At 61.8% G+C, this 56,445-nt stretch carries 54 protein-coding genes and 1 pseudogene (1 of these 55 only partly in view); 22 read left to right on the top strand and 33 right to left on the bottom strand.

Translation table 11 applies throughout. The features are described from left to right. The 7 genes from J0M27_RS09230 to J0M27_RS09200 form a co-directional block, all read right to left on the bottom strand. Positions 1-55, bottom strand: partial view of a glycosyltransferase gene (locus J0M27_RS09230; RefSeq protein WP_294990304.1) — the start only. Its footprint begins 1,082 nt before the window's first position; 55 of the gene's 1,137 nt are visible here — the first part of the coding sequence; the start codon lies at positions 53-55; its stop codon lies beyond the left edge, outside the window. Positions 56-175: 120 nt separating this feature from the next. Then, complete coding sequence (locus J0M27_RS09225; protein WP_294990301.1) at positions 176-2,047, bottom strand: hypothetical protein; 1,872 nt, start codon at positions 2,045-2,047, stop codon at positions 176-178. A 286-nt stretch (positions 2,048-2,333) separates the two neighbouring features. Continuing rightward, complete coding sequence (locus tag J0M27_RS09220; protein ID WP_294990298.1) at positions 2,334-2,681, bottom strand: hypothetical protein; 348 nt, start codon at positions 2,679-2,681, stop codon at positions 2,334-2,336. A gap of 8 nt (positions 2,682-2,689) precedes the next feature. Continuing rightward, positions 2,690-3,790: a glycosyltransferase gene (locus tag J0M27_RS09215; RefSeq protein WP_294990295.1), complete on the bottom strand. Its 1,101-nt coding sequence runs from the start codon at positions 3,788-3,790 to the stop codon at positions 2,690-2,692. A gap of 21 nt (positions 3,791-3,811) precedes the next feature. After that, a complete protein-coding gene (locus tag J0M27_RS09210) occupies positions 3,812-4,789 on the bottom strand; it encodes a GDP-L-fucose synthase (RefSeq protein ID WP_294990292.1) in 978 nt (325 codons plus the stop codon). Between the two features lie 7 nt (positions 4,790-4,796). Further along, positions 4,797-5,879, bottom strand: a complete 1,083-nt coding sequence (gmd, locus tag J0M27_RS09205; RefSeq protein ID WP_294990289.1) for a GDP-mannose 4,6-dehydratase — start codon at positions 5,877-5,879, stop codon at positions 4,797-4,799. A 33-nt stretch (positions 5,880-5,912) separates the two neighbouring features. Further along, positions 5,913-6,944: a GDP-mannose 4,6-dehydratase gene (locus J0M27_RS09200; RefSeq protein ID WP_294990287.1), complete on the bottom strand. Its 1,032-nt coding sequence runs from the start codon at positions 6,942-6,944 to the stop codon at positions 5,913-5,915. Positions 6,945-7,175: 231 nt separating this feature from the next. Here J0M27_RS09200 and J0M27_RS09195 point away from each other — a divergent pair, with 231 nt between their 5' ends. Continuing rightward, positions 7,176-7,841, top strand: coding sequence for a hypothetical protein (locus J0M27_RS09195; protein ID WP_294990285.1), 666 nt, complete (start codon positions 7,176-7,178; stop codon positions 7,839-7,841). Between the two features lie 47 nt (positions 7,842-7,888). Then, on the top strand, positions 7,889-8,731 hold the full coding sequence (locus J0M27_RS09190) for a class I SAM-dependent methyltransferase (RefSeq protein WP_294990282.1): 843 nt from the start codon (positions 7,889-7,891) through the stop codon (positions 8,729-8,731). A gap of 98 nt (positions 8,732-8,829) precedes the next feature. Here the strand turns inward: J0M27_RS09190 and J0M27_RS09185 are convergent, their stop codons facing one another. Both J0M27_RS09185 and J0M27_RS09180 read right to left on the bottom strand, forming a co-directional pair. Then, the gene (locus J0M27_RS09185) at positions 8,830-9,399 is read right to left on the bottom strand and encodes an IS630 family transposase (RefSeq protein ID WP_294990279.1); all 570 of its coding nucleotides are present in this window, start codon (positions 9,397-9,399) and stop codon (positions 8,830-8,832) included. Continuing rightward, positions 9,315-9,827, bottom strand: coding sequence for a winged helix-turn-helix domain-containing protein (locus tag J0M27_RS09180; RefSeq protein ID WP_294990276.1), 513 nt, complete (start codon positions 9,825-9,827; stop codon positions 9,315-9,317). The genes J0M27_RS09185 and J0M27_RS09180 overlap by 85 nt, the downstream gene beginning before the upstream one ends. A gap of 424 nt (positions 9,828-10,251) precedes the next feature. On the opposite strand from J0M27_RS09180, the gene J0M27_RS09175 reads away from it, so the two are divergent. Beyond that, complete coding sequence (locus tag J0M27_RS09175) at positions 10,252-10,611, top strand: FkbM family methyltransferase (RefSeq protein ID WP_294990273.1); 360 nt, start codon at positions 10,252-10,254, stop codon at positions 10,609-10,611. 60 nt (positions 10,612-10,671) lie between these two features. Here the strand turns inward: J0M27_RS09175 and J0M27_RS09170 are convergent, their stop codons facing one another. The 7 genes from J0M27_RS09170 to J0M27_RS09140 form a co-directional block, all read right to left on the bottom strand. After that, entirely contained in the window at positions 10,672-11,352 is a 681-nt protein-coding gene (locus tag J0M27_RS09170; protein ID WP_294990270.1) for a hypothetical protein, read from the bottom strand. A gap of 42 nt (positions 11,353-11,394) precedes the next feature. Next, positions 11,395-14,400 carry a hypothetical protein gene (locus J0M27_RS09165; protein ID WP_294990268.1) on the bottom strand — a complete coding sequence of 1,002 codons (3,006 nt, stop codon included), beginning with the start codon at positions 14,398-14,400 and terminating at the stop codon, positions 11,395-11,397. Continuing rightward, positions 14,397-16,610 (bottom strand): FkbM family methyltransferase, encoded by a 2,214-nt coding sequence (locus J0M27_RS09160; protein ID WP_294990265.1) that lies wholly within the window; start codon positions 16,608-16,610, stop codon positions 14,397-14,399. The genes J0M27_RS09165 and J0M27_RS09160 overlap by 4 nt, the downstream gene beginning before the upstream one ends. Positions 16,611-16,683: 73 nt before the next feature. Beyond that, the gene (locus J0M27_RS09155; protein ID WP_294990262.1) at positions 16,684-17,400 is read right to left on the bottom strand and encodes a sulfotransferase domain-containing protein; all 717 of its coding nucleotides are present in this window, start codon (positions 17,398-17,400) and stop codon (positions 16,684-16,686) included. Next, entirely contained in the window at positions 17,397-18,815 is a 1,419-nt protein-coding gene (locus J0M27_RS09150) for an ABC transporter ATP-binding protein (RefSeq protein WP_294990259.1), read from the bottom strand. The genes J0M27_RS09155 and J0M27_RS09150 overlap by 4 nt, the downstream gene beginning before the upstream one ends. After that, positions 18,805-19,635 carry an ABC transporter permease gene (locus J0M27_RS09145; protein ID WP_294990256.1) on the bottom strand — a complete coding sequence of 277 codons (831 nt, stop codon included), beginning with the start codon at positions 19,633-19,635 and terminating at the stop codon, positions 18,805-18,807. The genes J0M27_RS09150 and J0M27_RS09145 overlap by 11 nt, the downstream gene beginning before the upstream one ends. 255 nt (positions 19,636-19,890) lie before the next feature. Beyond that, positions 19,891-20,859, bottom strand: coding sequence for a glycosyltransferase (locus J0M27_RS09140; RefSeq protein WP_294990253.1), 969 nt, complete (start codon positions 20,857-20,859; stop codon positions 19,891-19,893). Positions 20,860-21,152: 293 nt separating this feature from the next. On the opposite strand from J0M27_RS09140, the gene J0M27_RS09135 reads away from it, so the two are divergent. The 5 genes from J0M27_RS09135 to J0M27_RS09115 all read left to right on the top strand — a co-directional run bounded on the left by J0M27_RS09135 (position 21,153) and on the right by J0M27_RS09115 (position 26,048). Next, a complete protein-coding gene (locus J0M27_RS09135) occupies positions 21,153-21,374 on the top strand; it encodes a PP0621 family protein (protein ID WP_294990250.1) in 222 nt (73 codons plus the stop codon). Beyond that, complete coding sequence (locus J0M27_RS09130) at positions 21,371-22,957, top strand: ATP-binding protein (RefSeq protein WP_294990247.1); 1,587 nt, start codon at positions 21,371-21,373, stop codon at positions 22,955-22,957. Before J0M27_RS09135 ends, J0M27_RS09130 begins: the two co-directional genes overlap by 4 nt. Further along, entirely contained in the window at positions 22,948-24,318 is a 1,371-nt protein-coding gene (locus J0M27_RS09125) for a sigma-54 dependent transcriptional regulator (protein WP_294990244.1), read from the top strand. The genes J0M27_RS09130 and J0M27_RS09125 overlap by 10 nt, the downstream gene beginning before the upstream one ends. Next, complete coding sequence (gene ampD, locus J0M27_RS09120; protein WP_294990241.1) at positions 24,308-24,859, top strand: 1,6-anhydro-N-acetylmuramyl-L-alanine amidase AmpD; 552 nt, start codon at positions 24,308-24,310, stop codon at positions 24,857-24,859. The genes J0M27_RS09125 and ampD overlap by 11 nt, the downstream gene beginning before the upstream one ends. A gap of 595 nt (positions 24,860-25,454) precedes the next feature. Beyond that, positions 25,455-26,048: a histone H1-like DNA-binding protein gene (locus J0M27_RS09115; RefSeq protein ID WP_294990239.1), complete on the top strand. Its 594-nt coding sequence runs from the start codon at positions 25,455-25,457 to the stop codon at positions 26,046-26,048. Positions 26,049-26,274: 226 nt separating this feature from the next. On the opposite strand, the gene J0M27_RS09110 is transcribed toward J0M27_RS09115, so the two are convergent. Together J0M27_RS09110 and J0M27_RS09105 are read right to left on the bottom strand one after the other, a co-directional pair. Beyond that, positions 26,275-27,438 carry a pyridoxal phosphate-dependent aminotransferase gene (locus J0M27_RS09110; protein ID WP_294990236.1) on the bottom strand — a complete coding sequence of 388 codons (1,164 nt, stop codon included), beginning with the start codon at positions 27,436-27,438 and terminating at the stop codon, positions 26,275-26,277. A gap of 76 nt (positions 27,439-27,514) precedes the next feature. After that, positions 27,515-29,347, bottom strand: coding sequence for a phosphoenolpyruvate carboxykinase (GTP) (locus J0M27_RS09105; RefSeq protein ID WP_294990233.1), 1,833 nt, complete (start codon positions 29,345-29,347; stop codon positions 27,515-27,517). Positions 29,348-29,680: 333 nt separating this feature from the next. On the opposite strand from J0M27_RS09105, the gene J0M27_RS09100 reads away from it, so the two are divergent. From J0M27_RS09100 to J0M27_RS09070, 7 genes are all read left to right on the top strand, one after another. Next, positions 29,681-31,957: an NADP-dependent malic enzyme gene (locus tag J0M27_RS09100; protein ID WP_294990230.1), complete on the top strand. Its 2,277-nt coding sequence runs from the start codon at positions 29,681-29,683 to the stop codon at positions 31,955-31,957. A gap of 57 nt (positions 31,958-32,014) precedes the next feature. Then, complete coding sequence (locus tag J0M27_RS09095; protein ID WP_294990227.1) at positions 32,015-33,151, top strand: patatin-like phospholipase family protein; 1,137 nt, start codon at positions 32,015-32,017, stop codon at positions 33,149-33,151. Positions 33,152-33,269: 118 nt separating this feature from the next. Continuing rightward, positions 33,270-34,226 (top strand): D-alanyl-D-alanine endopeptidase, encoded by a 957-nt coding sequence (gene pbpG, locus J0M27_RS09090; protein WP_294990224.1) that lies wholly within the window; start codon positions 33,270-33,272, stop codon positions 34,224-34,226. A gap of 235 nt (positions 34,227-34,461) precedes the next feature. Further along, complete coding sequence (gene hemC / locus J0M27_RS09085; protein WP_294990221.1) at positions 34,462-35,412, top strand: hydroxymethylbilane synthase; 951 nt, start codon at positions 34,462-34,464, stop codon at positions 35,410-35,412. A 222-nt stretch (positions 35,413-35,634) separates the two neighbouring features. Continuing rightward, positions 35,635-36,429, top strand: coding sequence for a uroporphyrinogen-III synthase (locus J0M27_RS09080; RefSeq protein ID WP_294990218.1), 795 nt, complete (start codon positions 35,635-35,637; stop codon positions 36,427-36,429). Between the two features lie 10 nt (positions 36,430-36,439). Continuing rightward, entirely contained in the window at positions 36,440-37,501 is a 1,062-nt protein-coding gene (locus J0M27_RS09075; RefSeq protein WP_294990215.1) for a uroporphyrinogen-III C-methyltransferase, read from the top strand. 7 nt (positions 37,502-37,508) lie between these two features. After that, positions 37,509-38,681 carry a heme biosynthesis HemY N-terminal domain-containing protein gene (locus J0M27_RS09070; protein ID WP_294990212.1) on the top strand — a complete coding sequence of 391 codons (1,173 nt, stop codon included), beginning with the start codon at positions 37,509-37,511 and terminating at the stop codon, positions 38,679-38,681. Positions 38,682-38,732: 51 nt separating this feature from the next. Here J0M27_RS09070 and J0M27_RS09065 read toward each other — a convergent pair whose 3' ends face one another. Further along, positions 38,733-39,200, bottom strand: a complete 468-nt coding sequence (locus J0M27_RS09065; protein WP_294990209.1) for a nuclear transport factor 2 family protein — start codon at positions 39,198-39,200, stop codon at positions 38,733-38,735. A gap of 96 nt (positions 39,201-39,296) precedes the next feature. Between J0M27_RS09065 and J0M27_RS09060 the strand changes: the two genes are divergently transcribed. Continuing rightward, positions 39,297-39,866 carry a TetR/AcrR family transcriptional regulator gene (locus J0M27_RS09060; RefSeq protein ID WP_294990206.1) on the top strand — a complete coding sequence of 190 codons (570 nt, stop codon included), beginning with the start codon at positions 39,297-39,299 and terminating at the stop codon, positions 39,864-39,866. Positions 39,867-39,876: 10 nt separating this feature from the next. On the opposite strand, the gene hemF is transcribed toward J0M27_RS09060, so the two are convergent. The 6 genes from hemF to J0M27_RS09030 all read right to left on the bottom strand — a co-directional run bounded on the left by hemF (position 39,877) and on the right by J0M27_RS09030 (position 45,727). Further along, positions 39,877-40,797: an oxygen-dependent coproporphyrinogen oxidase gene (gene hemF, locus J0M27_RS09055; protein ID WP_294990203.1), complete on the bottom strand. Its 921-nt coding sequence runs from the start codon at positions 40,795-40,797 to the stop codon at positions 39,877-39,879. Then, a complete protein-coding gene (purE, locus tag J0M27_RS09050; RefSeq protein ID WP_294990200.1) occupies positions 40,797-41,306 on the bottom strand; it encodes a 5-(carboxyamino)imidazole ribonucleotide mutase in 510 nt (169 codons plus the stop codon). Before purE ends, hemF begins: the two co-directional genes overlap by 1 nt. Further along, a complete protein-coding gene (folD, locus tag J0M27_RS09045) occupies positions 41,303-42,166 on the bottom strand; it encodes a bifunctional methylenetetrahydrofolate dehydrogenase/methenyltetrahydrofolate cyclohydrolase FolD (protein ID WP_294990198.1) in 864 nt (287 codons plus the stop codon). The genes purE and folD overlap by 4 nt, the downstream gene beginning before the upstream one ends. 188 nt (positions 42,167-42,354) lie before the next feature. Beyond that, positions 42,355-42,942: a PEP-CTERM sorting domain-containing protein gene (locus tag J0M27_RS09040; protein WP_294990195.1), complete on the bottom strand. Its 588-nt coding sequence runs from the start codon at positions 42,940-42,942 to the stop codon at positions 42,355-42,357. A 287-nt stretch (positions 42,943-43,229) separates the two neighbouring features. Next, positions 43,230-43,850: an indolepyruvate oxidoreductase subunit beta gene (locus tag J0M27_RS09035; protein WP_294990193.1), complete on the bottom strand. Its 621-nt coding sequence runs from the start codon at positions 43,848-43,850 to the stop codon at positions 43,230-43,232. Next, positions 43,847-45,727: a thiamine pyrophosphate-dependent enzyme gene (locus tag J0M27_RS09030; protein ID WP_294990191.1), complete on the bottom strand. Its 1,881-nt coding sequence runs from the start codon at positions 45,725-45,727 to the stop codon at positions 43,847-43,849. Before J0M27_RS09030 ends, J0M27_RS09035 begins: the two co-directional genes overlap by 4 nt. 279 nt (positions 45,728-46,006) lie before the next feature. Here J0M27_RS09030 and J0M27_RS09025 point away from each other — a divergent pair, with 279 nt between their 5' ends. Beyond that, positions 46,007-46,336, top strand: a complete 330-nt coding sequence (locus J0M27_RS09025) for a TusE/DsrC/DsvC family sulfur relay protein (RefSeq protein ID WP_294990188.1) — start codon at positions 46,007-46,009, stop codon at positions 46,334-46,336. Positions 46,337-46,565: 229 nt separating this feature from the next. On the opposite strand, the gene J0M27_RS09020 is transcribed toward J0M27_RS09025, so the two are convergent. Both J0M27_RS09020 and J0M27_RS09015 read right to left on the bottom strand, forming a co-directional pair. Then, complete coding sequence (locus tag J0M27_RS09020; RefSeq protein ID WP_294990185.1) at positions 46,566-46,802, bottom strand: hypothetical protein; 237 nt, start codon at positions 46,800-46,802, stop codon at positions 46,566-46,568. A 98-nt stretch (positions 46,803-46,900) separates the two neighbouring features. Continuing rightward, complete coding sequence (locus tag J0M27_RS09015; RefSeq protein WP_294990182.1) at positions 46,901-47,662, bottom strand: protein-L-isoaspartate(D-aspartate) O-methyltransferase; 762 nt, start codon at positions 47,660-47,662, stop codon at positions 46,901-46,903. An 11-nt stretch (positions 47,663-47,673) separates the two neighbouring features. Between J0M27_RS09015 and J0M27_RS09010 the strand changes: the two genes are divergently transcribed. After that, positions 47,674-48,678 (top strand): RNA methyltransferase, encoded by a 1,005-nt coding sequence (locus tag J0M27_RS09010; protein WP_294990179.1) that lies wholly within the window; start codon positions 47,674-47,676, stop codon positions 48,676-48,678. Positions 48,679-48,696: 18 nt separating this feature from the next. On the opposite strand, the gene J0M27_RS09005 is transcribed toward J0M27_RS09010, so the two are convergent. Next, complete coding sequence (locus J0M27_RS09005; protein ID WP_294990176.1) at positions 48,697-49,386, bottom strand: PEP-CTERM sorting domain-containing protein; 690 nt, start codon at positions 49,384-49,386, stop codon at positions 48,697-48,699. A 266-nt stretch (positions 49,387-49,652) separates the two neighbouring features. Between J0M27_RS09005 and kefF the strand changes: the two genes are divergently transcribed. Together kefF and kefC are read left to right on the top strand one after the other, a co-directional pair. Further along, a complete protein-coding gene (gene kefF, locus J0M27_RS09000; protein ID WP_294990173.1) occupies positions 49,653-50,207 on the top strand; it encodes a glutathione-regulated potassium-efflux system oxidoreductase KefF in 555 nt (184 codons plus the stop codon). Next, positions 50,204-51,991 carry a glutathione-regulated potassium-efflux system protein KefC gene (gene kefC / locus J0M27_RS08995; protein ID WP_294990170.1) on the top strand — a complete coding sequence of 596 codons (1,788 nt, stop codon included), beginning with the start codon at positions 50,204-50,206 and terminating at the stop codon, positions 51,989-51,991. Before kefF ends, kefC begins: the two co-directional genes overlap by 4 nt. Before the next feature lie 139 nt (positions 51,992-52,130). Here the strand turns inward: kefC and J0M27_RS08990 are convergent, their stop codons facing one another. Together J0M27_RS08990 and J0M27_RS08985 are read right to left on the bottom strand one after the other, a co-directional pair. After that, positions 52,131-52,361 carry a hypothetical protein gene (locus tag J0M27_RS08990; protein WP_294990167.1) on the bottom strand — a complete coding sequence of 77 codons (231 nt, stop codon included), beginning with the start codon at positions 52,359-52,361 and terminating at the stop codon, positions 52,131-52,133. Positions 52,362-52,419: 58 nt separating this feature from the next. After that, positions 52,420-52,782, bottom strand: coding sequence for a DUF2784 domain-containing protein (locus J0M27_RS08985; protein WP_294990164.1), 363 nt, complete (start codon positions 52,780-52,782; stop codon positions 52,420-52,422). A 184-nt stretch (positions 52,783-52,966) separates the two neighbouring features. Here J0M27_RS08985 and J0M27_RS08980 point away from each other — a divergent pair, with 184 nt between their 5' ends. Beyond that, complete coding sequence (locus J0M27_RS08980) at positions 52,967-53,221, top strand: hypothetical protein (protein ID WP_294990162.1); 255 nt, start codon at positions 52,967-52,969, stop codon at positions 53,219-53,221. A 208-nt stretch (positions 53,222-53,429) separates the two neighbouring features. Here J0M27_RS08980 and J0M27_RS08975 read toward each other — a convergent pair whose 3' ends face one another. Further along, on the bottom strand, positions 53,430-53,981 hold the full coding sequence (locus tag J0M27_RS08975) for an FxDxF family PEP-CTERM protein (protein ID WP_294990159.1): 552 nt from the start codon (positions 53,979-53,981) through the stop codon (positions 53,430-53,432). 293 nt (positions 53,982-54,274) lie between these two features. Between J0M27_RS08975 and J0M27_RS08970 the strand changes: the two genes are divergently transcribed. After that, positions 54,275-55,558 carry a serine/threonine-protein kinase gene (locus J0M27_RS08970; RefSeq protein ID WP_294990157.1) on the top strand — a complete coding sequence of 428 codons (1,284 nt, stop codon included), beginning with the start codon at positions 54,275-54,277 and terminating at the stop codon, positions 55,556-55,558. A 19-nt stretch (positions 55,559-55,577) separates the two neighbouring features. On the opposite strand, the gene J0M27_RS08965 is transcribed toward J0M27_RS08970, so the two are convergent. Beyond that, entirely contained in the window at positions 55,578-55,916 is a 339-nt protein-coding gene (locus J0M27_RS08965) for a hypothetical protein (RefSeq protein WP_294990155.1), read from the bottom strand. Beyond that, positions 55,873-56,445: pseudogene (locus tag J0M27_RS08960) on the bottom strand (hypothetical protein); the annotation flags it as partial. The gene J0M27_RS08965 and the pseudogene J0M27_RS08960, both read right to left, overlap by 44 nt.

Genomic DNA, 56,445 nt, shown 5'->3' with positions numbered 1-56,445 from the left:
TGACGAAGAGCGTCACGACCAGGGCCGCCGCAAGTGCCGCAAGAATGAATGCCATTTACCGCCCGGCGCCGTGGCGCCAACCCGTCAGGAGAGAGGGCGCGATCATAATTCACCCATCATCGTTTATCAAACGGATCGTCGTGAGCCGGGAATGGCTTGCCGCCGTCGGTAGTCGCTACAACTTCAGGCGTCGCCCGTTGCCGCACAGCACGTTGCGACCTTTCGAGTTCATCACGACGGTGACCTCGTATTCGCCGGGAGGCAGGCTTTCGGCGGAAACCACCGCGCGGTATCCGGCCTTGACGAAGGCGGGGATGCCGAAATGTCGCGCCACGTCGGGGCGTTCCTGCACTGACGTGGCCGCGTGGTAGCGACGGCCGTTGGCGCCTTCCAGTCGAACGTAGGTGGCCTCCGCCAGGACCCTTTCCTCGTCGTCGACCGCCCAGCCGTCGATCCGCAGCGACTTGCGATCCTTGACCGTCAGCACGGCGTTCTCCCACAACTGGCCATCGAGCGTATCCATGTAGCATCCGGTGCCGAAACCGAAGGCCTGCTTTTCCATGCCGTCGGGCATCGTCGTGGCCAATTTGACTGCAACCGGCTTGGACGCCTCTGTTGGAAGAGCGGCCACCGGGGCGGTAAGCGCGGGCGGGGTCGCGGCGGGTGGCTGAGCCACCTTTGCCAAGCCTGTTGGCGCAAGAGTCGGTGGCGGCGCAACGGCGGGAATCTTCCGCGAAGGCGGTTCGACAGGCTCGCCGCGAACTGGGGTGCCGGAACGATCTGCAGGCGGTGGAGTTGGAGTCGGCGCAGGGACGATTGCCGGCAGTGCGGGCTTGGTCGAGGGTGCCTTGGCGGGTTCCGTTTTGGGGGCGGGCGGCGGTGAGGCGGGGGCGGCGGCAATCGCCATTGCCAAAGGCTGGGGCGGTACCGGCGACGTTGCTGCCGGCGCTACCGGAGTTGGCGGCAAAGGCACTTTCGCCACGGCGGGCGCGGGAGTCGGCGCTGGCGCAACGGCGGGGGTCGCCGCCGGGAGCGTGACGGCCACCCGCGGCGGCGCATCGGCCGTGGGCGGCTTTGCCGGACCGGAGGAAACCGGTGGCGGAGGCGCCACCGAAGGGGTCGTTGCCGGCAATGCAGGCAAGACGGTGCCTGCCCTCGGTGTCACGGCTATCGGCGACGGTGGTGGGGAGGTGGCGACGGTCGGCACTTGGGGTTTTGGCCGCTCCGGTGTGGCGGATGTCGCCGCAGTCGGGACCGGTGGGGGCACAGCTGGTTGGGGTGCCGCCACCACGACGGGAAGCGCAGGAGTCGGCGCTGGCGCCACGGCAGGGGCGACACTTGCAACGGCGCTTGCCGCCTTGAGATTCACCGCATCCACGCCGGTCGATGCCGGCGAAATCTCCATGGCCGCATGGGCCCGCTTCGATTCGGGATCGAGAACGCGGGTCTTGAAAATGGTCGTGTGCTGGTCGGCACCGCGCACCGGAATCGGTTTCGGCGGGCCTTTGGGTACGCCATCGACGAACTCCATTCGGGCCAGGCTGGTCCACGAGCTGACGCCGTCGTCGAAGCGATCCAGCGTCTCGCGAGTCCATTGGCCCAGCCTGACGCCGTTGTTGGCCCTGCCCGAGTAGTAATGGGTAAAGTGCTTGCTGCGCCCGCCTTCGATGAACACCCCCTCCTGCCGCAATACGCCGGTTCCGGAAATCAGGCCGTCGGTGCACTTGCCATCCCAGGTGACCGACCCGCCTACGGCGATCTCCTGCATCCTCTGGACTGCCGATTCCGTGGCCAGGATTCTGCATCCCCCGGATTCGACGAAGACGTACAAGGCACCCTTGTCCGGCGCTGCCGATGCGGCCTTGGCCGCCTTGCCCCTTTTCGCTTTCGCCTTGGCTTTCGCGTCTGTCTTCTTCGCGGGCGCGGCCTTGCAACGGCCGGCGCTGTCGGCGCGCTTGCTGCCCTTGCAGGTCGCGGCGTCCGCCGCCGGAGGAATGGCAATCAATCCGGCGGCCAGCGCCACCAGGGCAAACAGCATTCTGCTCAAGGTCGCGTTTCTCCTGTTCCCAATCGGCGAGTTGTCGACGTCGGCAAGTTTATCGAGGCTAGGGCGCGGCAAATCCATGGATAAAGGGGAGAACTGCTGGCCATGGGGGCGGCAAAGCATCGAGTGCGCGACGCACGCCGTGTTGCCAGCGCCGACATTCATGCGATCGGGCGGATCGTGGGCAGTACCCCTCCGTCGATATCGGAGCGGGATGCTTCGAGTGTCCGGGTTCCCCTCCTTTCCGCAGGATTCGTTGCAGTTGCCTGCTTACTCCGCGGCCTCTTTCTCAGCTTGTGCCCGGACGCATGCGTTGCTGGCTGCCGCAAGCGCCCGAAAACACGCCGCCATAGCTCGCCACCATCTTCTCGAAGCCATTCAGCGCTGCGAACTCCGACTCCGACCGGGCGGCCATCTTGCCGCCGTGGTTACGGCCATGCAGGAGTGGCTTGCGTCGCTGGGCCTGGGCGATGTGATGCTGGGCAACACGACGCCCACATAGATTGGTCTGGGCCTCCTCGCTGAAGCGGCGATCCGAATCGGCGTGATCTCCCGCTCCCTTGATGGGAGAAGCCTCAAGCTTGCGCACGAACAAGTCGGCGAATGAAGAAGTCGGCGCTGGCGGGACGGCGATCAACCCCTCGCCTAAAAGAACTCCACCCCATACAGCGCCCACGACTTCCGGGCGGCACAGGACAATTTCAAACTCAGCAAGGGTGTCGAAAGACTGAACGCCGGTATGTCGTAGCAGAAGCCCGTACCGGACTTGCATGAAAGTCTCGTGCCGTTCAAATGGACATCGGGCTCGACATCCAGGTCGCTTCGTACCCATAGCCCGACAGGAGGCGAAGGTTTATACCAAGGCAGCAAAACGTCAGCTTCACCAGCCACTTCATTCCCGTGCCGGGAAAGACCGTAGGCATTTTTATCGCCACCCGGGCCGGGCCCCTTGAATCGCTTTTTTTGCCGGCTATAAAACTCCATCATCCGCAGCAGAACACGCTCGATTCCGGTGACGTCCAGGGTTTTCAGGTCCTGGTAGTAAAACCCCGACAATGATCTGAGGGCCGCTATCGGGGAGGAATTTCGCGCGACATGCCGGCCGATTTCCTTGAATCGTGCCCATGACCTGCTGGCCGTTTTCGTACCCCGATACATTCTCACCACGGACAATGGCTTATCAAGGTAATGAAACTTCGCGCCGGCACGATAAAGCCGCGTCCACAAGTCCCAATCCATGATGTAGTGCAAATCCGGATTCAAGCGCCCGATCCTCGCCAGCGCCGTGCGCCGCACGAAACACGATGGCTGGCAGATGAAATCTTCCCTTTCTATCGATGACGTGCCAAATTGGCCAATCGGAAAATAGCCGATGAATTGGTCGCTATCGTCCACAAACACTGCGTCGCCATAGACCACGTCCACCTCCGGATGGCGGATGAAAACCTCCTCGACCGAGTCAAGAGCGTTCGGAAAGTAATAGTCGTCGGCGCAAAGCCAGGCAACGATGTCGCCGTCCGTGTGGTCCCATCCCTCCTGGATTGCCGCCGTCTGGCCGGAATCGGGGCCATGCCGCCGATAGCTCAGCAAATCGGCGTAGTGCTCCAATACCTTCTGCACGCTCTCGTCGGGCGTTGCATCCATCACGGCAACCCGAATATCGGCACGCTGAGCCCGAATGCTCTCCAACGCGAAGGGCAGAAAATTGGCGTGATGAAAAACGGGAACCGCAAGGCTGAAGATCACGGGATCAACGCGCAGCAGAAGTCAGTGGTTATCAACAAAATCCCGATAAGCCATCGCTAGCCCTTCCCGTAACCCCGTCTTCGCTTTCCATCCAAGTGACTGCAGCCGTGACACATCCATCAGCTTGCGGGGGGTGCCATCGGGTTTGGTAGTATCGAATTTAATGCTGCCTTGGTAACCGACGATATCTTTCACCGTTCCCGCCAACTCTCTGATGGTCAGGTCCTCGCCCACCCCAATATTGACTACCGGTGGCATGAAGATTCCCGTCCTGGCTTCGTCGCTGCCCAGCAAGGTATTAAAGATTTCATCCGGCAGGTTCATGAGATGGATGCAGGCGTCGGCCATATCTTCGTTGTACATGAACTCGCGTCGCGGGGTTCCCGTGCCCCATACAACAACGGCGGGCGCCTTGGCCAATTTGGCTTCGTGAAACTTGCGGATCATCGCCGGTATGACGTGGGAGTCCATCAGGCTGTAGTTATCGCCAGGGCCATAGAGGTTGGTGGGCATGGCAGCCAGGAACCTGGTGCCGAATTGCCGGTTGTAGCTCCAGCACATTTCAATGCCTGCGATCTTCGCCAGCGCGTAGGCCCGGTTGGTAGGTTCCAGCGGGCCGGTGAGTAGGGACTCTTCCTTGAGCGGTTGTGGCGCAAGCTTGGGGTAGATGCAGCTGGAACCAAGGAATATCAGGCGCGCGACCCGGTTCTCATAGGCGGCGTTGATGATGTTGGTCTGGATGGCAAGATTCGAAAGGATGAACTCAGCCGGGTAGGCATTGTTGGCATATATTCCGCCGACCCTTGCCGCCGCTAAAAAAACGTAGTCGGGCTTTTCCCGGGCAAAAAGGTCCTCGGTGGCTTCCTTGTTAGTGAGGTCGAGCTCGGCATGGCTGCGGGTCAAGATATTGTCATAGCCACGCGCGCGAAGATTACGCACCAAAGCGGAACCAACCAGGCCACGGTGGCCCGCGATGTAGATCTTGGCGTCTTGATCCATCACGGCCTTACTCGTGGTAATCAAAGGCTGCGTAGCCATGCTTCTTGACCAGCTCGTCGCGCTCGGCGCTCTTCAGGTCTTCCCGAACCATCTCGGCGACCAGTTCGGCGAAACTTGTCTGCGGCGTCCAGCCCAGCTTTTCCTTCGCTTTTGTCGGGTCGCCCAGCAGGGTTTCGACTTCGGTCGGGCGGAAGTAGCGGGGATCGACCTTGACGATAATCTTGCCATTGTGGTCGGTACCGGTTTCGTCAACACCCTGCCCTTGCCAGGTAATCCGAATGCCGAGTTCCGCGGCGGCAGCATTGACGAAGTCTCGCACACTGTATTGCACGCCGGTAGCGATGACGAAGTCTTCTGGCTTTTCCTGCTGCAACATCAGCCACTGCATCTCCACGTAATCCCTGGCATGCCCCCAGTCGCGCAATGAATCCATGTTGCCGAGGAAAAGGCAATCTTGCAGCCCGAGCTTGATGCGCGCCAGGGCACGGGTGATCTTGCGCGTGACGAAGGTCTCACCGCGCACGGGGGATTCGTGGTTGAACAGGATGCCGTTGCAGGCGTAGATGCCATAGGCCTCACGATAATTTACCGTGATCCAGTAGGCATAGAGTTTGGCTACCGCGTAGGGGCTGCGCGGGTAGAACGGCGTGGTCTCCTTCTGCGGGGTTTCCTGCACCAGACCGTAGAGTTCGCTGGTGGACGCTTGGTAGAACCGGGCCTTTTTCTCGAGGCCGAGGATGCGGATCGCTTCGAGGATGCGCAAAGCGCCGAGAGCATCCGAGTTCGCCGTGTATTCCGGCTCCTCGAAGCTGACCGCGACGTGCGACTGGGCGGCAAGGTTGTAGATTTCGTCGGGCTGCACTTGCTGAATGATGCGAACCAGGCTCGACGAATCAGTCATGTCGCCGTAATGAAGGATGAAGTTGCGCTGGGAGACATGCGGATCCTGGTACAGGTGATCGATGCGATCCGTGTTGAACAATGACGCACGCCTCTTGATGCCGTGAACGATGTAGTCCTTCTTGAGCAGAAACTCGGCCAGGTAAGCACCATCCTGACCTGTGACGCCTGTTATCAAAGCTGTTTTCATTGCCCATCCATTCTGAGAGATAAATTTTTGATCTTAATTGCCGCCAGCATTAGCAGTGATCACGGCACTCAAGTGCTCCAGTTGCGCCCTGACCATGTTACCGATCATCTCGTCAAAGCTGACCGTTGGTTCCCAACCCAGTTGCAGGCGGGCCTTTGAAGGATCCGCCAAGGATTGGCCCGTTTCCAGGGGACGCACGAGCGCAGGGTCGCTCACCACGAAATCCCGCCAGTCTTTACCAACGGCACCGTAAGCGGTTTCGCACAACTGCTTCAGTGTATGCAGTTTGCCGGTGCCGATCACATAATCATCCGGGCACTCCTGTTGCAGGATCAACCACATCGCCCGCACAAAATCGCCGGCGTAGCCCCAATCCCGGGCGATCTCGAGGTTGCCAAGCGCCAATTTGCCATGCTGCACTATCGGCCTGCCCAGTTCATTGAGTGCGGGCGAATCCCCAATGCCCAATGCCGCGCAAGCAGCACCGTAAGCGACTTTCTGAGTCAAAAAGTGCAAAGGCCTTCTCGCGCTCTCATGATTGAACAAAACCCCGTTGGCAATGTACAAACCATAGCCTTCGCGGTAAATCCTTGCCATTTGATGCGCATAGACTTTGGTTGCCGCATAAGGGTTTACCGGATTGAACGGTGTTTGTTCATTCTGCGGTGATATCTCTGCCCGGCCGAACATTTCGGACGACGAGGCGTGATACACCCGGCAGGCCGGGCATTGATGGCGCACCGCCTCGAATAGCCGCTGCGCCCCCAGACCGTTAACCAGCAAGGTCTCCGGGGCTCGCGCCCAGGATTCTCCCGGGCGAGCTTGGGAGGCCAGGTTATAGATCTCGGCAGGCTGGGCATCCTGAATCGCTGACGCAATATCCACGCCCTCGGACATATCGCCGAGCAGCACCTCGATCCGCCCCTCCAGATGGCTTGCACTGTTTGGCCGATACCAGCTTTCACGCCGCGCAAAGCCGAAGACCCTGTAGCCCCTATCAAGCAAAAACTCGGCAAGCAAGGAACCATCCTGTCCACTGATGCCAGTAATAAGTGCTGTCCTCACGCCGTTCGTCGCCTTTGAGATTTAAAACATGGAAAGCGAATTCCATCGGGGCCAGCAGGCTTACCCATGAACCAAAGGGCAAGACTGCGATCCTATCGTGCGAATTACCATGCAAAGATCGCTTGATCTCCCGGAGGCTTTATATAAGAGATTAAGGGCATAATTCAATTTGACTGGAAATGCTTTGGATCTTCATGGTGAAAGTCATCAAGAATTCGTGCGGAAGTTCAAATGCCTCTCAAAACCAATTCGGCTAAGTACAACGATCTTCTGCCAGTAGTTTCTCTTCATGTTCCTAAATCTGCTGGCAGCAGTTTCCACAACGCCCTTTTTAGTGCTACGCAATATGGATATAAAGTCATCAGCTACTATCCTGATGTCGGGTATAGCTTACCGAGCGACTGGAACAGTCCGAGAACAATAATTCACGGGCATTTTATTCGACGTTTGGGGCAAGGCGTTGAGAAGATTTGTCCCGATGTCAATCAGTTCATTGCGGTTGTGAGAGATCCATTCGACATTTGCGTATCTGCCTATTACTACGGATTGTCCATGGGTTTTGAGTGGGCTAAGACACTGGATATCGACGGGTTTTTGCATTGGTGGCTTGAACAAGATGAAGGGCCACTACTTGGCTCGCTTCCCCCAATCGAGGAGTCAGAGCGAATAGACGAATACACTCGCAAATTTTTGCACATTGGGCTAGCTTCCAATCTGAGTGAATTCGTCAAGGAAATTGAGCCAACGTTTGGAGTTAGGTTTGGAGAGTTGCCATTTTTAAACTCGAGTTTGTCTGCGAAAAGTTGCCCAGATCTGCGGAGAGATTTTCGAAGGAAGCATTGGCGAGATTACGAACTCTACGATTTCGTTCGAACCGACGGCAACACGATTCGATGATTGCGACAATATTGTCGATTTGGAACAAAACCTTTGGGAGCAGGACAATGTCACTCGTTCAATCGTCATCGTTAAGCAAGGATGAGATTCAGTCTCTCATCCGTACCGTTTCTTGGTATCACTCCGTGGAGCTACTTCCTGGGATCGTTGCCCCGGGCTCATTGCCTCGCGGCGGCCGATACGATATCGAAAGCTCGCTGCGATTTGTTCAGGAGAACTCGGGCGGGCTGGCTGGCAAGCGCATTCTTGAAATTGGCACCTGGGATGGGCCAATGGCTTACAAGTTGAAGAGCCTCGGTTGCGATGTCGTTGCGACAGATATTCAAGATCCAACTCATACTGGATTTGAGATCACTGGGAAGATCACCGGGCTTAATGTCCCGTATGTCAGGTGCAGCGTGTACGAATTGCCGAAGCATTTTGAACAAGAGTTTGATGTCGTGTTGTTTCTCGGCGTTTTCTATCACCTGAAGTATCCGATCTTGGCGTTTGAACGCATTGCACAAGTGCTCAAACCGGGGGGGCGTGTGTTGGTCATGGGATCGGGTGTCAGTCATCGCTTCGAGACTCTCGAGGGCAAAGAAATATCAGCAATAGAGTGCGAAGAATTCCGACGCACCTCGGATCGTATGGATGCCGCTGGTGTTCCCTTGTGCCTCGCTTACCCAGGCACCTTCGTAAAGGGAGACAACTGGTTCATGCCCAACCGAACAGCGTTAAAAGGGTGGATGACTGCGGCAGGATTCAAGGTTGGACATGTTTATGGAAATGCAAGTGATTACGGCACGTTAGCTCTGAGCGGATGGGCCGAGCGCATACTCAGTGAGCCTGTTAGAGAGCATGGGCTTATGGGGGCGCCTGGTGGTTACACATCAGATTTGGCGATTTGAATCAGGCAGTTCAGCCTTGAACGAGGATTGTGGTATGCAAAGGCGCCCTACCATGAATAGCTCGCTACTTCTATTGAGACTCGTATAAGTAGAGGACATCAGAACGCAAGCTCTGCTTGTTGCCAGAACGCGGTAATCAGCGTTGGTCTGCGCTGCATGGATTTGAGCCGATTACGGGCGAACTGACCGACTTCGCCGATGGTGTCGAGGCACAGATTGGCAATCTCATGCTTCTTGAGATAGGCCCAGATCGCTTCAACCGGATTGAGTTCGGGGGCGTAGGCTGGCAGGCGCGCCACCGCAATATGTCCGTTCAGTTCTTCCAGCCAGGCGCTGACCTTGCGGCTGCGATGAATCGCTGCGCCATCCCAGATGATCAGCAGCGGCTTTTTGATCTGACGCTTAAGCGCACCGAGAAATTCGATGATCTGTTCGGAGCGGATCGCGCCGGGAAAGAATCGAAAGTAGAACTGCGAGAAGGACAGCCCGGCAATGGCCGAAAGTTGCTTCCAGGTGAAACTGTGCTGAAGAACTGGCGTCTGTCCGCGCAGGCTCCAGGTGCGGGCGACGCTGGGCCGTTCGCTCAATCCGGATTCGTCGATGAAGACGATGGTGCGGTCTTCTCGCTGGGCTTTTTTTTGAGCGCAGGCCAACCGTGCCGCTTCCACCGAACAATCTCCGGCTCGTTGCGCTGGATGGCGCGCTTCTCGGGCTTCTGGCAAGAGAAACCCAGTCGGCGCAGTAGGTGCCACAAATGGCCGGTGCTGTATTCCACGCCAAACTGCCGGGTGATGACTTTGCCGATCCGTGGCAGCGTCCATAGCTCGGTCGGATACCCGGCTGCCAATGCGCCCGCCATGAGTACCTTCCCCAGTTCTCGCTCCTGCCCCGCGTCGAGTTGGCGTGGCCGGCCCAAATCGCCTCGCTTGAGCGATTCCTTGCCGCCCTCGGCCAGTCGCTGTTCCCACGTCGCTACCGTTTGTCGCGCAACACCCAGTTCCCGGGCGACCTCCGACTTCGACATGCCGCGCGCCAAGAGCTTTGCCCCCTTGAGCCGACGTTTCTCCAACGCCTTGAAATCCCGCTTGTGCTTCATCGTCGCACCTCGAAACGAACACAAGCAGATTAACGTTTCTATCCATCATGGCGTTGACAGTTATTTATACGGTTCTCAATAATTGAAGGCAGCGGCATCCAGATCAATACCATTTTGGATGTCGGTGTGCATTATGGCGGCACTGATCCACTAATCGACGTTTTCCCAAACAAGCCACACGTATTGTTCGAGCCCGTGGATATTTACTTCAATAGCATTCGGCACAAATATTCCGAGATTGATCATCAGATCGTTCAGGCCGCTCTCTCGGATGAAGATGGCGAAGCATATTTAACCAATATTTCACTAAATGAAACAGGTGAAATAACGCACTCATTTGTCGAGTTAGAAAAAGCGACCAAACAGACTCAACCAAAACTCGTTAGTTGCTCCTCAATACGGCGAGCCAAACTTAGATACATTGATGACACAGATTCACACCCGTCCGCCGTATATTTTAAAGATTGACGTTGACGGTCATGAGTTGCCGATCATCAGAGGCGCGGAGCAAACATTAAGACTTACCTCAGTCGTTATTGTTGAGGCGCCACTTAATGCGATCATCGAAAGGGCTGGCCTTCTTGCAGAAATGGGCTTTCAGGTATTTGACATCGTCGACCTAACTTATTACCGCAATAAACTCGCAATCGTCGACCTGATTTTTGTGCGTAAAGATCTCATTTCTTCAATGGAATCATTGAACCCGTGGATTGATACAAAGTTTTCTTGGGAGCAATGGGAGCCACAAGATCAAAAGTATTACGAGTCACGTCGATTGCCCTGAGTTCATATTTCCTTCTCATTGCAGTAACTGATCCACGTCAGTCCCGCCCCTGAGCGCCCTTTAGCTCGCGTGTGTTGGGTCGGGCTGCCGGAGCCAGCGCTCACCGGCCACCCGTAGGAGTTCCTTGTAGAGATCAGTGTCGCGCGAGAAATAACAGCTCAGGTGGCCGAAGTCGCGATTGTGCCGGCTCTCGTTCACCCAAATGGACCGGTCCAGCCTCAAGCCGCAATGTGTTGAGATCGCTTCGAACGAGACCTCCAGGTTCTCGACGGAAAGGATCATCAGCCGCTCGTCGACGGCGAGGTTCTTGAGGTAGTAGTCGCTATAAAAAAATCGAATGTGCGGCAGTTGCGCGAACTCTTCTATCGCCATGCGCCCGTCCTTGATCGCTGCGACCTCCTTGTGCCGCCTTCTTGTAACTTCGTTGTCGGGAAGCAACTGCTGCACGAAATGAAACTGCGAAACCGCGCGCTCGAGCGGGTCCCTCAGCAGGATGACCTTCCGATCGTAGAGCAGGTCGTCGTAGGCGCACGCGGCGAAGTGCCCGAAGACGATCCACGCGGGGACTGCCACGAGGCGTCGTCTGATCTTTTCCTGCTCGATTTGCCCAGCCGCTGTGTCGGCTTCATTGTTCCAGGTCGGATGATTGAAATAGTCAAGATAAACGTCGCCGCGAGCTTCGAGTTGCTTCTGGATCGATGAACCGGCGCACTTCGGAACATGGGGGAAAACGACCTTCATGGTTGATCCGGATTAGCCTCAAGAGATCCGCGAAAGCTCAATCTAGAGATTTTGATACAAATCGGAAGCGGCAATATTACGGAAGAAACTATCGTAGCTCAGGCATTCTCTAATTTGGCTATTCTGCTGCAGGTAGTCATGTGCCGCTCTAACTCGACCCGGATCGCCAATCAGATGGGATGCCTCTGTGAGACTTTGCATGTAGAGCGGATACTCTCTACCAAGGTATTCAACCACGGCCGGAAGCGGATTGATGAGCAGGGGAGTCCGTCGAGCGATGCACTCGGTAACAATATTGTTGGCTGCTGTTGCGTAGAGCCAGCACAGCACAACAGAGCTACTCAGCAAGCTGTCGTACTCCGTCGCATCGACCATATTGAAAATTCGAACAGAATCGTTTTTCCGGTCGCCCGATACCTCGATTTCACGCCGAAGAAATTCCGCTGTGTGCTCCTTCATCAGCATAACCTTCTCGTGGCCAGGAGCCGAAATCTCGAAGATCGCCTGCAAGTTGCGAAGCCAATCTCCGGACTGAACGATTCTCGGCCTTTCTTTGTATGCGGAGAAGTCGAATTCCTTGACTTCCAACTCAGTCGGGAACTTAACAACGCAGCTTGGGATATCGGGATACCAATTAGCAAGGTCGCGACACAGATCTTCGCAGAGACAAATAATTCCACGACAAGACGGTAATGAAGCGCGCCAAAGTTCCGTCGAAAAAATAACTTCCGGGCTGACATTTCGCTCGAACCACTCGGGGGCATCGAAGGGCACGTGAAGGATTCCGATCCAATCGCTTTGCAGCGGCCGAGGATTTGTGGAACTTGCTTCGCCGTCGTCGTTCCCCCATACAAATTGGCGCTCTAGAAACGGGATGAAAGTCACGCCGCCCTCGCCACGATGTAGCGGAAGGAGGCTTTCGATGAGCTTGTTGAATGAGTTTCTATGTTCACCGAAACTCTGAGTCAGTCCGGTCAATTTCAGCTTTTTCCGAAAGCTGTGCTTTGTTTGCTCGCGGAAAAAGAAGGCTTCGAGAAACTCGTGTTCGACCCGCGCATGCATCGCTTCAATACTTTTCCCCCGCCTGTTATGAGATGTGGGATTCACAAAGTAAAAGGACAGGGGACGGGAATCCAAGTACCCTTTTACTCCATCTCGCGTCACCTTCAACCAGAAAGCCCAATCTGCGAACGTACCGAATCGCGATTCTTCAAAGTAGCCGAAACGGTCATGAAGCGACTTTCGCCATACCGGCATGCAGTGTGGCAGGTTGTGTGGTACCAGTTTCCATTGCCCATCGATTTCACGTTCAAGGCGAGCCAATTGTTTCATGCCGAAATCTCCGGCTTCGTCTTGGTACCACGGCGCAGAGCAGTCAATATCAGCGAGTTGTGACCCATACACATAAAAAGGCACAAGTGCCGAGGCAGCAACATCTGCGTCAGTCCTCGATTTAAGTACGCTTACCAATGTAGATAGCTGCTGTGGGTGCCGAAGATCATCAACATTCGCATTGGAGACATATTCGGTCGGGGCTATCCGAATGCCTGTGTTCCAGCATTCATAGAGGCCGGGGTCCGTTTTGAACCATCCGACAATCAGATTGCTATAGCCTTTGCTCCATTCCCAAATGGTGCGTTGCTCAAGCTCACTTAATGTTGATATTAGAAATGCATGAACGCAATGCTGGTAACCGTCCAGGCCAGTGATGTTCAGCCGAAAACCTTCAATGAAATTGTCGGTCTTGAAAATCGACGTAATTAGCGTACAGAGTTGGTCGCCGCCCGCCTGGTCCGGGAAGCTGACAGAGTTGCCTATGAAAGGCCTACCTAAACGGGCTTCAGAATAGGTGCGGAGGTCTGGTTGCCCCCTTGGCGCGCAGACACCGGAATCTTTGTCTACGCCGCGGAGGTCCAATACCAACCCATGAAATTCAGTAATAAGTTGGGGAGTCAACAGATCAAGCCGCCGAATCAATGCCACCGCATGATGGTAAGTCTGCTCTCCAAATACAAGCCTTTTTATGACCGAGTCAGTGTTCTCGACGGGTGAGAAATAGACTGTTCGAGATATCGCACCGACGTGCCCAACAAATCCAGAAGAAATTACCTCAAGATCTTCCACCAAGACAACGAGATCACGGTCATTGATCTTGGCAATTGTCTCAACCACATGAAACACCTCTTCGTTCTGGCATTGATCAAGAGGTCCTGCAATCGCAAGGTAAAGTGCCGCCCGCTGGGTATCGCGGGGTAATGGCATATATCCGGACTCAATCCATTGAGTACGATTCCATGGCACACCAAAACTATGGTAGGGCAATATGCAGCGGCTGATAAAGTGCCACTGGAACCTGTCTTGGTCGGCTTTTGTCAATCTCCTTTCGACGTAATGGCCGTGCTCCTTAAAATTATCTTCGTGATGCTCGAGGGCGATGTCCAGGCACGGATTCAAAATTACGTGGCCAGATGAAATCAACTCGTAGGCGAGCATGGAATCGCAATCCATTTGCCCCATCGAAAAGAAACCGACATCGGGCAATCGAATTGGTGGACGGAACACCCACGCGTCCGCTGAAAGGTAATTTGGCAAACCGGATTGCTCGCGGAGCTGCGGGCCCAACACTCCGCCGACATTGTCTTGTCGAGTTAGAGCGAGTATCGCTAGATGACCCATTGATCTAGCGGCATCTAGAACGCGATTGCAGCCAAGAACATCGTGTTCGCTCGTAAAACTGACATCTGCATTGACTACAGCAACAGAAACGTCGGCGGCAGTTGAAAGCCAGTTGCAGTGAGCCAGAAGGTCCTGAAAAGATGGCCTTTGATCAAAAAAGTAGGCATGTACTTTCGGGTTCTTAAGTTCGGGAATGGTTTCTACCAACGAAGCAATCGTTGTTTCCGTAAATAGATGTATCCGTGCAATTGCCGGATTCTCAAGATGCCGCTTAAGCGCCTTAAGAACCGGTATGTGATCGACACCTTCATGCAAGGCGAACGTCGTCACAACATGAAACTCCCTCATTTCTAACGATTCGGGAAAAATCATTCCTTTGGATCTCTCATGGCTGCAACACATTGTTCGGCTAACGTTCTTTCTTTATAGCCGGATCTCGCTACGCGTTGCAGGAGTTGCAGCGCGCGCTGGCGGCTCCCAATGCTTTCATAAACCATACCCAACTTCAATACAATTGACATATTAGAGGGGTCTGTTCTAAAAGCATGCTCGAGTTCGGATATACATTGTGGCAAGTCGCGATTCGATTCATTCTTCTGGGTGTCTGCAGATTTGTTCAGATACTGTGTCTGAGATTGAACTTCCGAAGATTGGACAATAGGTTTGCGAGATAGCGCTGGAGAACGCAATTTGCCGTCATGCAATCTTTGTAGAATGCCCATCGACAGTGATTTGAAACTGGCCAATTGCATTACGGGCCAATATCTTAACTTTCTACTCAATTCGACCTTTGATCGACACCATCCGGGGAGAAACGGCTTCCACAGAATCAGCCGTTTCAGTAACGCCCTGCGACTATTCACGATACTTTTCAATTGAGCATTGTCAAGACGCTCTTTCGCCAACAAGCTATCAGCGCTTTCCGCCCACTCGCGCAATTGCCGGGACGTTTCCCTTTCCGCGAATAGCATTTCGTCCGACCGCTTTGCCCAATCTTGCAACTTGGCAGAATGTCTAATCTCAGCCACCAGTCGGGCATCCGAGCGCTCCGCCTGTGCGCGCAACTGTCGTGAAGCCTCTTCTTGAGCCGTCAGGGCGCTTTGGCCCTGGCTTAACTGACCCTGCAGGTTCTTCGAGTTCTCGCGCTCCGCCACTAGTCGGGCATCCGAGCGCTCCGCCTGCACGCGCAACTGTCGTGAAGCCTCTTCTTGAGCCGTCAGGGCGCTTTGGACCTGGCTTAACTGGCCCTGCAGGTTCTTCGAGTTCTCGCGCTCCGCCACTAGCTGGGCATCAGTGCGGTCCGCCTGTACGCGCAACTGTCGTGATGCCTCTTCGTGAGCCGTCAGGGCGCTTTGGACCTGCCTTAACTGACCCTGCAGGTTCTTCGAGTTCTCGCGCTCCGCCACTAGTTGGGCATCAGTGCGGTCCGCCTGTACGCGCAACTGTCGGGATGCCTCTTCTTGAGCCGTCAAGGCGCTCTGGATCTGACGCACCTTATCGGCTTGCTGTTTCGAGATACGGTGTTCGCTGTCCAATTCGGCGGCTGTTTGTTGCGCCCACTTGCGTAGCTCTTCTGCGTCCTTCCTTTCATTCGTCAGTAAGCCTTCGATCCGTTCGGCCCACGCGCGGAGTTCCTGTGACAAAGCGCGCTCCTTCACTACAGCCGCGTCCGCCCCCTCAGCCCAGCGCTGTAAGTCCCCATTCGATTCGGCCAGACGCTCTACTCGATGACGTAAGTCAGGAACCTGCTCAGCTAGCTGTTTGAAATATTCCAGGTTCTCCAGTTCCTTGAATCGCGTGCATGCCGCTGCCCTTTGAAGAACATCGGTTGCGATTTGTTGATTCAGTTTGCCGGATGCCGCAAGGCGACTATTTACATAATCCACGTCTGCGCATGCAAAGAGGTTCTTGTACCAGATCGGGCCGTCGGGATTAAATGGGACAACCTGAAGTTTTTCTGGTCGGAATTCACACAAGGTGTAACCCAACCCCACCAACTGCCTGTAAAGATGTTCTGTACTCAATCCACGACGCTGAAGGTTGCTCTCAGTAAATTCAACCATCAGTACAGGAAGAAGCCCAGCCGCAATTGCGTCTTCGCCGCCGATAAGCGCTTCGATCTCGGACCCCTCAACATCGATCTTTACAAGCGCAACAGTATTGCCGTCTGCATCCGAAACGAGTTTGTCTAGCGTGAGAGTGGAAACATACTTGCCTTCCGCTTCGCTTTCGTCAAAAACGACGTGATCATAAGCAGCTTTGCCTTTCTCCCCTGTGAGGAAGCGAATCTTTCCTAAAGTCTTCCAAACCGCGGCCCGAATCGTGGTGGAATCACTGACGTTGTTTTGCTTCAGGTTGCGGATCAGATGCTTTGCCGTACGAGCATTGGGTTCTATTGCGACCACCCGCGTTTCACCGTTCGTTACCTTGGCTGCGAGTATCGAGTAAAGGCCTATGTGCGCGCCGCAATCAATAAAGGTATCGCCGGGGCGGAGGTAAAGCCAGAAGAAAGCTTGCTCCGCCGCTTCAAAATACCCTTGGCGAAGCAAGTTGACCACTTCCTCGCCGAGATCGTGGTGCAACCAACCTACATGCGGGATGTAAGCGAGGCTACCCGAATCCGCCGGAGGCGTGCCGGATGAAGTTGGTATTTTTCTAGTCACAGGAATAGTGCAGAGAGAGAAGCCACGGCTTGTACCGCTCAGTCAAAAAGCGTTGCTGGTCTGATGATAGTTCGACTCGCCACCCGCCCACCTCTCCCTTATGAATGTGATTGTGGTGGAGCAACTCATATTCATCATAAACACTATCTTTGGTAGCAATCGTTCCGGATTCACGTCGCCTAACGGCTTCAATACGCTGCTTCTGAGCCGGAATAGTGAATTGCTTCGCGAGCAGATTAATCTCTTCGTTGCCCAAATTCGCACCGAGAAAAGAAGAGATCCTAAAGACTTCGTTTCTGAGATCGCCGATCGTGTCTTCGTAGCAGCTAATGAGAACGTTTGGGGTACCTGTCCATGCGCGAAAATCATAAATTGCCTGATCTAACCACTGTGCGTCAATCAGCGCGTCAAACGTCATATCAAATTTTCTAAGGGCGGAAACCGCTACATCGCGAATATCTCGATAGCAATACACAACCATTGCCTTCTCTGAGTGACAAAGGTCGGCCATCACCGGAGTGCATATGTGAGCCTTGAAAACTCGCATCTCAGTATCGTTCGTATTTGAACCGACCAGAGGTTCAAATTCAGACTCAGGCACATACTTCATTCGATGACCAAGCCCCGCGCGCTCAATGATGTTCGACGCAAGCTGAAACTGCAAAGTTGACCCCGATCTGATCATTCCTGCGCAAAACACCCAAGTCATCGGTCTTCCTTGACCGTGGCGAGTGTCAATCTTGTCTCATTCAGTACGGGGACAGAAACCGGGTGGCGAACATAGGGAAGCACCTGCAAGTAGTAGGCTTGGTGAATTAGATCGGCAATCTCTCCATTCTCGAAATTGAAGTGATCGCCAGCGTACTTCTGCCCGACCGGAAAAAGCAAAACTCCGACTTGGCAATAGTATTGCCCGGCCTGAAGAGGCAAGATGAATCGCATTGATGCCACAAACAGTTGGCCTACCGTTCCTTCAATCGAGCCAGAGAATGTCGAATCCCTAACTACCATCAATGGCATTCCCTGGCGGTCATAGATCTGGATGCTCGTGTGAAAATCCCGCTGAAGATTCTGATTCAGCTGAATCAACAAATAGGCGGACACCGCCTTGGTTGCTTCTACGGACTCAACAACGCAGCCTTCGTCATCTACAAGAATGAAAGATCGGATCGTTACTGCTTGGCTACCTTCATGCTGCTTTTCCAACAATGCTGGACAGTGCAACTGAAGCGCTTTCCAGGTTGCATCCGAGACCACGTCCAGATTCAATTCTGGCGGTTGCGCAGGTACAAGAGGGTCTGCTTCTTGAATTCGAGCCGGCAAGAATCTCTCACTCATGCAGTCCTGCTCGTACTGTCGGCAAATGTCATTGGCAGCGCCCGCAAGAACCACGACACCACGGTCAAGATAGATCGCTCTTTCGCAAAAGGATCGCACGGTACTCATACTGTGCGAAACGAAAAGAATCGTCCCGCCGCTTTCCCGCAACTTTCTCAGCCTGGAAAAGCACTTTATTTGGAAAGGCATATCTCCAACGGCAAGCGCTTCGTCAACAACCAGAACCTCAGGATCAACATTGACAGCCACCGAAAATGCCAATCGAACAACCATTCCGCTTGAGTAGGTCTTGACTGGCTGGTCTATGAATTCTCCGATGTCAGCAAATTCGACGATAGCCTCATAGCGAGACTCGATTTCCGATTGCGAAAGCCCAAGAATCTGGCCGTTCAAGAACACGTTATCGCGGCCAGAGAATTCCGGATTGAATCCAGAACCGAGTTCCAATAGGGCTGCAATACGCCCCGTGGTTTGAATGGTCCCATTGGTCGGACTTATCGTACCGCAGATCATTTGCAGCAGCGTGGACTTACCACTACCGTTGCGGCCGATGATGCCAACTGTTTCGCCTTTGTTGATCTCGAAGGAGACATCTTTGAGAGCCCAGAATTCCTTGAAATAGGTAGGTGACAGATCGTTTGGACCTGGGAACAGCTTCCTCAATGGTGGTAAGGCCTGACACAGTTTCGGAATGATGAACTGTTTGAGGCGAGCGCGCGGTGTGCTGTACATCTCGTAGCGTTTACCGAGTTTGCTGACGCGGATCGCGATATCGTCACAGGACATCGGCAAATCCCTTTCTGGTCTTCTGGAACCAGGCATAGCCGGCCCAGGCGATGCCCACGGCGATCAGGGTGTAGATGCCCAGTCCGGCCCAGTCGGGCCAGAACCCCCAGACAAGCGCATTGCGCGCCTGCTCGATGATGAAGGTGAGCGGATTGAGCATGATCAGCGGGCGCAATGCTTCGGGCACGGCCGTCAGTGGGTAGAACACCGGCGCCAGAAACATCATGACGGTGGTGAGGAGCCCGATGGTTTGCCCGACATCGCGCAGGAACACGCCGAGGGAAGCCAGCATCCAGGCGAGACCAAGGCTGAGCAGGACCAGCGGGAACAGCACGAAGGGGATGAAAACCGCCGTCCAGTGAATGAAACCTTTGAACATCGCGTAGGCGGCAAGCAATACGCCGAGGCTGATGACTGTGTGGAACAAGGACGCGCACATGGCGATCACGGGCAGGATTTCCAGCGGGAAAACCACCTTCTTCACGTAATTGACGTTGGAGAGGATCATGCCGGGAGCGCGGTTGAGGGCTTCGGCGAAGAGGCTGTGCACAATCATGCCGACGAACATCACCACGGCAAAGCCGGTGTTGCTTTCCTCTCCGCCATCGCCCCAGCGCGCCTTGAAGACGACCGAAAAAATGAAGGTGTAAACCGCCAACATCAGCAGGGGCGTGAAGAAGGACCAGGCCAGACCCATGAACGATCCCTGGTAGCGGCCGAGCACGTCGCGCCGGGTCATCTGATAGATGAGCTGGCGGTTGCGCCAGAGGCTCTTGCCCAGGGCTGCAAGGGATGTGGGTTGAGCAGCGTGCGGATTCATCGGGCATTCATGCCTGCGGACTTGATGAAACTATCGGGGCTGAATTATATCGGGGCAGGCGCCGTCCCGGCACCTATCCAAGAGCGTTGCGGCGCCTGCTTCACCGCCGTCGGGTTCTTTGGTCGGAGGGCTCGTTGATGCTCTGTGCGAATTGTTCTGCTGTTCGGGACGTTGGACCTGTCGCGTGAAAAGTCGGCGCTGGCGATACGGCGGAGATGTGTCGCGAATCGGCCGGACAGGAATACGTCGTCACGGTCAGAGCTTCTTGAACAAGGTCGCAACCATCAGCCCCAGATTTCCCAGCCGGGTATGGTGATACACGCCGGAATGCCGGATGCCCCGCACGCGGGGCGCAAGGGATGCCTTCCTGGCGTGTACGAAGTGCGTCAGGATGCTCTTGTTCTCGGCCGACATGTGGTGTTGCAGGCGTTTCAGGGCAACGATGTTCCTGTCGTTCATGCCGGTGAAGCGACCGGCTAGCAGGCGTCGGGCGCGCGACAGGCGGGCGGGCCAGTCGGCGTTGGAGCCGACCAGATTGTTGGGGTGCTGCCGGTAGCCGATCTTTGGCACGGGATCGTAGAACGTGCGTCCGCCACAAGCTGTCACGATGAGATAGAGCCACCAGTCGTGCGTTTGGACATCGACCACGCCGGCCTCGGCGAGGAGGTTTCTGGCGGCCTGGTTGAACACCATGGTGTTGCCGCCGGCCACGCTTTGCACCAGCGCGTTGCGGAACGACAGCGGCCGCGAGAACAGCGGCGAGAACCCCATCGGCTGGCCGTCTTCGTCGATAAGGCGGGTACGGGCGCAGTAGAGGGCTGGTACGTTGTGCGGTATTCCCGTCAGCCAGGCCAGCGCCACGGCAAGCTTGTCGTCGTCCCAGACGTCGTCGTGGTCGGCGAAGGCGTAGTAGTCGGCCTGTATCGACAGGTCGCAGACAAGGGACAGGAAGTTCGCGCAGAAGCCCCGGCCCGGTCCGGTGCGGATGGCCAGCCGGCCCTCACCCCAGCGCCGGCGGTAGTCGCTGAGGATGGCCAGGGTGCCGTCGGTGGAATGGTCGTCCGAGGCCCAGACCCGCCAGTCGGTATGCGTCTGGGCGGTGATGGAATCGAGTTGCGGGGCCAGAAAGCGTTCTCCGTGGCAGGTGCCGAGGAGAATGGCAACGCTCGGAGACCGGCCATCGGCGGCGGCTTCCCTGGCTGCGGTGCTTGGGCGACGGGTCATCGGGTACCCATCGAGTTTGCGGGGTTTGCCATCAACGTCTGTGGATCCGAGTCATGAAGGACGAATTATATCGGGTGCCTTCCGGTTCGATGGCTGGAGGCCGGCTGCGATTCAATGTGGCGCTCAAGTCTTGCGGTACTATCTTCGCGGATTTGCGTACATGGGCACGTGCGAGTCGTGCCAATCGTTATGGAGCTTGTTTTTGACTGGACGTGGAGTGAAGGACCGGGAATCAGATTGCCTGCCGGGCGAGCTGTGGCGCTCTTGCCCGGCCGTTGGGGAGCGCTGAGGCAATGACCAAGTTCCTGCTCTTCGTGGCGGTGCTGGCGGTGGTCTACATGCTGCTGCGCGCATCGAAGCGGCCCAAGCCGCCGCCACCGCAGGGCAAGGGGGCCGAGGAGGCCATGGCGCAGTGCGCGCATTGCGGCGTGCACTTTCCATTGAACGAGGCGGTCGGGGAAGGCAATCGGGTCTTTTGCAGCGAGGACCACCGGCGCCTGGGCGCCAGAGAATGAACGGCGGGTTCCTGGCCTCGCAGGAAAACGACGCGATCGAATCCTTCTGGCGGTCGTTGCGGTATTTTTCGATCTATCGTCTGTCGATCGCGACGCTGTTCCTCTTCGCGGCGCTGTTCTTTGGCGATGCCATAAGCCTGGGTACCCAGGACCCACCGTTGTTCAACCGGGCTGCAGGTGTCTATCTGTTGTTGGCGGTGGTCCTGCTGGTCGCCTTGCGGCGGCGACCGCTGACGTTCAATCTCCAGTTGTCCGGGCAGGTAGTGGTGGACATCGTGGCGCTGACGGTGATGATGTTCGCCAGCGGCGGGCAGAAGAGCGGCATTGCCGCATTGCTGTTGGTGGTGGTGGCCGCCGCCGGTCTGGTGGGGCAGGGTCGGATGACTTTGTTCTACGCGGCGCTGGCCTCGGTGGCGATGTTGCTGGAGGAAAGCTGGCGCGCGTTGACCAGGGAGGCGGACCCGGCCGACTTCGTGCGTACCGGGATAATCTGCATCGCCTTCTTTGGTACCGCCATCATTGCCCGATTGCTGGCACGGCGCGTGGTGGCGAACGAGATGCTGGCGCGCGAGCGTGGGCGTGAACTCAACGACCAGTTGCGGATCAGCCAGCGGATCATCCAGGACATGGAGGATGGCGTGCTGGTGGTCGATGGCGACGGGCGGGTCAGTCTGTTCAATCCCCGCGCGGCGTTCCTGCTGGATTCCGCCGCAGCGGAACGGTCCGATCTTGCGGCGTTCTCCCGCGAGCTGGCGGACCGCTATCGGGACTGGAGCCGGCAGTCGCTGGAGGTGGTGGAAATGCTGCGACTGGCGGGCGGCCGCCTGTTGCGCGTGCGTTGCGTGCGCTCGGTGGATGCCGGCGGGCATGCGCTGGTCTACCTGGAGGACATGGAACGGGTTCAGGCCCAGGCGCAGCAGCTGAAGCTCGCCGCACTGGGCCGCCTTACGGCCAACATGGCGCACGAGATACGCAACCCGCTGGCGGCCATCAGCCATGCCGCGGAACTGCTGGCGGAGGTGGATGGCGATCCGCTTCATCAGCGCCTGGGGCGCATCATTCACGACAATACGCAACGCCTCAATCGGCTTGTGACGGAAGTGCTGGAACTGGGTCGCCGCGACCGGGCGCAGCCGGAGACTTTGCGCTGGCGCAAATTCCTGACCGGGTTCCTCGACGAACTGGCGTTGCACGATCCGACGGTTGATCGCCGCATCAGCGTCGGCGACGCGGATGTCGAACTGCGCTTCGACAGGGCGCACCTGTATCGGGTATTGTGGAACCTGCTGGGTAATGCCCTGCGGCATGCGAGCGAACGGGATGGCGCGGTGCGCATTGAGGCGCGGCCCGGGGCTGCGGCGCAGACGGTCGAGCTGCATGTCATCGACGACGGTCCGGGAATCGAGGAGGCGCAGCGCAACCAGGTGTTCGAGCCATTCTTCACCACCCATGGAGCCGGCACCGGACTGGGGCTTTATATTGCAAGGGAACTGTGCGAGGCGAGCGGGGCCAGCCTCGAATTGATCGAGGAGGGGCCCGGTGCCCATTTCCGGATTTCCGCCGTGGGAGCGCCATGTCGCTGAACAATGAACGCCGGTCGCGTGCTCGCGGCGAATCCCGACGCGTGCTGGTGGTCGACGACGAAGCCGATATCCGCGAACTGCTCGACCTCACCCTGGCGCGGATGGGGTTGCAGGCCGATTGCGCCGGTTCGCTGGCCGAGGCGCGGCGCTTCCTTGCCAGCCAGCGCTATCAGTTGTGCCTGACCGACATGCGGCTGCCCGATGGCGAAGGGCTGGAACTGGTGCGCCATATCGCGGACACCGTGGCCGATCTGCCGGTGGCCGTGATCACGGCGCACGGCAGTGCCGAGAACGCCGTTTCCGCGCTCAAGGCCGGCGCCTTCGATTACATCGCCAAGCCGGTGTCGCTCGAACAGTTGCGCATCATGGTCAAGTCGGCTCTCGACCTGCCCGGGCCGAGCCACGATGTGGAAGCTGGAGGCGAACCCGTCCTGCTCGGCGAGTCGCCGGCCATCGAACAAGTGCGCGCGCTGATCGACCGTGTCGCGCGCAGCCAGGCGCCGGTGCATATCACCGGAGAGTCGGGCAGCGGCAAGGAACTCGCGGCGCGACAGATCCATACCCTGGGCGCACGCCGCGATCGCGCCTTCGTGCCGGTCAATTGCGGCGCGATTCCGGAAAGCCTGATGGAAAGCGAGTTCTTCGGCTATCGAAAGGGAGCCTTCACGGGTGCCAACGATGATCGCCAGGGATTCTTTCAGGCGGCGGACGGCGGCACGTTGTTTCTCGACGAAGTGGCGGAATTGCCATTGACGATGCAGGTCAAGCTGCTGCGGGCGATCCAGGAAAAACGCGTGCGACAGGTTGGCGCGACCGCCGAGGAAGCAGTCGACGTGCGGGTTATCTGCGCCACTCACCAGGACCTCAAGGCGCTGGTAGAGCAGGGACGCTTCAGGCAGGACCTCTTCTACCGGCTGAACGTGATCGAGTTGCGGATGCCGGCGTTGCGCGAATGCCGCGAGGACATTCCGCTTCTGGCGCGCCACATCCTCGATCGCCTGGCGCGGGCGGCAGGCGTGCCGCCGCCGCCGCTCACGCCGGAAGCGTTGACCGCGTTGCAGCGCTATCCGTTTCCGGGCAACGTGCGCGAACTCGAGAATGTCCTTGAACGCTCCCTGGCGCTGTTGGTCGGCGAGCGAATCGACGCGGACGACCTCAACCTGGCGCCGTCCCAGTCGTCGGGCGTCGCCACCACCACCTCGGGCTCCCTGCAGGACCATCTCGACCAGGTCGAGCGCCAGGTGATCCTCGATGCCTTGCGACAGGCAAATCAGAACCGGACCGCCGCGGCGCGGCTGCTCGGGGTGACTTTCCGATCTTTGCGCTATCGCATGGCGCGGCTGGGCATGAATGAGCAGTGAAGCGGCGCCGGACCCGGAAGCCGGCTGGCTGCCCGGCGCGCGACGCCTGCCGTCGCCGAACTGCGACGAGCGGCCTCGGGGCGAGATCGTCCGCCTCGTCGTCATCCACGCGATCAGCCTGCCGCCGGACCAGTTCGGCGGGCCGGGGATCGCCGACCTGTTCACCAATTGCCTCGATCCGGCCGCGCACCCCTACTTCCGCGAGGTCCATGCGTTGCGGGTGTCGGCGCATTTCCTGATCCGCCGCGACGGGGAACTGATCCAGTTCGTGCCGTGCTCGATGCGGGCCTGGCACGCCGGCGAGTCGGCCTGGCGCGAGCGTGCCCGCTGCAATGACTTTTCCATCGGCATCGAGCTCGAAGGCTGCGACAGCACGCCTTTCACGGATGCCCAGTACCAGGCGCTGCAACGCCTGCTTGCCGAGCTTCGACGGCATCACGCGATCGAGGCGGTGGTCGGCCACAGCGACATCGCTCCCGGACGCAAGACCGATCCCGGTCCCCACTTCGATTGGCGACGCATACGCGACGTGGATGAATGACTGTCGCAACCCGGCAACGAATATTTTTGTTGCGCGACAGAAAACCCTTGCAGTCGAAAAATTCAACCACTACAATTAGTGCAGAAGTACCGATGACCTACTAGATATAGTAGGTCGCCGTGAAGCAGGGCAAGCAGCGTTTTTTTTGCCGCCCATGTTGAACGGACCATCGCTGGACAAGCGGGAGATCTGAATGCAGGAAGCCTCGGGCACCAATTGCATCGACCTCGACAGGGTCGCCCGGCCGGCATCGCCGATCCGCAGCGGATCGTCTTCCGCACCACTTCCCCGCTTCGCCTCTACTCCAGCCCATTGCTTCCGGCAGCGCCGTCACGGTCACGGCGAAAGGCTCCATCCGTCGTCCCGCTCTTGCGCCGCAGCTTGCATGCCGGCCTGGCGGCCTCGCCGGAGATATGATGATTGACTGTACGCGTGTTTGTCATGGTTCGTTTCAAAACGAAGTGATAGGCGGATAAACGTGAGGAATTCGTCGCTTTCGATCGTATCGGAGCGTTGGATAATCCGTGCTAGCCCAGACGGGTTGCAGTAGAAGTAGTGGTGGTTCTTTCCTGTTAATTTGTTAAGGAGGTTCAACATGGCTGATGAGAAGAAAGCCAAGAAGCCGGCCGCAAAGAAGGCTGCGGCTAAGCCCGCCGCTAAGAAGTCTGCGGCCCCGAAGAAGCCTGCTGCCAAGAAGCCGGCTGTAAAGAAGGCGGCTGCCAAGCCCGCTGCGAAGAAGGCTGCGCCGAAGAAGGCCGCTGCCAAGCCCGCTGCGAAGAAGGCTGCGCCGAAGAAGGCCGCTGCCAAGCCCGCCGCGAAGAAGGCTGCGCCGAAGAAGGCCGCTGCCAAACCCGCCGCGAAGAAGGCTGCTGCTCCGAAGAAGGCTGCTGCAAAGAAACCTGCCGCGAAGAAGGCCGCTGCTCCGAAGAAGGCTGCTGCCAAGAAGCCGGCTGCCAAGAAGCCGGCTGCGAAAAAGCCTGCTGCCAAGAAGCCTGCTGCGAAAAAGCCTGCGGCCAAGAAGCCGGCTGCCAAGCCTGCTGCCAAGCCTGCGGCAAAGAAGGCTGCACCGAAGAAGGCTGCTGCGAAGCCTGCGGCCGCTGCTGCACCTTCGACCGCTGCTGCACCCGGCATCAAGTCGTCGCTGAATCCCGCAGCGGCTTGGCCGTTTCCCACCGGTTCCCGTCCCTGACGGAATCATCGGGCTGCGATCAGTCCCCCGGGACTGATCGCGATGCCCAGTGGATTGCAAGCGCGTGCCGCAACCAGGCACGCGCTTTCTTTTTTGGGAAACCACTGATTTGCTTCGTTCGCGCTGAGCGTGTCGAAGCGGCAGCCGGTCAAGTCAAGGGCTGCAGCCGGTCGGCAAGCGTTCGGCTCGGGACGAAAGATTGCGCAGGATGCGGCTGGTCCAATAGCTACTGCCTGTTGCCGAGATGCCGTGCCATCCGGGCCAGCGCTTCCTCAATTGCATCGCGACTGACGGTATAGGCAAAGCGCATGTGGCTGCGCGGCGAATTGGTGCCGAAGTCGAGTCCCGGCGTGGCCGCCACGCCGGCTTCATCCAGCAGCTTGCCGCTCAGCGCGTCGCTGTCGGCGGACAGTGCGCTGCTGTCGGCATACACGTAGAAGGCGCCCTGCGGCTCACCTGCGATCCGGAAACCAAGCTGCCGCAGTCCAGGTAGCAGGATGTCGCGGCGGGCGCGAAATTCCTGGCGCCGGGCTTCCAGAATGGCCCGGGTTTCGGGAAGGAAGGCAGCCAGCGCGGCATGCTGGGCGACGGTCGATGGCGCGATGTAGAGGTTCTGCGCGAGCTTTTCGATCTCGCGCACGTAGCGTTGCGGAGCAACCAGCCAACCCAGGCGCCAGCCCGTCATGCCGAAGTACTTGGAAAAGCTGTTGATGACGAATATGTCCTCGCCAACGGCCAGTGCCGTCCGTGCGTCGATCCCGTAGGTCAGCCCATGGTAGATCTCGTCTACCAGCAAGTTGCCGCCCCGCGCCGCGACGATATTGGCCAGTTCGGCAAGGCGGTCCCGGTCGAGCAGGGTGCCGGTCGGGTTTGCGGGCGAGCCGACCAGCAGTCCGCGTGTTTTTTCGGTCCAGGCCGTCGCCACTTGCGCCGGCGTCGGCTGGTAGTTGCTTTCCGGGGTGACCGGCAGCGCGACGGGGGCGCCTTCAAGCAGGCGCACGAAATGCCGATTGCACGGGTAGCCGGGATCGGGCAGCAGCCACTCGTCGCCAGGGTTCACCAGGACACCCAGCGCCAGCAGCAGTGCCCCGGAAGCGCCCGCCGTGACGATGATTCGTTCCGGCGCAACATCGATGCCATGGCGTTCGGCGTAATGCGCGGCGATGGCCTCGCGCAGTTGCGGCAGGCCACGGGCCGCCGTGTAGTGCACATGCCCGCCAGAAATAAAGCAACGGGCGGCCTCGAGTATCGGTTCGGCGGTGGGGAAGTCGGGTTCGCCGACCTCAAGGTGGATGATCGAGCGGCCGGCGGCCTCCAGCGCCGCGGCCCGCGCCATGAGTTCCATGACGTGGAAGGGGGCGATCTGCGCCATGCGGGTCGCGATGTTCATCCGGTTCTCCAAAAAGCAGCGGCCGCCGTGCCTGGGGCAGGGCGGCCGAAACCAGCCGTGCGGCGAGCGCCGACTTTTAATCCACCATCGCCAGTTCGAAAAGTTCGCGCTTCAGGATCAGCGAGCGCGGCATGCGGCTCTTGAGCTTGTCGAACCACTCGGCGTGGAGCTTGAGTTCCTCGCGCCAGGCGTCGGTGTCCACCGCGGTGAGATGATCGAACTGCGCTCTGCTGAAATCCTCGCTGCCGCTCCAGTCGAGATCCTCGAAGCGCGGCACCCAGCCCAGAGCAGTCTGCTTCGCATCGGCCTTGCCGCTGCAACGGCCAACCATCCACTTCAGGACCCGCATGTTCTCGCCGAAGCCGGGCCACATGAAATTGCCCTCGGCATCCTGACGGAACCAGTTGACCGCGAAGATCCGCGGCGCGTGTTCGATCTGGTGCCCGATGCGCAGCCAGTGGTTGAAATAGTCGCCCATGTGATAGCCGCAGAACGGAAGCATGGCAAAGGGATCGCGGCGCACGACGCCCTGCGCGCCGGTAGAGGCGGCCGTGGTTTCCGAGCCGAGCGTGGCCGCCATATAAACGCCGTAGTTCCAGTTGTAGGCTTCAAATACCAGAGGCACTGTCGTAGACCTGCGGCCGCCAAAAACAAATGCGGAGATTGGCACACCCGCTGGGTTGTCCCAATCCGGGTCGATCACCGGGCATTGGCTGGCCGGCGCGGCAAAGCGTGAATTCGGGTGGGCCGCCTTGCGTCCGGTTTCCTTGCCGATTTCCGGCGTCCAGTCCTGGCCCTGCCAGTCGATGCAGTGCGCAGGTGGCACTTTGGTCATGCCTTCCCACCAAACGTCGCCATCGTCGGTCAGGGCGACGTTGGTGAAGATGATGTTTTCCTTCAAGGTCTCCATCGCGTTGAAGTTGGTCTTGTCGCTGGTGCCGGGAGCGACGCCAAAAAAGCCGGCCTCGGGATTGATTGCGTAGAGGCGCCCATCCTTGCCCGGCTTGATCCAGGCGATGTCATCACCGACCGTCGTCACCTTCCAGCCAGCGAGGCTTGCGGGCGGGATCAGCATGGCGAGGTTGGTTTTGCCGCAGGCCGACGGAAAGGCGGCGGCAATATAGGTTTTCTCGCCTTCGGGAGATTGAATGCCAAGAATCAACATGTGTTCGGCCAGCCAGCCTTCGTCGCGAGCCATGGTCGAGGCGATGCGCAGCGCGAAGCACTTCTTGCCCAGCAGCGCATTGCCGCCGTAGCCGGAGCCGAATGACCAGATCTCGCGCGTCTCGGGAAAATGGCAGATGTACTTGGTCTTGTTGCACGGCCATTTGACATCCGCCTGACCGGCTTCGAGCGGGTGGCCAACGCTGTGTACGCAGGGAACGAAGACGCCATCGCTGCCAAGTTGGTCCTGTACCGCACGGCCCATGCGGGCCATGATGCGCATACTGACCACGACGTAGGGACTGTCCGAAAGCTCGACACCGATATGGGCGATCGGCGAGCCGATCGGACCCATCGAGAACGGGATCACGTACATGGTGCGTCCGCGCATGCAGCCCTTGAACAGGCCGCGCAGGGTCTCCTTCATCTTGTCCGGATGCTCCCAATTGTTGTTGGGGCCGGCATCTTCAGAGTCCGAGGTGCAGACGTAAGTGCGGTCCTCGACACGGGCGACATCGGAAGGATCGGACAAGGCCAGGTAGGAGTTTTTGCGCTTGGCCGGGTTGAGCTTGATGACGCTGCCCGAGGCGACCATCTGCGCGAACAGGCGGTCTGCCTCCTCCTGCGAGCCGTCGCACCAGACAATGCTTGCTGGTTCCGCAAGGGCGGCGACCTCGGCAACCCAGGCCACCAGTTTGGCGTGCTTGACGTAGGCGGGGGCTTGATAGGGTTTGGGCTGGTTCATGACGCGATCTTCTCCATTCTGAATTGAACTCGCGCCGGCCGGCCGGGCGATCCGGGGGAGGGATCGGCGGGGCTTCCGGCAGTCCGCAACGGAGGGCAGGGTGGCCCATGTGGCGGAGCAAACATAAAGTCACATTATCCCACAATCGAAAGCGCCACGTTACGCGCTGGCGGCAGCAATCAGCCTTCAAGCCGCGCGGATGATGGGAATTTTCGCCCCGACGGCGAGCTACGGAATTGAATTGCGACGTGAAAGCGCCGGTTTGCCCAGGAGTCGGCGCTGACGACACGGCGCTAGAATCGGCCTACATTCAAAAGACCCTCAGGAGCAAACATGGACGAACGTCTCCGCGCCGCGGCGCTGGAATATCACCTCTACCCCCAGCCCGGCAAGATCGCGGTCACGCCGACCAAGGCCCTGACCAACCAGGCCGACCTTTCGCTCGCCTATTCCCCCGGCGTCGCGGCAGCCTGCGACGAAATCGTGCGCGACCCGTCCACTGCCGCGCTCTATACCTCGCGCGGCAATCTGGTCGCGGTGATCAGCAATGGCACGGCGGTGCTCGGGCTGGGCAACATCGGCCCGCTGGCCGGCAAGCCGGTGATGGAAGGCAAGGGCGTGCTGTTCAAGAAGTTCGCCGGCATCGACGTGTTCGACATCGAGGTAGCGGAGAACGATCCGGACAAGCTGGTGGACATCATCGCCTCGCTGGAGCCGACCTTCGGCGGCATCAATCTCGAAGACATCAAGGCGCCGGAGTGCTTCTACGTCGAATCCAAGCTGCGCGAGCGCATGAAGATTCCGGTCTTCCATGACGACCAGCACGGCACGGCCATCATCGCCGCCGCCGCGGTGCTCAACGGCCTGCGCGTGGTGAACAAGGACATCGCCAAGGTCAAGCTGGTCTGTTCCGGCGCCGGCGCCGCCGCGATCGCCTGCCTCGACCTGCTGGTCAGCCTGGGCCTCGATCCGAATAATGTCTACGCCGTCGACAGCAAGGGCGTGATCCACACCGGACGCGAGAATCTCGATCCGTCCAAGGCGCGCTACGCGCAGAAGACCGACGCGCGCAGCCTGGGCGACGCCATGCCCGATGCCGATGTCTTCATGGGCCTGTCCACGGCCGACGTGTTGAAGCCCGAGATGGTCAAGACCATGGCGCGCGACCCGATCATCCTCGCCATGGCCAATCCCGACCCCGAGATCCGGCCCGAGCAGGCCAAGGCCGTGCGGCCGGACGCGATCATCGGTACCGGCCGCTCGGACTATCCGAACCAGGTCAACAACGTGCTGTGCTTCCCCTTCATGTTCCGCGGCGCGCTCGACGTTGGCGCCACCACCATCAACGAGGCGATGAAGGTCGCCGCCGTGCGCGCCATTGCCGAACTGGCGCATGCCGAGCAGTCCGAGGTGGTCACCGCCGCCTATGGCACCGAGGATCTCGCCTTCGGCCCCGAATACCTGATCCCCAAGCCTTTCGATCCGCGCCTGATCATCAAGGTCGCGCCGGCCGTGGCCAAGGCGGCGATGGATTCCGGCGTTGCCACGCGTCCGATCGAGGACATGGAGCGCTATCGCGACAAGCTCAACGATTTCGTCTACCACACCGGCCTCCTGATGCGCCCGGTGTTCGCCACGGCCAAGAAGGCGCCGGCGCGCATCGTCTTCTGCGAAGGCGAGGACGAGCGCGTGCTGCGCGCCGCCCAGACCGTGGTCGACGAAGGGCTGGCGAAGCCGATCCTGATCGGGCGCCCCGAGGTGGTCGGCCAGCGCATCACGCGTTATGGCCTGCGCATCCGCGCCGGCGAGCATTTCGAGCTGGTCAATCCGGATTCCGATCCGCGCTACAAGGAGCTGTGGCAGGACTACTACGAGCTGACCTGCCGCAAGGGCGTCGGCATCGAATACGCCAAGCGCGAGATGCGCCGCCGCACCACGCTGATCGGCGCCATGCTGTTGCGCCACAACTACGCCGATGGCATCCTCTGCGGCACCTTCGGCAAGCACTCGCAGCACTTGCGCTATATCGAGGACGTGATCGGCCGCAAGCCGGGGATCGAGCATTTCTACGCCATGAACATGCTGGTGCTGCCCAAGCGCACGCTGTTCATCGGCGACACCTATATCAACTACGACCCGAGCGCCGAGCAGTTGGCGGAACTGACGCGCCTGGGCGCCGAGGAAGTGCGCCGCTTCGGCCTGACGCCGCGTGCCGCGCTGCTGTCGCATTCCAACTTCGGCGCCGAGGACACGCCGACCGCGATCAAGATGCGGCGTGCCCTGGAAATCCTGCGCAAGACAGCGCCGGAGCTCGAAGTCGATGGCGAGATGCACGGCGACACGGCGCTTTCGGCCGAGATCCGGCGCCAGGTTTTCCCCAACTCGACGCTGACGGGGCAGGCCAACCTGCTGATCATGCCGACGCTGGACGCGGCCAACATCGCCTTCAACCTGCTCAAGACCTCGGCCGGCGATGGCCTCACCGTCGGCCCGATGCTGCTCGGCGCGGCGCGCCCGGTGCATGTCCTGACGCCGACCGCGACCGTCCGCCGCATCGTCAACGTCACCGCCCTGCTCTCGGTTGAGGCGCAGACCCGGGGTTCGGCCTGAACATGTCGCGCTCCCGGCACCCGCGCGTCGGCGTCGGCGCCTGAAGGCGCGCGTCGGATGGACCAAACGCGCACCGCCCTGATCCTTACCGGGGGCGGTGCGCGGGCGGGCTACCAGGCCGGGGTGCTGAAGGCCATCCGCGAACTGCTTCCGGAACCGCGCCGCAATCCGTTTCCCATCCTCTGCGGCACATCGGCGGGCGCTATCAACGCGGCGTCGATGGCGGTCTGGGCCGAGGATTTCGGCGCCGGTGTGGACAATCTGCTGCAGGTCTGGGAAAACTTCAGCGCTTACCAGGTCTATCGGGCCGATCCGGCCGGCATCGGGCTTGCCGGTGCGCGCTGGTTGTCGACGCTGGCTCTGGGGTGGTTGACCCGCCGCGCGCCGCGCTCCTTGCTCGACAACTCGCCGCTGCGGCGCCTGCTGGGCGAAGGCCTCGACTTCGGCCGCATCGCGCAGGCCATCGAAAGCGGCGCCCTGCATTCGGTCAGCATCACCTGTTCCGGCTATTCCTCGGGACAGAGCGTGAGTTTTTTCCAGGGGCGCGCCGGCCTCGAAGGCTGGCGACGCAGCCAGCGCATCGGGGCGCCAGCCGCGATAACCCTCGATCACCTGATGGCGTCGAGCGCGATTCCCTTCATTTTTCCCGCCGTGCATCTCAATCGGGAGTGGTTCGGTGACGGCTCGATGCGCCAGGTGGCGCCGGTGTCGCCGGCGATCCACCTCGGCGCCGACAAGATCCTGGTAATTGGCGCCGGGCGCCTGGCCGACGAAAATGCGCGACCCGCGGGCAGGACCTACCCGTCGCTGGCCCAGATCGCCGGCCATGCTCTGTCCAGCATCTTTCTTGACAGCATGTCGGTCGATCTGGAGCGGATGAGCCGCATCAATCGCACCCTGGAACTGATTCCGGAAACGGTGCGGCGGGAAGGGGCGGTGGCGCTGCGTCCGATCGACGTGCTGGTCATCGCCCCGTCACAACGCCTCGACCACCTGGCGGCGCGTCATGCGCGTTCCCTGCCGTGGGCGGTGCGCATGCTGCTGCGCGGTATCGGCGCGATGAACCAGAACGGAGGCGCGCTGACCAGCTATTTGTTGTTCGAGCAAGCTTACACGCGTGCACTGATCGAGCTTGGCCATGCCGATACGATGGCGCGGCGCGACGAAGTGCTGCAATTTCTTGACATAACTTGATATTCAAGTTGAATCTCATGGCGCAAGCCCTTTATTTCGCACGGGAACTGTCGATACAACTTGTTGCGTAAGGGGTATCGTCTGCTACAATCGTTTCATTGCAGGGAGCGGCATTTCCATGAAAAAAGCATTGATGGTGGTGATTGCTGCGACGCTGGTCGGGATCGGCGCCACGCCTGTCGAGGCCGCGTCGACGGCGAAGAAGAAGCCTGTTGCAACCAAGAAGAAGGCGCAACGCGTGGCAGCGCAGTTCAAACCCGGCAAGCTGGCGCGGACCAAAGCGTCGCGCCAGGTGGAACCCAAGGGTGATCCGGGTCAACTGGCCCTGAATTCTTCCGCGGTGATGGTACAGGACCAGACCACGGGCGCGATACTGTTCCAGAAGAATCCGGATGCCGTCCTGCCCATCGCGTCGATCACCAAGCTGATGACGGCGATGGTCGTGCTGGATGCGAAGCCCGACCTCGCCGAAGTGCTGGCCATCGGCGACGAGGATGTCGATACCCTCAAGGGCACCCGCTCGCGACTCAAGATAGGTACCTTGCTGGCCCGCGAGGAAATGCTGCGCCTGGCCCTGATGTCTTCCGAAAACCGCGCCGCATCCGCCCTGTCGCGCCACTATCCGGGCGGGCGCGAGGCATTCGTCGCCGCGATGAACCAGAAGGCGCAGTCCCTGGGCCTGTCCGATACGCGTTTCCAGGATGCCACCGGACTGACGGCCGCCAACGTGTCGAGCCCGCGTGACCTCGCCAAACTGGTCGATGCCGCCCACCACTACCCGCTGATCCGCGAATTCTCGACGACTTCGGACGGCGAATTCATCATTGCCGGGCGCCAGCAGCAATTCCGCAATACCAATACCCTGGTCAAGAGCCCGACCTGGGATATCGGCCTGTCCAAGACCGGCTACATCAACGAAGCGGGAAAATGCCTGGTAATGCAAGCGTGGTTCAACAACAAGCCGATCATCATCGTGCTGCTCGATTCTTGGGGCAAGCTGACCCGCATCGGCGACGCCAACCGCATCAAGCGCTGGGTGGAGAGTGCATCGCTGGCAAGGCCGAGCGCCGGCTGATAGCCGCGGTCTTCGTTTCACGGCCGCCGGCGGGCGGCTTTTTCGTTCACGAAGGGCCGGGCCGCGACCACATCGACCCGGCAGGCAGCTGGCGACTGCCGCCCCGGGCGTGCCCGGAGCGTCCGGCTGGCTGCTAGAATCGCCCGCAAAATCATGCTGCTGCATGGGGCTGGCGCGGCCGGTTGGCGAGCGGTGCCCGGCAGCGCTTTTCCTTCCTGCATCCTTGGACCCTTCCGTGAATCCTGCCAATTCCTCTTCATCCGCGCCCCGGCGCATCGTCATCGCCACGCGCGAATCCCGCCTCGCCCTGTGGCAGGCCGAACACGTGCAGAGCCTGCTGCGCGCTTTGTATCCGGGCTGCGAGGTGGTGCTCAACGGCATGACCACGCGCGGCGACCAGATTCTTGACCGGCCCCTGTCCAAGGTGGGCGGCAAGGGCCTGTTCGTCAAGGAACTGGAAGCCGCGCTGCTGGACGGCTCGGCCGACCTGGCCGTGCATTCGATGAAGGACGTGCCGATGCAGATGGAACCGGAGTTCGCGCTGGTGGCCATCGGCCCGCGCGAGCTACCGCTCGATGCGCTGGTGTCGAGCAAGTATTCGAGCCTCGACGACATGCCGCCCGGCGCAGTGGTAGGCACCTCCAGCCTGCGCCGCGAAGCCCAGTTGCATGCGCGCCATCCCTACCTCGCCGTGACGCCATTGCGCGGCAACCTCGATACCCGCCTGCGCAAGCTCGACGAAGGCCAGTTCGACGCCATCATCCTCGCCGCCGCCGGCCTCAAGCGGCTCGGCCTCGGCCAGCGCATCCGTGCCGTGCTGGCGGCCGAGGATTCGCTGCCGGCCGCCGGGCAGGGGGCGCTGGGCATCGAGGCGCTGGCCTCGCGCGCCGACGTCGCGGCCTGGCTGGCGCCGCTCAACCATCCGCCGACCGCCGCCTGCGTGCGCGCCGAACGCGCCGTGTCGCGCGCGCTGGCCGGCAGTTGCGAAGTGCCGCTGGGCGCTTACGCGGAAATGCGGGAGGGCAGCGTTTTCCTGCGCGGTTTCGTCGCCTCGCCCGATGGCACGCGCATGGCCCACGCCGAACTGGTCGGCAGTGCCGCCGATCCCGAGGCGCTCGGACTGGCGCTGGCCAACGAACTGCGTCGCCAGGGGGCCGCCGAAATCCTCGCCGCGCTGGGCAGTTAATGTGAAACAACGCTGCCAACGAAGTCAGCGGCGATTTTCGAGCGGAGCGAGCTGGTTAATAGCCCCGCCCTGGGAAGGGGGCGCAGGCGGGGTTTCGCGAAGCACCGCTTCGCGCCGCCGACGCCGGCCAGCCATGCAGGGCTGGCCGTGGAACGGTGGTGGGGGGCCTTTAATTCGCCTTTCGCGTATTTCATCATCGGCGGGTGGATCCCGGCGCCATCCATGAGCGTTAGCGTGTCCTTGGCCGGTCGCCATGTCGTGGTCACGCGCCCGGCGGGTCAGGCGGCGCACTTCGCGACGGCGCTGGCCGATGCCGGTGCCGTGCCGGTGCTATATCCTGTGCTGGAGATCCGTGACATCGAGGACCAGGCGCCGCTGCTCGACGTGGCGATCCGGCTGGAGAGCTTCGACCTCGCGGTATTCGTCAGCCCCAATGCGATCGAACGCGCGCTGGCCGTCGTGCTGCGCCACCGCGCCTGGCCGCCAGGGCTGCGCGTTGCCGCGCTGGGCAAGAGCAGCGAGCGGGAACTGGCGCGACACGGCATCCGCGACGTCATGTCGCCGCCCCTGCGCTTCGACTCGGAAGCCCTGCTGGAACTGCCCGAACTGATCGACGTGCGCAGCCGTCGGGTGGTGGTCTTCCGCGGCGATGGCGGCCGCGAAGTGCTCGGTGACACATTGAAGGCGCGCGGCGCCAGCATCGAATACGTGACCTGCTACCACCGTGCCCGGCCGCAACTCGATCCGGCGCCCCTGCTCAGGCTGTGGGAGGAGGGTCGGCTCGACGCAGTAACGCTGACCAGCAGCGAAGGCCTGCGCAATTTTTTCGAGATGGTCGGTCGCCTCGGCCAGGCCTGGCTGAAGAAAACGCCGGCCTTCGTGCCGCACCTGCGCATCGCCGAACAGGCGCAGACGCTCGGCCTGACGCGGGTGATTACTACCGGTCCCGGCGATGACGGATTGATGGCCGGACTCATGCAATACTTCGCTTCCCATGGAAACTCCGATACAAACTGAGCAAGCCGCGGTGTCGGCCCCTGCTCCGGTCCCGGACCAGGACCCGATGACCGGCGGCTGGCGGCAACGCTGGCGCAGTCCCGCGCTGCGCGTGGCGGCGGTCGCGATCGTCATCGTCGTCGCGCAATGGATCGATACGCGCATCCAGGTCAGGGATCTGCAGCAGGAACTCGCGCGGCGCCTCGGCGAGGGCGATGCCGTCGCCCGGGAAGGGCGCAGCCTGGCGCTGCAGGGCAAGGAGGCCCAGGCGGCGCTGCAGGCCAAGGTTGCCGTACTCGAAGCGAAACTTGCCGAGACGCAGAGCCAGGCGGTGGCGCTCGAAGCCATGTACCAGGAACTGTCCAGCACACGTGACGAGCGCCTGCTGGCGGAAGTCGAGCAGGCGGTGGTGATCGCCATGCAACAGCTGCAGTTCGCCGGCAACGTCGAGGCTGCGCTGATCGCGTTGCAGGGCGCCGAGTCGCGCCTGGCGCGCTCGGCGCAGCCGCAGTTCCTGCCGGTGCGCAAACTTATCGCGCGTGACATCGAGCGACTGAAGGGAACGCCCGGTTCCAACGTCAGTGGCCTCTCGCTGAAGATCGAAAGCGTGGTCGCCGCCGTCGATACCCTGCCGCTGGCCTACGAGCAGCGGCCGAAACCGGTTGCCGCCAAACCGGCGGCAGCCAGCAGGCCAGCCAGCGTCGACTACTGGCGTGAGCTTGGCGCCGACTTGTGGCGCGAGTTCCGCCAACTGGTGCGCATCGAGCGCATCGATCAGACCGACCCGGCGCTGCTGGCACCCAACCAGAGTTACTTCCTGCGCGAAAACCTCAAGCTGCGCCTGCTCAACGCGCGCCTCGCGCTGCTGCAGCGAGACGGCAAGGTGTATCGCGAGGAAATCCGCCAGTCGCGCGAGCAACTCGAGCGCTATTTCGACAATCGCGCCAAGCCGGTACAGGCGGCGCAGGCGGCGCTCGCCGCGCTGGCTGCCACCGACGTCGGCTTCGACCTGCCGGGTCTGGCCGAAACCCTGACCGCGCTGCGCAACCTCAAGTTCGCCGGCGAGCGCCGCGGCGGCGCGGCCGCCAGGTAGGCACGCGGTGCGCGCCCTGTTCTGGCTGCTGATCCTGGCCGCGCTGGCGGTCGGCCTGGCGCTTGCCGCGCGCTACAACGAAGGCTACGTGCTGCTGGTGTTGCCGCCCTGGCGCGCCGAGATTTCGCTGAACCTGTTCCTGATGCTCTGCGCCGTCGGCTTCGTCGTCATCTATCTGCTGGCGCGTGCCGTGAGCCATACCCTTGGCCTGCCGCGCGCGGTGGCCGAATTCCGCCGGCGGCGGCGTGAGGAGCGATCCATGCAGGCACAGCGCGACGCCTGGCGCCTGCTCCAGGAAGGGCGCTATGGCCATGCCATGCGCTGTGCCGAAAAGGCCGGTGCCGACGACGCGGCGGCGGGCATGCTGGCGCTGGCCGGCTGGCGCGCGGCACACGCCTTGCGCGATGTCGCGCGCAGCAAGGAATGGGCACAGCGCGTGCGCGACCATGACCGCGACGGGCTGCGGGCGGCGCGCCTGATGGTCGAAGCCGAGTTCGCCCTGGAGGAACGGCGCTTCGAGGATGCCAGCGATGCCCTGCGCCAGTTCGCCGCGAGCGAAGGCCGCCATATCGCCGCGCTGCGCCTGGCCTTGCGCGCCGAGCAGGGACTGGGCAACTGGCGCGAGGTCGCGCGCCTGGTGCGGCAGCTCGAGAAGCACCAGGCGTTGAGCGCCGACCAGGCGGCGCCGATCCGCAGTCGCGCCCTGCGCGAAGCCTTGCGCGGCCTGCGCGACGACCCCGCCGGACTGATGCGTTACTGGCGTGAACTCGACGACGGCGATCGCGCCGAACCCGCACTGGCGCTCGAAGCGGCGCGCGCCCTTGTCTCGGCGGGAGATTGCCGAGAAGCGCAACGCGTGATCGAGGATGCGCTCGACGAAAACTGGGATGCGACGCTGGTGCTGGCCTACGCCGATTGCCGCGGCGGCGACGTGCTGGGGCGCATCGCCCATGCCGAGAAATGGCTGCACCAGCATCCGCGCGACGAGGCCTTGCTGCTGACCCTCGGGCGCCTATGCCGCGAGCAGCAACTGTGGGGCAAGGCGCGCAGCTTTCTGGAAACTTCGATCGCGGTGCGGCCGACGCGGGCGGCCCACGTCGACCTTGCGCAACTGCTGGACCAGTTGCAAGAGTCGGCGCTGGCGGAACGGCACTACCGCACCGCCGCGCTGCTTGACTGACGGCACCCTCGTGGCGCCGTGGCGCCGGCGCCGACTTTCGAGCCGCGCTGCCTACAGGTCCAGCGCGCTCAGGCCCGGGTGGTCGTCGGGGCGACGGCCCAGCGGCCAGAAGAACTTGCGGTCAGATTCGCGGATCGGCAGGTCGTTGATGCTGGCGAAGCGGCGCATCATGAAGCCCTGCTCGTTGAACTCCCAGTTCTCGTTGCCGTAGGAGCGGTACCAGTGTCCGGAATCGTCGTGCCACTCGTAGGCGAAGCGCACGGCGATGCGGTTTCCGGCGCAGGCCCAGAGTTCCTTGATCAGGCGATAGTCGAGTTCCTTCGCCCACTTGCGCACCAGGAATTGCCGCACCTCGGCGCGCCCGACGGGAAATTCCGAGCGGTTGCGCCAGCGCGTGTCCTCGGTATAGACCAGCACCACGCGGTCGGGGTCGCGGGTATTCCACGCGTCCTCGGCCATGCGCACCTTTTGCGCAGCGGTTTCGGCGGTGAATGGAGGCAGGGGCGGCTTGGTTTCCATGGTCGACTCCGGAGCGAAGGGGATTATTCAAGGTAGACAACTCTGTCTACGACGGCAAGTCTAGCCCCGGTAGACGGAGTTGTCTACAATGCTCGCATGATAGCCATCGCCAGCCCCGTGCCGCCTGTCCGCGACTCCGCCGCGCGCCAGCGCATCCTGCTCACCGCGCACGACCTGTTCTATCGCGACGGCGTGCGCGCCACCGGCATCGACCGCGTGATCGCCGAGTCCGGTGTCACCAAGGCCACCTTTTATCGGCATTTCCCGAGCAAGAACGACCTGGTGCGCGCCTTCCTCGACTATCGCCACCGGCGCTGGATGGCATGGTTCGTCGAGGCGCTGCAGCGCCATGGCAGCGCGCCGACGGCGATCGTGCCGTCGCTGGCGGAGTGGTTTCGCGGCGAAGGCTTTCGCGGCTGCGCCTTCATCAACAGCCTCGGCGAACTGGCTGGATCCCTGCCCGAAGTCGCCGACATCACGCGCTGCCACAAGCAGGACATGACGGATGCGATCGCCGCCGTGCTGCCCGCATCCCGGCGGCGACGGCAGCAGGCCGATGCCGTGGCGCTGGCCGTCGATGGCGCGATCATCCGCGCCCAGTTCAATCAATCGCCCGATGCCGCGCTGTCGGCGCTGGCGCGCATCGTCAAGTCCTTGCTGGCTTGATTCACCGGCCTCAGAGCCAGTCGCGCGGGGGCAGGAAGTCGCTGTAGAGCCTTGCCTCGGCGCTACCCGGCTCCGGCTGCCAGCTGTAGCGCCACTTCACGATGGGCGGCAGCGACATCAGGATGGATTCGGTGCGGCCGCCGGACTGCAGGCCGAACAGCGTGCCGCGGTCCCAGACCAGGTTGAACTCGACATAGCGCCCGCGGCGGTAAGCCTGGAAATCGCGCTCGCGCTCGCCATAGGGCGTTGCACGGCGCCGGGCGATGATCGGCAGGTAGGCGCGGGTGAAACTGTCGCCGACCGCACGGGTCAGTGCGAAACAGCGCTGGAAGGGCGTCTCGCCGCCCATGCCGCCTTCGTTGAGGTCGTCGAAGAAGATGCCGCCGACACCGCGCGCTTCGTTGCGATGCTTGAGGAAGAAGTAGTCGTCGCACCACTTCTTGTAGCGTCCATGGACATCGGCGCCGAAAGGTGCCAGCGCATCGCGGCAATTGCGGTGGAAATGCGTCGCGTCCTCGGCGAAGCCGTAATAGGGCGTGAGGTCCATGCCGCCGCCGAACCACCAGATCGGGCTGTCGCTTTCCGCCTTGGGATAGGCGGCGAAGAAGCGCACGTTCATGTGCGCGGTGGGGCAATAGGGATTGCGCGGATGCAGCACCAGCGAGACGCCCACCGCCTCCCAGCGTCGCCCGGCGAGTTCGGGCCGGTGCGCGGTGGCCGAGGCGGGCATCTGCTCGCCCAGGACATGGGAGAAATTGACGCCGCCGCGCTCGAACAACCCGCCGTCCTCTATCAAACGGGAAATCCCACCGCCGCCCTGCGGGCGATCCCAGGCGTCGCGCAGGAAGGCCTGACCTTCGGCGGCTTCGAGTTCGCCGATGATGCGATCCTGCAGTCCGGTGAAAAAACCCCGGATCGGTACGATGTCCATCAGGGGTCTTTGGGATCCGGCAGCTTCATGGTCATCACTTTCTCGCTTTGGCGACTGCGGAAGGCCTCCAGTTTCAGGATCAGCGCGCGGCCATAGTCGTCGTTCGCGGTGGCGATGATGGCGATTGCGGTCAGCGCTGCATTGGCGGCGCCGGCTTCGCCGATGGCGAAGGTGGCGACCGGCACGCCTTTCGGCATCTGCACGATGGAGAGCAGGGAGTCGAGGCCGTTGAGGTGCTTCGAAGGCACCGGCACGCCGAGCACCGGGACGATGGTCTTGGCCGCCAGCATGCCGGGCAGGTGGGCGGCGCCGCCGGCGCCGGCGATGATGGCGCGCAGGTCGCGTTCCTGCGCCATGGCGGCGTAGTCGAACAGCAGGTCGGGCGTGCGATGCGCGGAGACCACGCGCGCCTCGTAGGGCACGCCGAATTCCTTGAGCATCCGCGCCGCCGCCTGCATCACCGGCCAATCCGAATCCGAACCCATGACGATGCCGACCAGTGGTTTCATTTCGCGCACCTCTCGGCAGCTTCGAGTGTATTGGCCAGCAACATGGTGATGGTCATCGGGCCGACGCCGCCGGGCACCGGGGTGATGGCGCCTGCGACTTCCCTGGCGGATTCGAAATCGACGTCACCGCAGAGCTTGCCGGCGTTCGGTCCGCTGCTGAACCGGTTCATACCGACGTCGATCACGGTGGCGCCCGGCTTGATCATGTCGCCGGTGATCATCCGCTCGCGGCCGACGGCGGCCACCAGGATGTCGGCGCGCCTGGTGTGGAAGGCGAGGTCCTTGGTCTGGGAATGGCAGATGGTTACGGTGCAGCTCCGCGCCAGCAGCAGCATGGCCATCGGCTTGCCGACGATGTTGCTGCGGCCGACGACGACGACTTCGGCGCCTTTGAGCGGCACCTTGGCGCTTTCCAGCATCTTCATCACGCCATAGGGTGTGCAGGGAATGAAGCGCGGATTGCCCTGCACCAGGGCGCCGACGTTTTCGGCGTGGAAGCCGTCGACATCCTTCTCCGGGGCGATGGATTCGAGCACGGCTTCGGAGTCGAAATGTTTCGGCAGCGGCAGTTGCACCAGGATGCCATGCACCGCGGGATCGGCGTTCAGTTCGGCGATGCGGGCCAGCACGACGGACGGGTCGACATCGGGTCCATACACATCCTTGATCGAGCGCATGCCGGCCTTTTCGCAGCCGGCCACCTTGTTGCGCACATAGACCGCCGAGGCCGGGTCTTCGCCGACCAGGATCACGGCAAGGCAGGGCGTCACGCCTTTTTCCTTCAACGCCGCGGCGCGGTTGGCGAACTCGCTGCGCAGTTGCGTCGAGAGTGCGTTGCCGTCGATGAGTCGTGCAGTCATGGGAAGAGCCTTTGCAAAAGCGTGAATTATCCCGGTTCAGCGAAGGTGCGTCTATATCGGCATGGGGGTCGCAAGCAATGCGGAAAGTCGGCGCTGGCGGGACGGCAACGACGCGGCCCCGATCGGTCGTTCATGGCGAAAAAAACAAGCCGGGACGCGCCCGGCTTGTTCGGTCAATGACGATGCGGTCAGGGGCGACGCCGGCGCCGGGCGGCCATGCCCACCAGGCCCAGTCCGGCGAGCATCAGGGCGTAGGTCTCGGGTTCGGGAACCGGGGCCGCGACAGAGACTGTCCGCGACATTTCGTAGTAGATGTTGCGCTGATCCACCGCCGGCTCGCTCTCCAGCCGCAAGGGAGAGAAGCTTTGGGCGACAGGGTTGCTCCACGTCAGCATCAGTGTCTGGCCGTTGGAGAAGTTGGCGGTTACGGTCCCGCCATTGAACACATAGGGACGGGCATCCACGATGTTGCCGGTGCCATAGTGATAGGTGTCCGGATCAACATAGAACTGCATGGACTTGCCGGCGTCGAAACCGGTGAAGTTGTAGCCGATGTTGGAATTCCAGCCGACATTGTTGACGTAGTCGCCCTGGGTCAGGATGTAGCCCACGCCGACGCTCGCGGATTCGTCCGAGACGACATCCCAAAGGCCGTTGGCGGAGCCGTCGTCCATGCTCAGGCTGGTGATGGTGACGCCCGGCGAGGACAGGTTGGTGAAACTGAATCCGGGGTAGGCGAAGGCGTAGTCCTCCGTCGCATTCGGCCAGCCAAACATGCGCACAGACAAGCCATAATCTTGCGCCGCAAGAACGCAAGTGCTGCTCACGGACAAGGTTGTGGCCAGAATCAGGGAGCGTGCAAAGAGTTTCATCGAAGTAACTTTCCGGGTCGTGGATAGGGTTCGGCGATACAAGAACAAGGCGCCATTGACAAGGCGCCATTGTTCGCCCGGTGGCTGCTCATCATCCCGGCCGAGGATATCAACTTCGCATGGGCCCCCCAATAGCCCGTTCGGACTAGCTGCAGCCGGCGGGCCGTGCAAAGCCAGCCATGGGCGCTTGGTCAGGCGGGCGAGGCGGCCAACTGCCTTGCCACCGCATCGCGTCCGGCGGCGAAGGCCCGGCGGTTGGCCTCGACGACTTTCTCGCCCTTGCGCGCGAAGCGCTTGTCGATGCAGGCCAGCAGCACGTTCGCAGCGAAGGGCAGGTAGTCGGCGATGGCGCCGAGCATCACGGTGTTGCCCAGCCGTATCTCGCCGAGGTCGCGGGCAATCGTCATCGCGTCGAATGACACCACGCGATGTCCGGCGGCGCGCATCTGCCCGGTGGGGTCCTCGGGGTAATCGAAGAGGCCGAGCTCGACCACCGGTGGCACCAGCCTGGCGTTGTTTACCAGGGCAATGCCGTCGGGTTTCAGGTAGTGCGACCAGCGCAGCGCCTCGGCGCCTTCGAAGCCGAGCAGCACCTGCACCGTGCCCGGTTCGATCTGCGGCGAGAGCACCTTGCGGCCGAAGCGCAGGTGCGAGGTGACCACGCCGCCGCGCTGGGCCATGCCGGCGACTTCGGTCTTCTTCACGTCGTGGCCTTCGGTCATGGCGGCCTCGGCGAGAATCTCGGCTGCCGTCATGACGCCCTGGCCGCCGATGCCGCAGACCAGGATGTTGGTGATGTCGTTCGTGCTCATGACGTGCTGGTGGTCTTGACGATGTGGATCGGGATGTCGTGGCGCGGCACGTGGCGGATCGCGTCCGGCGCGCAGGGCTGGACGCAGAGGCCGCAGCCGGTGCAGGCCTGGCTGTCGATGTTGACGAAGGCCAGTTCGACTTCCTTGCCCGAGGGCTTGACTACCTTGTCGCGATGGGTGACGTGGATTGCCGGGCAGCCGACCTCGATGCAGTTGCCGCAGCCGGTGCATTTGTCTTCCTCGACCAGGTAGGGGCGGAAGGGCTTGAAGTCGTCGATCAGCACGCAGGGCCGGCGCGCGATGATCACCGAGGGGCCTTCGACCTTGATTTCGTCGCGCACGGTCTTGAACAGCACCGGCAACTGGTAGGGGTCGACCACCTTGATGCGCTCGTTGGGTACGCCGAGCGCCTCGACGATCTTGAACAGGTCGACCTTTGGCGCCTCCTTGCCGTGGATGTCCTTGCCCGAGGCCGGCGTGGCCTGGCCGCCGGTCATGCCGGTGGTGTTGTTGTCGAGCAGCAGGACGGTGATGTTGCCGTGGTTGTAAGTGATGTCGAGCAGGCCCTGCATGCCCATGTGCATGAAGGTCGAATCGCCGATCACTGCCAGTATCCGCTTGTTCTTGTCGACGCTGCCGCGTCCCTTGTCGATGCCCAGCGCCACGCCCATCGTGGCGCCCATGCAGATCGTGGTGTCGAGCGCGTTCCACGGATGGCCGGCGCCCAGCGTGTAGCAGCCGATGTCGCCGGCGACGATGATGTTCTTGATCTGCGACAGTGTGTAGTACATGCCCATGTGTGGGCAGGAAGCGCACAGGGTCGGCGGCCGCGGGAAGACCCTGGGCGGCGCGGCGGCGGGCGCGGGCGGCGGTACCGGCTTGCCGAGCAGGCGGTCGACGGCGGGGTGCAGCACCTGCGGCGACAGTTCGCCGATGCTCGGCAGCACATCCTTGCCGTGGCAGGCAATGCCGGCGGCCCTGATTTCGGTTTCCAGCAGCTTCTCGGTTTCCTCGACCACCACCAGCGTGTCGCACAGCGCCGCCAGTTCGCGGACTTTTTCCGGTGGCCAGGGGTAGGAGAGGCCCAGCTTCAGCACCGGGGCATCGGGGAAGGCCTCCTTGACATGCATGTAGGCCGGGCCGGACGTGACGAAGCCGACGCTGCGGTTGCTGCCCGCTTCCAGCACGTTGAGCGGCGAGGCATCGCTCACAGCGCGCAGGGTTTCATCGCGCTGGAACAGGGCGGGAATCCGCGCCTTGGCATGGGCCGGAACCATGACCCAACGCTGCGGATCCTTGACGAAGCCGGCCGGCTCGTGGGCTTCGCGCTCGCCGGCGACGACCAGGCCCTTGACGTGGCAGATGCGGGTGGTGAGGCGCAGCAGTACAGGAGTTTCGTATTGCTCGGAGAGGCCGAAAGCGAACTTTGTCATCTCGTAGGCTTCCTGCGAATCCGCAGGCTCCAGCACCGGGATGTGGGCAAAGCGGCCCCAGAAGCGCGAATCCTGTTCGTTCTGCGACGAAGACATGCCGACGTCGTCGGCCACCGCGATCACCAGGCCGCCATAGGCGCCGGTGATGGTCATGGTCATCAGGCAGTCGCTGGCCACATTGAGGCCGACGTGCTTCATGGCGCAGAAGGCCCGCGCCCCGGTCATCGAGGCGCCGAGCGCGACTTCCATCGAGACCTTCTCGTTGACCGACCATTCGGCGTAGAGATCGGGATAGCGCGCCAGGGATTCGATGATCTCGGTGGCCGGCGTGCCGGGATAGGCGGCGGCGACGCGCACGCCGGATTCCCAGACGGCGCGGGCGACGGCTTCGTTGCCGGAAAGGAGGAGCCGGCTGGCGGCGGAAGCGGGCATAACGGCGGCCATGATGTTCTCTCGGAAAAAGGAAAAAATTGACCTGCGCCGGGGTTGCCCACGGACCGCAGGTCAGCATCAAACGGATTCGACCGAATTATCCGGATTTGCGCCCCTTGCGTCCATAGGGGCGTTGCCCTGGCGGCACGCCACGTTGCCGATTGGGATGGTGGCGCATAAAAGCGGGCGATGGCCGGTGCAAAAAACTCTATGCCGCGATTCGGTTCAAATCCTATAATCCGACAAAAATACTCAAGTAATTTTCCCCGACCCGAACAGAGAGAAAAAATCATGATCAATGTAAATGGACGCGACATCGAAACCGACGCCGAAGGCTATCTGGCGACCCTGGACGACTGGACCGAGGATGTGGCGAAATGCCTTGCCGAGCGCGACCAGCTCGATCTTGGCGACGAGCACTGGAAAGTCGTGCGCTGGATCCGCGAGTACTACGCCGAGAACGGCACCGCGCCCAACCTGCGCGTCATGTCGAAGCTGATCGGCGGCGCGCTGGGCGAGCAGTACGGCGACAAGAAGTACCTGTTCGACCTGTTCCCCTACGGCCCCGCCAAACAGGCCGCGCGCTACGCCGGCATGCCGAAGCCGACCGGCTGCGTTTGAGAGTCGGCGCTGGCGACACGGCGATAGCGGCCGGATACTCGGCGACGTGAATCCCGGCATTGCCGGCTCGCCCGCGATGTGCCCATAGCAGGTTGCCACATCTCCGCCCGTTGCGCGGCGCCGCCGCCATCGGGCAAGGGAATGCCCTAGCGTGCATCCGCCGCCGCGTATTCGGCGCAGCCGCCCGGGACCATCAGGGTCCCTCGCGCGCAGGGTCGCGCTCCGGCGCTCAGCCCAAGGTGACGATCTCGATGCGATCGCGATTGACGTCGATGAACGGCGCCACCATTACCTCTCGACCCGCTGCGTCCGCCGAGTAGACCCTGGCATCCAGGACCGCGACGAAGTCCTTGGCCTCCCTCATGAAATCCGTGACGCGGGCTCCGGGAAAGAGGTCGACATAGCCCTCGATCCGATAGCACCCCGTCAGCAGCGTCACCTTGGTCATGTTTTCATGCGTGCCCATGATGCCCTCCTTGCGAATTCCGGCTGCCTAGCCTACTCCTGCGATCCAGTATCCGCCAGTGCACTTCGTGGTGATCTGACGAGGATCAAACATCGCGATCAGCCGTCATCGGCGCCGGTGAGCGGAACGAAGGCCACCGGCAGCACGCCGTGTTCATCCAGCCGGCCCTGCAAGTCCTTGTCCAGCACCCGCAGTTCCTGCGCTTCGCGGGCGGCGCCGAGGGGAATGACCAGCCGGCCGCCGGGCTTCAGCTGCGCGACCAGAGCCGGCGGAATCGCGGGTGTCGCCGCGGCGACCAGGATGGCGTCATAAGGCGCGTGCTCGGGCCAGCCCAGGCGGCCGTTGCCGCTGCGCACCTCGACGTTGTCGTAGCCCAGTCGCCGCAAGCGGGCCTCAGCGTCGCGGACAAGCGCATCGACGATGTCCATCGTGTAGACCCGCTTCACCAGTGTTGCCAGCACCGCCGCCTGGTAGCCCGATCCGGTGCCGACTTCGAGCACGACATCATCGGGCCCGGGATCGATCAGGTCGGTCATCAGGGCGACGATGTAGGGCTGCGAAATGGTCTGTCCGTGGCCGATAGGCAGCGGATGGTTGCCGTAGGCGCGCTGCCGCATCTGCGCCGGCACGAAGGCATGGCGCGGCACGCTGCGCAAAGCGGCCAGCACGCGCGGCGCAAATGCCGCCCGCCCGGTGTATTCGCGCGTCTCGACCGCCTCGTCGCGTATTTCCTCGAGCAGGCGTTCCAGCTCGCGCTGGTCATATTCGGTCATCTCGAACGTCGCGGCCATGCCTGGAATATAGCGTCCCGCCGCCTGCCCGGAAAGCCTGCCGCGTGCCACGGCCGGCGGTGCTAGCATCCGGCCTGCCCATGCAAATCGAACACCTCCGACAATTCCTGCGCCACCACGGCGCCAAGCCCTGCCACGAGGCGCGCGTCCTGCGTGCCTGGACCCAGGGGCGGGCGCTGGACAGCGGCCCGATCGCCGCCGGGGATTATTTTCCGGCCGCGCTGCGTGCCGCGCTGCCCTTGCTGGATGCGGAATTGACGGCCTTGCTGCGCGTTCGCTCGGAGCACGCGGGAAGCGACGGCTCGTCGCGCCTGCTGTTGCAACTCGGCGACGGCCAGACGGTGGAGAGCGTGCTGTTGCCGAAGGACGGGCTTTGCGTGTCGAGCCAGGTCGGCTGCGCGGTCGGCTGTACCTTCTGCATGACGGGTCGCGACGGCCTGCTGCGCCAGCTCGGCAGCGCCGAGATCGTGGCCCAGGTGGTGCTGGCGCGCCGCCGGCGCAAGGTCGCCAAGGTGGTCTTCATGGGCATGGGCGAGCCGGCGCACAACATGGACAACGTGCTCGACGCCATCGACCTGCTCGGCACGGAAGGCGGCATCGGCCACAAGAACCTGGTGTTTTCCACCGTCGGCGACCGCCGCGTGTTCGAACGCCTTCCGCAGGGGACGGTCAAGCCCGCGCTGGCGCTGTCGCTGCACACCACGCGCGCCGAGTTGCGCGTGCGCTTGCTGCCGAAGGCGCAGGCGATCGGTCCGGCCGAACTGGTGGAACTCGGTGAACGCTACGCCCGCGCGACCGGCTATCCGATCCAGTACCAATGGACGCTGCTGGCCGGCATCAACGACGGCGGCGATGAACTCGACGGCATCGTGCGCCTGCTCAAGGGCAAGTACGCGGTGATGAACTTCATTCCCTGGAACGAGGTCGATGGGCTCGCATTCAGCCGTCCGTCATGGGAGCGCGCCGAGGCGATGTCGCTACACCTCTACCGTCATGGCGTCCTTGCCAAGCTGCGCCAGTCGGCCGGTCAGGACATCGCGGGGGCCTGCGGGCAGTTGCGGGCGCGCAGCGTCGCGGCCGCCTGAGCCGACGGCCGATGCGGACTACCTGGCGGCCGCTGCCTTCTGCTTCCTGCGGCGCGACGCGATACCGAGCAGGCCAAGGCCGGCCAGCAGCATGGCGTAGGTTCCGGGTTCCGGAATCGGAGCTGCGACGTCGAGGTTGTCCAGCGCGATGAAGGCCCACGGGACACTGCCGACCAGGGTGAACGAAACCACGTTGTCGTATCCCGTCAGGCTGAAATGCGTGAAATCGTTGCCGACGGTCTTGTAGCGGTTGCCGAACAGCGAAAGCAGCAGGATCTGTGTCGTCGGGCCGCCCGGTCCGCTCGTGGTGAGGCTGATCGACGCGGTGTGGGTGTCGTCCCATTCGGCGAGGTCGAAGCCGTTGAGCGAGAACGCGCCGCCGCCGACCTTGCTCACCGTGATGTCGGGCAAGCCGATCAGGTAATCCGTTCCGTTGTAAGCCAGCGGGCCGAGGTCACTGTTGCAACAGGCAGCCGCATAGGCTGCACCCAGGAAAAATTCGGGACCCGATGATTTGAACTGAAAACCATCCACCGTGGCGAGAGCATTGGGAGAAAACTTGGTGAATGTGGTGAATACCTGCGAATTGCCGGTCATAGCCGTGCCGGCGAGGCCGTCGAAGGTGATGGTCGTCGCCCGGGCCGGAGAGCTGGTGGCCGCGACCAACATCAGGGAAAGGAACAGTCTTGTCACCGCGTGCTTGATCATCGCAATCTCCCCGGGTTCAAACTCGGACAACACTGGCTGCCGCGCGGACCTTGGCCTGCGCGACCACCGACTGACCGGAATCCACAGTAGTCCTTTCGGCGCAGCCCGTCCATAGTCTGTTCGGCCCATCCGTTGGCAACTTTTTATGCGGGCCGCCCGCATCGCGCCGTACCGCCGGCGACCGAAGGAGGTCCCTGTGGGGCGCCGACTTTTCGCCGCCCCGCCGCTCCGTCGCTGCCGGTCTGGTGGTGTATCGTGGCCGAACCGTGATCTACCTCGTCTTTGCCCATCCCTATCCTTCGCAGTCGCGCGCCAACCGGGCGTTGTTCGATGCCGTGCGCGACCTGCCTGGCGTTGAGGTTTGTTCGCTTTACGACCGTTATCCGGATTTCGACATCGATGTCGCGGCGGAGCAGGCGGCGCTGTCGCGCGCGCAACTGGTGCTGTGGATGCATCCGGTGTACTGGTACAGCGTGCCGGCGCTGCTCAAGCACTGGTTCGACAAGGTCCTCGCCTACGGCTGGGCCTATGGCGACGGCAGTGCCGCGCTGCGGGGCAAGGGATGCCTCTGGGTGGCGAGTACCGGCGGCACGCGCGAGGCCTACGCCGCGACGGGAATCCATGAACGGCCGTTCGGCGAGTTCTCGCGGCCGATCGAGGAGACTGCGCGCTTTTGCCGCATGAACTGGCTGGAGCCCTTCATCGTGCACGGCGCCCACGAAATCAATGAGGCGGAACTCGCCGCGCACGCGGCTAGCTTGCGCGAGCGCCTGCAGGCCTGGCTCGCGGCCCACGACGGTAGGGCGGGGCTGCCGCCATGATGCGCGACGCGCTGATTTATCTCGCGGCCGCGGTGCTCTGCGTGCCGCTGGCCAGGCGCCTGGGGCTCGGCTCGGTGTTGGGCTATCTGATTGCGGGCACCCTGATCGGGCCCTGGGGCCTGGGCTTCGTCAGCGACGTCGAATCGATCATGCATTTTTCCGAGTTCGGCGTGGTCCTGATGCTGTTCCTGATCGGCCTCGAACTCGATTCGAAACGCCTCTGGGCGATGCGCCGCGAGGTCTTCGGCAACGGCAGCCTGCAGATGGCGTCCTGCGGCGTGCTGCTGGCGGTGGCGGGCGCCGGCTTCGGCTTCGACTGGAAGCTGGCAATCATCGCCGGCCTCGCGCTGAGCCTGTCCTCGACCGCCATCGCCGTGCAGGTCATGGCCGAGCGCAACCTGCTGCCGGCGCCGATCGGGCGCAGCGCCTTCGCCGTCCTGCTGTTCCAGGACATTGCCGCGATTCCCCTGCTGGCCGCGATTCCCCTGCTTGCCACGCACGCCGCAGCGACCACCACGCCGGGGCTCGATGCGCTGAAGGCCATCGTCGCCATCGCCGGCATCATCGTGGTCGGACGCTACCTGACGCGGCCGGCGCTGCGGCTGATCGCCTCCGCCCAGACGCGCGAGGTATTCACCGCCTTTGCGCTGCTGCTGGTGCTGGGCATATCGCAACTCATGTCGCTGGTCGGTCTCTCGATGGCGCTGGGCGCCTTCCTCGCCGGCGTTCTGCTGGCGAGCTCGGAATACCGCCATGCGCTGGAAACCGACATCGAGCCCTTCAAGGGCCTGCTGCTCGGGCTGTTCTTCATCTCGGTGGGCATGGCGATCGACTTCGGCCTGCTGCTGGCGCGCCCGGGCGGCATCGCCCTGCTGCTGGGCGGCTTCCTCGCGTTGAAGACCCTGATGCTGTGGCTGCTGGCGCGCGTCATCGGCATCACGCCGAGGCAGCGCTGGCTGTTCGCGCTACTGCTGTCGCAAGGTGGCGAGTTCGCCTTCGTGGTGTTCGCCACGGCGCAGGGCGCCGGCCTGCTCGAGCGCGAGACCGGCGGCCTCTTGACGATCGCGGTGGCGCTGTCGATGGCCTGCACTCCGCTGCTGCTGCTGGTCCGCGATCGGCTGGCCGACCGCCAGGCCGAGCAACAAAAGCGCGAGGCCGACACCATCGACGAGGATGCCGGCGGCGCCATCGTGATCGCCGGCTTCGGCCGCTTCGGGCAGATCGTCGGCCGCCTGCTTTTCGCCAACGGCCTGCGCGCGGTGGTGCTCGACCACGATCCCGACCAGATCGAGATGCTGCGCAAGTTCGGCTACAAGGTGTTCTACGGCGACGCGACGCGGCTCGACCTGCTGTCCGCCGCCGGTGCCGGCAAGGCACGCCTGCTGGTGAATGCGATCGACGACGTGGACGACAGCCTGGCCCTGGTGGACATCGTGCGCGCCAACTTCCCCGGCCTGCGCATCGTCGCCCGCGCCCGCAACGTGCGCCACTTCGTGGAACTGCGCGCGCGCGAGGTCGACATCATCGAGCGCGAAACCTTCGAGGCCGCGCTCAAGGCGGGCCGCCACGTGCTGGAAGCGCTCGGCATCGACGCCTTCCGCGCGCGGGAAATGGCCGACGCCTTCCGTCGCCACAATGTCGGCGCCATGGAAGACCTGGTTCCGCACTTCCACGACGAGAACCGCATGCTGACCGTGGCCAGGGCCGGTCGCGAGGAACTCGAGGAACTCTTCAGCCGCGACCGCGAGCGCTTCGAGCAACAGGGCGGCGGCGGCTGGAACTAGTCGGCGCCGTATTGCCGGCGCCGACTCTTGGGCGCGGGTCGCATGCGGCGATCGTTTCAAGTCCCTTTGGCCGCCAGGGCGCAGGGCGGTACCAAGCGGGGACCGCTTTGCCAGCCGCGGCCGGCGATCCTCGCCTGCTTTAGGCGACCTCGTCGTCGATCATGACCAGCTTCGCGTAATCGGCCTCGGGAATCTCGACGCTCAGCATTTCATGCAGGCCGAGCAGGAAGTTCAGCCAGTCCATCGAGTCCGGATCGACCTGAGTGCGCAGCAGACGGTCGCCGCGCAGGGTGTCGGCCTCGACCTCGGCGGGATGGATTGCAGGGCCGCGATTGCGACGGCGCGGATGTCGTCGGTGTTGATTGGTCAAGTTCCTCCGGATGTTGCCGCAGTTTGCCGAGTTCGCGTAGGAACAGCGCGTCGCCCGCCTAGGCGCGGCGCGTGCGCCAGGCGAGCATGTAGGCGACGAGATTGATCGCGACGACACCGAGGCCAAGGCCGATCTGCAGCTCGCGCGTCAGCGTCGCGGGGTAGATCAGCGGTATCAGGTAGTGCGCGACGAAACTCTCCGCATAGCCTTCGCCGCCGCCCAGGAGCCGCAGGCGATTTTCCAGCGGGGTCAGCGGGCAGATCCAGCCGCCGAACTCGATCAGCGCGCCCCAGGTCGCGGCGGGCAGGTGCAGCCAGGCCAGGCGGGCGTGGCGCCAGACCAGGAAGCCGCCGCAGACGACGAACAGGATGAAGCCCAGGTGGAGCAGCAGGACGGCATCGGCGAGCAGGCCAAAGATCATCGGTTTTCCCGGTGGGGCGGCGGGCCGGTCACGTGGCCGGCGAAGCTTGATTTTGCGTGATTTCGAACTAGTCTGAAAACATGGTCCGGTCGTGCAACGGAAGTGTCGGCGCGGGTTCCAGTCGCTCCCGCCGAAAAGAAAGGGAGGCATCATGCAGAAAAGGACAAGGAAGGGATCGCCCGCCATGCTCGAGCGGCCGCTGATCTTCGAACGTCCGGATGGATTCTATTGGCAGGCTACCGCCGGCGAGAGGGAGTACGGTCCGTTTGCCACGCTGGTCGAGGCGGAGATGGACCTGCAATGCGCCGGCTTCGATGACGGTGTGGCGGAGTCGTTGAGGGATGCAGAAAACGAAATCGGCATCGCCGACTGGATCGATCCCGAGACCGGCGAGCCCGCCGAGGATTCTGTTCCCCATCTGGCGGACGATATGGCCTGAATTGCACCGTCCGGTCGCGGCAGGAGGCTCGGCGCTGCCACGCGATCAGGAGTCGGCGCCGACGCTACGACGATGTTCGGCGCGCTGCCTCGCGGGCTTGTCACGGGCCGTCAAAAGCTGCGAATGGGCATTCGCTTTCCTAAGCAGCGGTTACCAAACAAGAACGGGAGCCGAAGCTCCCGTTCTTGTTTGGTGCATTACCGGTGCATCAGGCAGACAAGCTCTGCTTTCTGCGACGCGCGACAACACCTAGGAGGCCAAGGCCAGCCAACATCATGGCGTAGGTCTCGGGCTCGGGAACTGGCTGCAGCGTGGCGACGTTCGTGAACGAGAAACTGTTGTCGTCGTAGTCGAGATCGCCGCCGCCGTACAGATCTTCAAAGCCGACATAGGTAAGTCCGGGCGCCCAGTTGTTGATCACGTTGGCGTGGGCGATGCCGTCAGGGTTGGCGCTGCCCAGACCGGAATAGAAGGTATCACCGGTGTTACGGACATAGATGGAAAAAACCAGTTCGGTGCCGGCGGAGAAGAAGCCGAGATCAACCGTATCGCCGACATTGGCGACATGGTTGGTGAAGATGAAGGTGGATGTCGGGCTGGAGAGGTACAGATCGCTGGTATAGCCGGCGGTCTGGCCCTCGAAGGTGGCGAATACATGCCCGGAGTTCTGGACGAAGATGCTGTCACCAATGCCAGCATTTGCCGTTCCGGATAGAAACATTGCTCCAGCGATAGTTGCTGCAATCAGTGTCTTCTTCATGTCGGGCCCCCGTCCGTTCTTGTTGACTCCATACCGGCACCTTGATTTAACCGTCAACTAGAATCGGCGGCAATAGCCCATTTGGACTAGTCGGTACAGGGATACAAGTCCGACTGGAATTCGGCGACCAACCATGGCGACCAAACCGCAGAACCACGGCATTCCCATCGCCGTACCACCGGCGCCGACTTTCATTGTCGGACCCTACCCGGCAATTGACGCCCCCACCCAGCCTCAGGCACACTCCACGAGTTCAGGTTTCTTCCCCATCATTGACCAGGTACCCGCGGTAAATGGACCGAGCGGCTGCAGGCGGTTTTGAAAAGTACGAAATCATCCGGGAGCTGGGCCAGGGGGCGACGAGTATCGTCTACCTGGCCCACGACACCTTCAACGACCGCGAGGTGGCGATCAAGGTCTTCAAGCCCGAGGTCCTGTCCGACACCGAGCACGGAATCACCTACCGCAAGCTGATCGCCAACGAGGTGGCGCTGGCCGGCCGCCTCAACCACCCGCACATCGTCGGCATCTACGACGCGATGCTGGGCCGCGAGGACGGCTACATCGTGATGGAGTACGTTCAGGGCGAAACGCTAGAAAAGCACGGCCAGATCGATAACCTGCTGCCGGTGGACAAGGTGATCGAGATCGCCTTCAAGTGCGCGCTGGCGCTGGATTTCGCCAGTCGCAACGGCATCATCCACCGCGACATCAAGCCGGCCAACATCATGCTTTGCTCCGATGGCGTGGTGAAGATCGCCGACTTCGGCGCCGCGATCGTGGCCAAGAACGACGAGACACAGCTGACCGGGGTCGGCTCGCCCTCCTACATGTCGCCGGAGCAGGCGCGCAACGACAACCTCAACTATCAGACCGACATCTATTCGCTGGGTGTGGTGTTGTACAAGCTGCTTACCGGTCGCCTGCCCTTCGAGGCCGAAAGCAATTACGCGCTGACGCACAAGATACTGAACGAAGACCCGCCCGGCATCCGTACCCATCGCCCCGCGCTGTCGGCGCGGCTGGCCGACATCGTGACCAAGGCCATGCGCCGCAACCGACCGGAGCGGCATGCCAACTGGCGCGAGTTCATCCAGGACCTGTCCACCATCGCCGAGCTCGACCTGCCACAGCAGGCCGATTCCGAAACCCAGCGCTTCAATATGCTGAACGCCCTGCCATTCTTCCAGGACTTCAGCGAAATCGAGCTGTGGGAAGTGCTGCGCATCAGTATCTGGGGGCGCGTGCCCGCCGGCACCATCCTGGTCGAAGAGGGCACGCAGGGCAATTTCTTCTTCGTCATCGCCGATGGCAGTGTGGGCGTGGTCAAGGGCAACAAGAAGCTGGCCACACTGGGCAAGGGGCACTGCTTCGGCGAGATGTGCTACATCCGCCGGGGTGCGATGACGCGCACCGCCACCATCGTCGCCGAAACGCCCGTCACTTTGTTCAAGATCAAGGCCGACTCGCTGCACAAGGCTTCGGAAAACTGCCAGCTGCGCTTCAACCGCTCGTTCATGAACATCCTGGTCGACCGGCTGGCCAAGGCGACCACCGAACTGGCGCACGTATACTGATGCGGCGCCCGGCCGCCGGCTAGCGGCCGATCCTGGCGTCGAGGAAGGCCTTGATCGCGACGAAGTTCTCTTCCTCGCGCTTGACGAACTCGACGGTGCAGTCGTCCAGGCCGGCGAGCTTGAAGCCCTCCCTGGATTCCGGCAGGACGACGGTGATATAGCCCGCCAGCAGTGTGCTCGCCGGCTTGAGCTGGATCGAGGCGATGCTGTCGATGGGGATGTACTTGTCGCCCTTGATGCCTTCCAGCAGGTCACCCTTGAGGCTCTGCAGCAGCACCTTGACGCCCAGCTTGCGCTTGATCACGACCTCCTTGTCATAGACCTCGAGGCGGTCGCCGGTTTTCGACTCGGCGCTCATCAGCGCGCCCGGCGTCGTGGCATAGCCCATTTTGCACGACGGGCACCGGTCCGCCGCCACCTTGTTGTCCTTGGCTTGCCGCTTGTAGCCGCAGTGCGGGCATTCGCCGCCTGCCGGTTGGCCGGAAGCCGCCGCCGGCGCTGCGCTGCACGCCCGACTGGGTGGCCGCGAGCACGGCGCCCGCGGAGGTCACCACGATCTTCTGCACGTAATGGAAGGACGCGTTGGCGGTGTTCGGCAATTGGGTCCAGTTCGCACCACCGTCCACGCTCTTCCAGATGCCGTTGCCGCGGATGGAGTCGATGTTGAAGTAGCCCTCGCCGGTGCCGAAATACATCGTCAGCGGCGTGGACGGTGCCGCAGCCAGCGTGGTGATGGCCAGGTTGGAGAACAGGTCATTGACCGCGGTCCAGTTGGGTGTGGGGGACGAGATGTCGGTGGTGACCCAGAGGCCGCCGCCAACGCCAGCGGCGAAGACTTTCAGGCCCGAAGCTGTGTTCGGGTCGATCAGGATCGCGCGGCTGCGCCC

This window comes from Sulfuritalea sp. (assembly GCF_017302275.1).
In the GTDB taxonomy this organism is placed as follows: domain Bacteria; phylum Pseudomonadota; class Gammaproteobacteria; order Burkholderiales; family Rhodocyclaceae; genus Sulfuritalea.
The sequence above is the reverse complement of the archived record's forward strand: the minus strand, read 5'-3'. Positions and strand labels throughout refer to the sequence as shown.

Bases quoted from the DNA above. Each gene is read 5' to 3' on its own strand.
- J0M27_RS09095 (WP_294990227.1), top strand. From the start codon at position 32,015: ATGGACCAAACGCGCACCGCCCTGATCCTTACCGGGGGCGGTGCGCGG.
- J0M27_RS09125 (WP_294990244.1), top strand. From the start codon at position 22,948: ATGTCGCTGAACAATGAACGCCGGTCGCGTGCTCGCGGCGAATCCCGA.
- J0M27_RS09110 (WP_294990236.1), bottom strand. From the start codon at position 27,438: ATGAACATCGCGACCCGCATGGCGCAGATCGCCCCCTTCCACGTCATG.
- J0M27_RS09005 (WP_294990176.1), bottom strand. From the start codon at position 49,386: ATGATCAAGCACGCGGTGACAAGACTGTTCCTTTCCCTGATGTTGGTC.
- J0M27_RS09135 (WP_294990250.1), top strand. From the start codon at position 21,153: ATGACCAAGTTCCTGCTCTTCGTGGCGGTGCTGGCGGTGGTCTACATG.
- J0M27_RS08975 (WP_294990159.1), bottom strand. From the start codon at position 53,981: ATGAAGAAGACACTGATTGCAGCAACTATCGCTGGAGCAATGTTTCTA.
- ampD (WP_294990241.1), top strand. From the start codon at position 24,308: ATGAGCAGTGAAGCGGCGCCGGACCCGGAAGCCGGCTGGCTGCCCGGC.
- J0M27_RS09065 (WP_294990209.1), bottom strand. From the start codon at position 39,200: ATGGAAACCAAGCCGCCCCTGCCTCCATTCACCGCCGAAACCGCTGCG.
- J0M27_RS09020 (WP_294990185.1), bottom strand. From the start codon at position 46,802: ATGGGCACGCATGAAAACATGACCAAGGTGACGCTGCTGACGGGGTGC.
- J0M27_RS09015 (WP_294990182.1), bottom strand. From the start codon at position 47,662: ATGCTAGCACCGCCGGCCGTGGCACGCGGCAGGCTTTCCGGGCAGGCG.
- J0M27_RS08965 (WP_294990155.1), bottom strand. From the start codon at position 55,916: ATGAGCGCCGAGTCGAAAACCGGCGACCGCCTCGAGGTCTATGACAAG.
- J0M27_RS09035 (WP_294990193.1), bottom strand. From the start codon at position 43,850: ATGAGCACGAACGACATCACCAACATCCTGGTCTGCGGCATCGGCGGC.
- J0M27_RS09155 (WP_294990262.1), bottom strand. From the start codon at position 17,400: ATGACTTGGGTGTTTTGCGCAGGAATGATCAGATCGGGGTCAACTTTG.
- J0M27_RS09060 (WP_294990206.1), top strand. From the start codon at position 39,297: ATGATAGCCATCGCCAGCCCCGTGCCGCCTGTCCGCGACTCCGCCGCG.
- hemF (WP_294990203.1), bottom strand. From the start codon at position 40,797: ATGGACATCGTACCGATCCGGGGTTTTTTCACCGGACTGCAGGATCGC.
- J0M27_RS09165 (WP_294990268.1), bottom strand. From the start codon at position 14,400: ATGATTTTTCCCGAATCGTTAGAAATGAGGGAGTTTCATGTTGTGACG.
- J0M27_RS09130 (WP_294990247.1), top strand. From the start codon at position 21,371: ATGAACGGCGGGTTCCTGGCCTCGCAGGAAAACGACGCGATCGAATCC.
- J0M27_RS09025 (WP_294990188.1), top strand. From the start codon at position 46,007: ATGATCAATGTAAATGGACGCGACATCGAAACCGACGCCGAAGGCTAT.
- J0M27_RS09145 (WP_294990256.1), bottom strand. From the start codon at position 19,635: ATGAATCCGCACGCTGCTCAACCCACATCCCTTGCAGCCCTGGGCAAG.
- J0M27_RS09150 (WP_294990259.1), bottom strand. From the start codon at position 18,815: ATGTCCTGTGACGATATCGCGATCCGCGTCAGCAAACTCGGTAAACGC.
- folD (WP_294990198.1), bottom strand. From the start codon at position 42,166: ATGACTGCACGACTCATCGACGGCAACGCACTCTCGACGCAACTGCGC.
- J0M27_RS09180 (WP_294990276.1), bottom strand. From the start codon at position 9,827: ATGAAGCACAAGCGGGATTTCAAGGCGTTGGAGAAACGTCGGCTCAAG.
- J0M27_RS09010 (WP_294990179.1), top strand. From the start codon at position 47,674: ATGCAAATCGAACACCTCCGACAATTCCTGCGCCACCACGGCGCCAAG.
- J0M27_RS08985 (WP_294990164.1), bottom strand. From the start codon at position 52,782: ATGATCTTTGGCCTGCTCGCCGATGCCGTCCTGCTGCTCCACCTGGGC.
- purE (WP_294990200.1), bottom strand. From the start codon at position 41,306: ATGAAACCACTGGTCGGCATCGTCATGGGTTCGGATTCGGATTGGCCG.
- J0M27_RS09175 (WP_294990273.1), top strand. From the start codon at position 10,252: ATGACACAGATTCACACCCGTCCGCCGTATATTTTAAAGATTGACGTT.
- pbpG (WP_294990224.1), top strand. From the start codon at position 33,270: ATGAAAAAAGCATTGATGGTGGTGATTGCTGCGACGCTGGTCGGGATC.
- J0M27_RS09210 (WP_294990292.1), bottom strand. From the start codon at position 4,789: ATGGATCAAGACGCCAAGATCTACATCGCGGGCCACCGTGGCCTGGTT.
- J0M27_RS09195 (WP_294990285.1), top strand. From the start codon at position 7,176: ATGCCTCTCAAAACCAATTCGGCTAAGTACAACGATCTTCTGCCAGTA.
- J0M27_RS09105 (WP_294990233.1), bottom strand. From the start codon at position 29,347: ATGAACCAGCCCAAACCCTATCAAGCCCCCGCCTACGTCAAGCACGCC.
- J0M27_RS09190 (WP_294990282.1), top strand. From the start codon at position 7,889: ATGTCACTCGTTCAATCGTCATCGTTAAGCAAGGATGAGATTCAGTCT.
- J0M27_RS08980 (WP_294990162.1), top strand. From the start codon at position 52,967: ATGCTCGAGCGGCCGCTGATCTTCGAACGTCCGGATGGATTCTATTGG.
- J0M27_RS09115 (WP_294990239.1), top strand. From the start codon at position 25,455: ATGGCTGATGAGAAGAAAGCCAAGAAGCCGGCCGCAAAGAAGGCTGCG.
- J0M27_RS09140 (WP_294990253.1), bottom strand. From the start codon at position 20,859: ATGACCCGTCGCCCAAGCACCGCAGCCAGGGAAGCCGCCGCCGATGGC.
- gmd (WP_294990289.1), bottom strand. From the start codon at position 5,879: ATGAAAACAGCTTTGATAACAGGCGTCACAGGTCAGGATGGTGCTTAC.
- J0M27_RS09170 (WP_294990270.1), bottom strand. From the start codon at position 11,352: ATGAAGGTCGTTTTCCCCCATGTTCCGAAGTGCGCCGGTTCATCGATC.
- J0M27_RS09030 (WP_294990191.1), bottom strand. From the start codon at position 45,727: ATGGCCGCCGTTATGCCCGCTTCCGCCGCCAGCCGGCTCCTCCTTTCC.
- kefC (WP_294990170.1), top strand. From the start codon at position 50,204: ATGATGCGCGACGCGCTGATTTATCTCGCGGCCGCGGTGCTCTGCGTG.
- J0M27_RS09080 (WP_294990218.1), top strand. From the start codon at position 35,635: ATGAGCGTTAGCGTGTCCTTGGCCGGTCGCCATGTCGTGGTCACGCGC.
- J0M27_RS09100 (WP_294990230.1), top strand. From the start codon at position 29,681: ATGGACGAACGTCTCCGCGCCGCGGCGCTGGAATATCACCTCTACCCC.
- J0M27_RS08970 (WP_294990157.1), top strand. From the start codon at position 54,275: ATGGACCGAGCGGCTGCAGGCGGTTTTGAAAAGTACGAAATCATCCGG.
- J0M27_RS09040 (WP_294990195.1), bottom strand. From the start codon at position 42,942: ATGTTTGGCTGGCCGAATGCGACGGAGGACTACGCCTTCGCCTACCCC.